The following is a 55,024-nucleotide window of genomic DNA, read 5'->3' as shown; positions in this document are numbered from 1 at the left end:
TACATAAAAAAAGCGGAAGCGCCTTGAACAGCCTCGACTAGCATAAGACGCCTAAGAAAAGAAGGCGCACTTTGGCTTCATTTCTTAAGCGGTTTATGACCTCGAGAGGCTAGGCGCTGCAGCTGGACTAAAAAAAGCGGAAGCGCCTTGAACAGCCTCGACTAGCATAAGACGCCTAAGAAAAGAAGGCGCACTTTGGCTTCATTTCTTAAGCGGTTTATGACCTCGAGAGGCTAGGCGCTGCAGCTGGACTAAAAAAAGCGGAAGCGCCTTGAACAGCCTCGGCTAGCATAAGAAAGGCGAGTCGCAGCCTTTCTTAACTAAAAAAACAGATAAAAAAGGAGAGGGCTGTATGTTTAGAATTGGACAGGGATATGATGTGCACCAGCTTGTAGAAGGAAGGCCGCTAATTATCGGAGGAATCGATATTCCTTATGAAAAGGGATTGCTTGGTCACTCGGATGCAGATGTTTTGCTGCATACTGTTGGTGACGCGTGCTTGGGAGCAATTGGTGCGGGAGATATCGGAAAGCATTTTCCGGATACAGATCCGGAGTTTAAGGATGCTGATTCAGCCAAGCTTCTTCAGCATATTTGGACAATAGTAAAAAAAGAAGGATATGTGCTGGGAAATGCCGATTGTACGATTATAGCCCAAAGCCCCAAAATGGCTCCTTATATTGAGCAAATGAAGGAACGAATTGCTGAACTGCTTGAAGCAGCTCCAGACCAAATTAACGTGAAGGCAACAACCACGGAAAAGCTTGGATTTACCGGCAGAAGTGAAGGGATTGCTGCACAGGCGGTTGTTCTTTTAGTCAAAGCTGATTGAAGCAGTAATTGGGATGCTTTAAAATGTAATCCTGAAATGATAAGATGGAATGATAGATTATCAGTAATACCTTAGGAGGCGTCACAAAATGACTAGCGAAGTTCGAGTACGTTATGCACCAAGCCCGACTGGGCACCTGCACATTGGTAATGCGCGTACTGCTTTATTTAATTACCTGTTTGCAAGACACCAAGGCGGAAAATTCATCATCCGCATTGAAGATACAGATCAAAAACGCAACATTGAAGGCGGAGAAGAAAGCCAGCTGAAGTATTTGGATTGGCTGGGCATGGACTGGGATGAAGGCGTTGATGCCGGTGGAGAATACGGTCCTTACCGCCAGTCTGAAAGAAACGAAATTTATAGAGGTCTTTATACAAAGCTGCTCGATCAAGGGCTTGCCTATAAATGCTACTGCACGGAGGAAGAAATTGAAGCGGAGCGGGAAGAACAGGTTGCACGCAACGAAACACCGAAGTATTCCGGAAAATGCCGCCACCTCACTGATGAAGACCGGGCAAAATTAGAAGCTGAAGGAAGAAAACCGAGCATTCGTTTTGCTGTTCCTGCGGGCAAGGTTTACACGTTCAATGATATGGTGAAGGATGAGGTTTCTTTTGAATCTGATGGCATTGGTGACTTTGTTATTGTTAAAAAAGACGGAATCCCAACTTATAATTTCGCGGTAGCTGCGGATGATCATCTGATGGAAATTTCCCACGTGCTGCGCGGGGATGATCATATCTCGAATACACCGAAACAGCTGATGATTTATGAAGCATTTGGCTGGGAGCCTCCTGTTTTTGGCCATATGACGTTAATCGTAAATGAAAGCAGAAAAAAACTAAGCAAGCGGGATGAATCAATCATTCAGTTTATCGAGCAATATGAAGATTTAGGTTATCTGCCCGAAGCCCTCTTCAACTTTATTGCCTTGCTTGGATGGTCTCCGAGCGGGGAAGAAGAAATCTTCACAAAAGAGGAATTCATCGAGAAATTCGAGGCAGAACGCCTGTCCAAGTCACCTGCTCTTTTTGATCAGCAAAAGCTGGCATGGATGAATAACCAGTATGTGAAAGAGATTTCTGCAGAAAGAGCCATGGAAATATCCCTTCCTCACTTAATTAAAGCAGGCAGAGTATCTGCCGATTTGAGTGAACAGGAAACTGAATGGGTGAAGGACTTAGTTTCACTGTATCAGGAGCAAATGAGCTACGGAGCAGAAATTGTGCCGCTTTCCGGTCTATTCTTTAAAGACACCATTGACTTTGAAGAAGAAGCAAAGGAAGTTCTTGCTGAGGAACAAGTTCCTGAAGTGATGAAAGCATTTCTTGAGGAAGTTAACTCAATTGAGGACTTTACTGCTGAGGCCGTTAAAAAGGCGATTAAAAATGTGCAAAAGGGCACTGGCCACAAAGGGAAGAAGCTATTCATGCCGATCCGTTCCGCTGTTACCGGTCAGACCCATGGCCCCGACCTGCCTAAGGCGATCGCTCTTTTAGGCAAAGAAAAAATTAAACAGCGTCTAGAAAGCATTTTAAGTTAACAATTTGGCGAAAATATAATATAGTAATAAATAAAATCTTATACGATAAAAGCGCCGATAGGGAGAAGTAAGTAAACAAAGCTTATTAGAGAGAACCACACCTGCTGAAAGTGGTTTAAGCCTCTTGTTTCTGAAATGCACCCTTGAGTTCTTTGCTGAACATATTGCAGTAGGCAAAGACGGAATTTCCTCCGTTAAAGGATATAAGTTGGGGATGATCTGTTTTTGCACATGATGGCAAAAATACTATGACATTCCAAACAGAGTGGAACCGCGCTTGAAAAGCGTCTCTGTCATTATGGCAGAGGCGCTTTTTTGTTTTCTGAAAAATAGAAGAGAAATAAACAGGGCAAAAAAGACGGGGAGTCAGGAGGAAACACGGTGTTTAAAGTTTTTAAAGAAGACTTAGATGTGGTCTTTGACCAGGACCCTGCAGCACGCAGCTATTTAGAAGTCATATTGACTTATGCAGGCCTTCATGCCATTTGGAGCCACCGGCTTGCACATGCTTTGTTTAAAAGAAAGCTTTACTTTCTGGCGCGGATAATTTCACAAATCAGCCGATTCTTCACAGGAATTGAAATTCATCCAGGCGCAAAGATTGGAAAACGTTTTTTCATTGACCATGGAATGGGAGTAGTCATAGGGGAAACCTGTGAAATTGGCAATAATGTTTCTGTGTTTCAAGGGGTAACGCTGGGCGGTACAGGAAAAGAAAAAGGCAAACGCCACCCCACTATCAGGGATAATGTGTTAATCGCAACAGGAGCAAAGGTTCTTGGCTCCATTATCATAGGAGAAAACTCAAAAATCGGGGCAGGTTCCGTCGTGCTGAAAGAAGTACCGCCAAACTCGACAGTTGTAGGCATTCCGGGGAAAGTGGTTAAAAGAGACGGGATGAAAATCAATAAAGACCTTAATCATTCAGACCTGCCTGATCCGACTGGAGACAGATTTAAAGATCTGGAAAGACAAATACAAGAATTAAAAGCTGAATTAAAGCTTTGGCAGGAAAAAGGAGCAATCAAAAATGGCGATTAAAATTTATAATACCGTCACTAGAAAAAAAGAGGATTTTAAACCGTTAGAAGAAGGAAAAGTAAAAATGTATGTATGCGGTCCTACCGTATATAATTATATCCATATAGGAAATGCAAGGCCAGCTATCGTATTTGATACAGTAAGACGGCATCTTTCCTACCGCGGCTATGATGTTCAGTTTGTTTCTAATTTCACGGATGTAGACGATAAACTGATCCGGGCAGCCAAAGAGCTTGGAGAGGATGTTCCGGCTATTTCGGAAAGATTTATTAATGCCTACTTTGAGGACGTATCAGCACTCGGATGCAAAAGAGCGGATGCCCATCCTACCGTCATGGAAAATATGGACAGCATCATCGACTTCATTGCTGCATTAATTGAGAAAGGCTATGCATATGAATCTGAAGGAGATGTCTATTACAGGACACGGAAATTTGAGGGATATGGCAAGCTGTCACATCAATCCATTGATGAACTGCGCGTTGGGGCAAGGATTGAAGTAGGCGAAAAGAAGCAAGATGCACTTGACTTTGCACTTTGGAAAGCAGCCAAAGAAGGTGAAATCTCCTGGAACAGTCCATGGGGCATGGGACGCCCGGGATGGCATATCGAATGCTCGGCAATGGTGCGGAAATACCTTGGGGACACTATTGATATCCATGCTGGCGGACAGGATTTGGCATTCCCGCATCATGAGAACGAAATTGCCCAGTCGGAAGCCATGACAGGGAAGACATTTGCGAATTATTGGATGCATAACGGTTATATAAATATTGATAATGAAAAAATGTCTAAATCGCTTGGCAATTTTGTGCTTGTGCATGATATTATCAAAAAACATGACCCGAATGTACTAAGATTTTTCATGCTTTCCGTTCATTATCGCCATCCGATTAATTATAGCGAAGAGTTATTGGAAAATATGAATGCAGCAATGGATCGCTTAAAGACCTCTTACCAGAATCTGAAGCATCGCTTGAATTCAAGTGACGGTTTAACGGCAAATAACGAAGAATGGCTGCAGAATATTTCAGAGTTTCATGAACAATTCCTGAAAGAAATGGATGATGATTTCAATACAGCCAATGCCATTTCTGTTCTTTTTGAGCTTTCTAAACAGGCTAATTACTACTTGATGGAAAAAAACACGGATAAAAAGGTGATTGAGGCATTCATCAGCGAATTTGAAACCTTATTCGATATTTTAGGACTGACCCTAGAGGAAGAAGCCCTATTGGATGAAGATATTGAAGCGCTGATTCAGCAAAGAATACAGGCCCGAAAAGACCGCAATTTTAAACTTTCTGATGAAATCAGGGACCGTTTAAAGGATATGGATATCATTCTTGAAGATACACCACAGGGGACAAGATGGAAAAGAGGGTAAGTATGCTTCACTATGACAATAAAGTTGATGAAAAGACACTGAATAGCCTTGCCCTTGCTTACATGGGTGATGCCGTATATGAAACGTATATCCGGCATCACCTTATTCAAAAGGGAGCGGTAAAGCCCAATTTGCTGCATAGAGAAGCTACTTCCTTTGTATCCGCCAAAGCCCAAAGTAAAATTATTCATTTCTTCATCGAAACAAATAGGCTGACAGATGAAGAAACGGCAGTGGTGCGAAGAGGGAGAAATGCAAAGTCCGGTACAGTTCCAAAAAATACGGATGTCCAGACATACCGATATGGAACAGCGTTTGAAGCATTGATGGGCTTCTTGTATTTATCCGGACAAAACGAAAGACTGGAAGAGCTTGTTTTAGCCGCCATTACTTATATTGAAGACGAAAAAGGGAGATGAACCTATGAGCGAAGAATACATCATTGGAAAAAACCCCGTTTTGGAAGCTCTCCGTTCCGAACGGGATATTAATAAAATTTGGGTTGCAGAAGGATCTCAAAAAGGGCAAATGCAGCAAATTTTTTCTCTGGCGAAGGAAAATGGCGTTCTTGTGCAAATAGTGCCAAAGAAAAAGATTGACCAATTGGCAGAAGGAAATCACCAGGGGGTCGCCGCCCTGGTGGCAGCTTATGAATACTCAGAGGTGGATGATTTGTTCGCCGTTGCCCAAGAGCGGAATGAAGCACCTTTTTTCATTCTCCTGGATGAAATTGAAGATCCCCATAATCTTGGCTCCATCATGCGTACGGCTGATGCTGTGGGAGCACATGGGATCATTATTCCGAAGCGCAGGGCAGTAGGTCTGACTGCGACGGTTGCCAAAGCGTCAACAGGCGCAATAGAGTACATCCCTGTGGCCCGTGTGACAAATATGGCAAGAACCATCGACGAATTGAAAGAGCGGGCTGTCTGGATTGTCGGAACAGACGCTAAGGGAAGCGATGACTACCGGAGCATGGACGGCAAAATGGCGATTGGACTTGTCATTGGGAGTGAAGGAAAGGGTATGGGCAGGCTTGTCAGGGATAAATGTGATTTCCTGATTAACTTGCCGATGGCCGGCAGAGTCACCTCTTTAAATGCTTCTGTAGCAGCAAGCCTGCTGATGTATGAAGTGTATCGAAAAAGAAATCCTCTAGGGGAATAGAACATGAATATTCTGTTGGTAGACGGTTATAACATCATTGGAGCCTGGCCGGAACTAAGAGAATTAAAAGACAAAGATCTTGCGGCAGCCAGGGACCGGCTGATTGAGCAAATGGCTGAATACCAAGCATTTACAGGCGATCGGGTAATCATCATCTTTGATGCGCAATTCGTCCAGGGAATTGCCAGAAAATATAACAATTATAAGGTGGAAGTAATCTTTACCCGGGAAAATGAAACGGCAGACGAGCGGATTGAAAAAATGGCCATCGACTTAAATAATGTGAAGACCCAGGTTCATGTAGCTACTTCTGATTACACGGAACAATGGGTCATTTTCGGACAAGGTGCTCTAAGGAAGTCAGCCCGCGAGTTATTAATTGAAGTATCACAGATACATGCCGATATTGAAAAAAGCGTGAAAAAGACAGTGAAAATAAAACCAGCCACAAAAATCCAGCTTTCAGAAGAAGTTGCAGAAATATTCGAAAAATGGAGGCGGGGACAGCTGTAGGCTGTTGACGTATAAAATTTCCCTACTGTATAATATTGCTAACTACGGTGTACGGTCAGGGGGGGCAAATGTGGGTGTCAATTTTTCAATGAGGCATGATGAAAAGTATCTGCAATTTGATGATGATGTACTTATAGACCTGGTACATAAAGGCGACAGCGAAGCCTTGGATTTTTTAATCCATAAGTACAGAAACTTTGTCAGAGCCAAAGCAAGAACTTATTTTCTAATCGGCGCTGACAAGGAAGATATCGTTCAGGAAGGCATGATCGGCCTGTATAAAGCAATCCGTGACTTTAAAGGGGACAAGCTTTCTTCTTTTAAAGCCTTTGCTGAACTTTGCATTACAAGGCAGATAATCACAGCAATCAAGACAGCCACACGACAAAAGCATATCCCGCTGAACTCCTATATTTCTCTGGATAAGCCGATTTATGATGAAGAATCCGACCGGACACTCATGGATGTGATTTCAGGGACAAAAGCCCTGGATCCTGAAGAGCTGATCATCAGCCAGGAAGAATTCGATGACATTGAATTAAAGATGGCCGAATTGCTCAGTGATCTCGAAAGAAAAGTATTGTCTCTTTATTTGGATGGACAATCCTATCAGGAGATTTCTGAAGAACTGAATCGGCACGTTAAGTCTATTGATAATGCGCTCCAGCGTGTGAAGCGGAAGCTGGAACGCTATTTGGAGGTAAGGGAAGTTACACTTTAGCCGCCCCCTTTTACTATTGTGCAAGACAGATAGAACATGATTGGGCAGGTATAAAGCCTGCCTTTTCTCATTTTTTTGATTATTGACAATAAAAGACAGCCGTGATAAGGTTTTATGGACATAAAGATAGGACAGGTGTATGTTATGAGAAAAAAAATCATCCTGGCTTGTACCGATTGCGGATCCAGGAATTACAGCTCTGAAAGCAATAAAGAGTCTGGCACTGAACGGCTTGAGGTCAAAAAATATTGCAGTACATGCAATGCCCATACAGTCCACAAGGAAACAAAATAAACAATTTAAATAGATTTGAAAAAAGCTATCCCTATTTGTTGGAGGTACATTCATGAATCGCTTAACTGAGTTTTTCCGCGGAGTAGGCCGCGAGATGAGAAAAGTAAGCTGGCCTAAACGAAAAGAGCTTGCAAGATATACAGTCGTTGTTGTAACAACTGTAGCTGTAATGGCTGTGTTTTTTACAGTTGTGGATTTAGGGATTTCTAAATTAATTCGCTTTGTTCTTGAATAAGAGATTTAAAAATAAGGTATAATAGTGATAGAATAATAAGTGTCAGAAGAAAAGCCCGGAAACGGGTTTTTTAATTTGTCTTTTTTTATTTACAATAAAAACGCTATTTATTGTTCGTATGTCAGTTTGTTCACGCGGCTGCCGCCAGGACATAAGGAAGTGTTCCGGAAAAACGGATCTGCCGCCCGGGACTGGAGCAAATTGGGGAGGCGCGGATATAACCTTCTGAATCCTTTTGTCCCGCGAACAGGCTGCAGCACTTGTGTCAGACTAATAAATAATGGCATGTATTGCCTTGCGAAAATAGAAATGAACACGGGGAGGGATGGACGAAAAGTCCAAATGAATGGAAAAGAACTGGTATGTTGTGCACACTTATTCAGGATATGAAAATAAAGTAAAAGCAAATCTTGAAAAACGTGTAGAAACAATGGGTATGGAAGATAAGATATTCCGGGTAGTTGTACCGGAAGAGGAAGAAACAGAAATCAAAGACGGCAAAAAGAAGGTAATGAAAAAGAAAGTGTTTCCGGGCTATGTGCTTGTAGAGATTATCATGACTGATGATTCATGGTATGTTGTGCGAAACACACCGGGAGTTACAGGATTCGTTGGCTCATCTGGAGCGGGATCCAAGCCGACCCCATTATTGCCTGAAGAAATTGAAGTAGTTTTGAAGCGCATGGGAGTAGATGAAAAACGCATTGAAGTTGACTTCGAAATCGGTGAAACCGTACAGGTGAAAGAAGGTCCGTTTGCGAACTTTACCGGATTGATCGAAGAACTTGATACAGATAAAAGCAAAGTCAAGGTGCTCGTCAACATGTTTGGCCGGGATACACCAGTTGAACTTGATTTTAACCAGGTGGAAAAATTATAAATTGAAATAACTTGAAATCACTTTTGGAAAGTGGTAAAATTTCAAAGGTCAGTATGTTTCATATGAGACCTTAACGATCTAAACATTCTTTATTCACAATATAAAGAATTACGATGAGTGGGAGGGTAAATACCCTATTACCACATCACGGACTTATAAGGAGGTGTGTCTCGTGGCTAAAAAAGTAATTAAAATGGTTAAATTGCAAATTCCTGCTGGTAAAGCTAATCCGGCTCCACCGGTTGGTCCTGCATTGGGTCAAGCTGGTGTTAATATCATGGGATTCTGTAAGGAGTTTAATGCTCGTACAGCAGACCAAGCTGGTCTTATCATACCTGTAGAAATCACAGTATTTGAAGACCGTTCATTTACATTTATTACAAAAACTCCGCCGGCTGCAGTATTGCTTAAAAAAGCGGCTGGAATTGAGTCTGGTTCTGGTGAACCTAACCGTAACAAAGTTGCTACAGTCAAGCGTGATAAAGTACGTGAGATTGCTGAAACTAAAATGCCTGATCTAAACGCAGCAAACGTTGAATCTGCTATGCGTATGGTTGAAGGTACAGCACGCAGTATGGGTATTGTCATCGAAGACTAATCCATATAAAAGCTATTGGTTTCTACGAGGTTGCGATTGATACTCGCAACCTTTATTCGTGGGAGGTCATTCCGTTAAAACCACAATTTAGGAGGATTTATATCATGGCAAAAAAAGGTAAACAGTATCTTGAAGCAGCTAAACTAGTTGACAGTTCAAAAGCTTACTCAGCGGCTGAAGCTGTTGAATTAGCTAAAAAAGTTAATTTTTCAAAATTCGATGCAACAGTTGAAGTGGCTTTCCGTTTAGGCGTAGACCCTAAGAAAGCAGATCAGCAAATCCGTGGAGCAGTAGTGCTTCCTAATGGAACTGGTAAAACTCAGCGTGTATTGGTTTTTGCAAAAGGCGAAAAAGCTAAAGAAGCAGAAGCTGCCGGAGCTGACTTCGTAGGCGATACAGACTACATCGCTAAAATCCAGCAAGGATGGTTTGACTTCGATGTAATCGTAGCTACTCCTGACATGATGGGTGAAGTTGGTAAACTTGGACGTGTATTAGGACCTAAAGGCTTAATGCCAAACCCTAAAACAGGAACAGTTACATTTGATGTTACTAAAGCAGTTAACGAAATCAAAGCTGGTAAAGTAGAATACCGCGTTGATAAAGCTGGTAATATTCATGCTCCAATCGGTAAAGTTTCTTTCGAAGACAGCAAATTGGTTGAAAACTTTACAACAATCTATGATACATTGATGAAAGTTAAGCCTGCAGCTGCAAAAGGAACTTACATGAAGAATGTTTCTGTAACAACTACAATGGGCCCTGGCGTGAAGGTTGATCCTTCTTCTTTCGTAGCAGTAAAAAATTAATTTGACAATCCAAAACGATTATTGATATAATACGTTTTGTGTTAATAAATGAATATCATTTGTACCGAAGACAGCAGGGGCTTTTGGCTTAATATCCTGCCTAGGTAATTCGATAAATATAGTTTTAGGACTATGACTTTTGAAATTACTGCCTTCATGTCTGCTTGATATGAAGGCTTTTTCTTTAAACGGTATAAATGTTTTCAAGCAAATCAATAGGAGGTGTAAGGATGAGCAGCGTTATCGAACAAAAGAAACAAATCGTTGAAGAGATTGCTGATAAATTTAAAGCAAGCCAATCAACTGTTGTAGTTGACTACCGCGGACTGACTGTTAGTGAAGTTACTGAACTTCGTAAACAGCTTCGTGATGCAGGCGTTGAGTTCAAGGTTTACAAAAACTCAATGACTCGCCGTGCAGTTGAAGCAGCTGAACTTACTGGTTTGAACGAATCTCTTACAGGACCAAATGCAATTGCGTTCTCTAGTGAAGATGTTATTGCGCCAGCGAAAATCCTTAACGATTTCGCGAAAAAACATGAAGCATTAGAAATCAAAGCTGGAGTTATCGAAGGAAATGTTGCATCTGCTGAAGAAATTAAAGCACTTGCAGATCTTCCATCACGTGAAGGCTTGCTGTCTATGCTACTAAGCGTGCTTCAAGCACCTATCCGCAATCTTGCTCTTGCAGCAAAAGCTGTTGCAGAACAAAAAGAAGAGCAAGGCGCGTAAGCTAATAGCCGCTACCGGCCGATTTTAAAAAAACAACCATACTAGGAGGAACTATACAATGACTAAAGATCAAATCATTGAAGCAGTTAAAAACATGACTGTTTTAGAATTAAATGACCTTGTAAAAGCAATCGAAGAAGAATTTGGCGTAACTGCTGCTGCTCCTGTAGCAATGGGCGGCGGAGCTGCTGCTGGCGGTGCTGCTGAAGAACAAACTGAATTTGATGTTATCCTTGCTAGCGCTGGAGACCAAAAAATCAAAGTTATCAAAGCTGTTCGCGAAATCACAGGTCTTGGACTTAAAGAAGCGAAAGAACTTGTTGACAACACACCTAAAGCTATCAAAGAAGGCGTGTCTAAAGAAGAAGCAGAAGAAGTTAAAGGTAAACTTGAAGAAGTTGGAGCAAACGTTGAAGTTAAGTAATGTTGCTTGATAAAAAAGCTCGCTTATATTAGCGGGCTTTTTTTCACTTCATTTCTTGTTTTCTCCATGTCTGTACGGCTGATTAGATATTGCGGCCGTTTGAATAACTGGATTCTTGAGGCGGTGCCAACAGGGAATTCTCTTGTTAAATAAAGAATCCGCGACTCCGTTTCTTGAAAAATCTTCTCTCATATTTTCTTCAATTATTCCTTTCCGATAGGAGGAGATGACTCTGTCAGACCACTACTATTCACAAAATCCGGATGTGGAAAGCAATCCGAAATTTTGGGATGATACATTAAGAGGACGTAAACTCCGTTTTAAAAGTGATAATGGCGTATTCTCTAAAAATGATATTGATTTTGGTTCGCGCCTTCTTATTGAAACTTTTCAATTTGATAGCGAACTGAGAGGGGATATCCTGGATGTTGGTTGCGGATACGGTCCTATTGGACTATCTGTTGCAGCTTCTTTTCCGGAAAGAACCGTAGAAATGGTAGATATCAATAACCGTGCTGTAGAACTTGCTAAAGATAACGCAAAAGCCAACGGAATAAGCAATGTGAAAATCTATGAAAGTGACAGGCTGGAAAATGTCCAATCCTCCCAGTTTGCTGCTATATTAACAAATCCTCCTATAAGGGCAGGAAAAAAGGTTGTTCATGAGATTTTCGAGGAAAGTTTTAAGAAATTAGTCACTGGCGGCGAATTGCGGGTTGTCATTCAAAAAAAGCAGGGTGCGCCATCAGCAATGGATAAAATGGAGCAGCTTTTTGGAAATGCAGAGATAGCAGAAAAGAAAAAGGGCTATTGGATTCTTGTATCTAAAAAGGTTTGACTCTGTTTTTTGGCTATGTTAGTATTATATAATGCATATATATAATTCCTTAACTATGCAATTTTTGTACCATTTTTAGTATAAAAAATGCATAATGTGGAAAAAATATATAAATAATAGTTCGTTTTATGAGTAATAGTGGTTTTTTTAATACAAAAACCATTTTCTTTTTGTCTTTTGGAATTTAACAAGTCCAAGAGATGATTAGATCCTTATAATGCTTGATTTAAGGGGTGAATCTGTTGACAGGTCAACTTGTTCAGTATGGACGACACCGCCAGCGCAGAAGCTATGCTAGAATTAGCGAGGTTTTGGAATTACCAAATCTTATTGAAATTCAAACAGCTTCTTATCAATGGTTTTTAGACGAAGGACTTAGGGAAATGTTTCAGGATATTTCTCCGATTGAAGATTTTACAGGTAATTTATCACTTGAGTTTATTGATTATAGCCTGGGTGACCCGAAATACTCTGTAGAAGAAACAAAAGAGCGGGATGTTACATACTCTGCTCCTCTTCGTGTAAAGGTACGTCTTGTAAATAAAGAAACAGGGGAAGTAAAAGACCAGGATGTTTTCATGGGCGATTTCCCTCTTATGTCTGAAACCGGCACATTTATTATAAATGGTGCTGAGCGTGTTATCGTATCACAGCTGGTGCGTTCTCCAAGTGTATATTACAACGGTAAAATGGACAAAAACGGCAAGCGCGGTTACAGCGCAACTGTCATTCCTAACCGCGGTGCTTGGCTGGAGTACGAAACAGATGCCAAAGATGTAGTTTATGTAAGGATTGACCGCACCAGAAAGCTGCCTATCACGGTATTGCTTCGTGCGCTTGGTTTTGGTACAGATCAGGAAATCATTGATTTAATCGGTGATAATGAATATATCCGCAACACGCTTGAAAAGGACAATACTGAAAGTGTTGAAAAAGCGCTGCTCGAAATTTATGAGCGTCTGCGTCCGGGTGAACCGCCTACTGTAGAAAACGCCAAGAGTCTTTTGGTATCCAGATTCTTTGATCCTAAACGATATGATCTGGCTAATGTAGGGCGTTATAAGATAAATAAAAAGCTTCATATTAAAAACCGCTTGTTTGGCCAGCGCATCGCTGAAACGTTAATTGATCCTGAAACAGGTGAAATTGTCGTTGAAAAAGGCACATTGCTTGATCGCCGTAATCTGGATAAAATCCTGCCAAATATCGAAGCGGGAATCGGTTTTAAAACCTACCATCCAACAGGCGGGGTAGTAGAAGAGGAAACTCTTCTTCAGCCTATTAAAATATATGCTCCAAATGATGCTGAAGGCGAAAAAGTAATTAATGTCATCGGCAATGCTTATGTATCCGATCAGGTGAAGAACATTACACCTGCTGATATTATTTCTTCTATCAGTTATTTCTTCAACCTGCTGCATCAGGTCGGAATTACGGATGATATTGACCATTTGGGAAATCGCCGTCTCCGTTCTGTCGGTGAATTGCTTCAGAACCAATTCCGCATCGGCTTATCCCGTATGGAGCGTGTTGTCCGCGAGAGAATGTCGATTCAGGATACGAACACAATTACACCACAGCAGCTTATCAATATTCGTCCTGTCATTGCTTCTATTAAAGAGTTCTTCGGAAGCTCTCAATTATCGCAATTCATGGACCAGACGAATCCTTTGGCAGAATTGACTCATAAACGCCGTCTTTCTGCATTGGGACCAGGCGGGTTAACCCGTGAGCGTGCCGGCTTTGAAGTCCGTGACGTTCACTACTCCCACTATGGCCGCATGTGTCCGATTGAGACACCAGAGGGCCCGAACATCGGTCTGATTAACTCTCTTTCCAGTTATGCAAAGGTGAACCCTTATGGATTTATTGAAACTCCATATCGCCGTGTAGATCCGGAAACAGGAAAAATCACTAATCGCATCGACTATTTGACAGCTGATGAAGAAGATAACTATGTTGTAGCACAGGCGAATGTCCGTCTTTCTGATGATGGTTCATTTGTTGATGAAGATGTAGTAGCCCGTTTCCGGGGAGAAAACACTGTAGTTCCGCGTGATCGCGTTGACTACATGGATGTATCTCCTAAACAGGTTGTATCTGCTGCGACAGCATGTATTCCTTTCCTTGAAAATGATGACTCCAACCGTGCGCTTATGGGAGCGAACATGCAGCGTCAAGCAGTTCCTTTAATGCAGCCGGAAGCTCCGCGTGTCGGAACCGGTATGGAATATGTTTCTGCAAAGGATTCTGGAGCTGCTGTAATATGCAAGCATCCAGGCATTGTAGAGCATGTGGAGTCCCGTGAAGTATGGGTGCGCCGTGTGAGTGAGGTTGACGGACAGGAAGTTAAAGGAAACCTTGACAAGTACCGCATGCTTAAATTTATCCGTTCCAATCAGGGAACGTGCTATAACCAGCGTCCGATCGTAAGTGTCGGCGATAAAGTGGTAAAAGGAGAAATCCTTGCTGATGGCCCTTCAATGGAAAAAGGAGAGCTGGCACTTGGCCGTAATGTCCTTGTTGCCTTCATGACATGGGATGGCTACAACTATGAAGATGCCATCATTATGAGTGAACGCCTTGTAAAAGATGATGTTTATACATCTATCCATATTGAAGAATATGAGTCAGAGTCACGTGATACCAAGCTTGGACCTGAAGAAATCACCCGTGATATTCCAAACGTCGGTGAAGACGCATTGCGCAATCTTGACGAGCGCGGAATCATCCGTGTGGGTGCGGAAGTAAAAGACGGCGACCTCCTAGTAGGTAAAGTAACTCCTAAAGGGGTGACGGAACTTACTGCTGAAGAACGTCTATTGCATGCAATCTTTGGTGAAAAAGCACGTGAAGTCCGTGATACATCACTTCGGGTTCCGCATGGCGGCGGCGGTATCGTACTGGATGTAAAAGTATTCAACCGTGAAGACGGAGATGAGCTTCCTCCAGGCGTAAACCAGCTGGCACGTGTGTACATCGTTCAGAAACGTAAAATTCACGAAGGCGATAAAATGGCCGGACGACACGGAAACAAAGGTGTTATCTCCCGCATACTGCCTGAAGAAGATATGCCTTACATGCCTGATGGCACACCGGTTGATATCATGTTGAATCCTCTGGGTGTTCCGTCCCGTATGAATATCGGCCAGGTACTTGAGCTTCACCTTGGAATGGCAGCCCGTGCACTTAATATTCACGTAGCTTCACCAGTATTTGACGGAGCTCGTGAGGAAGATGTATGGTCTACAATTGAAGAAGCTGGAATGGCGAGAGATGCCAAGACGGTTCTTTATGATGGACGTTCTGGTGAACCGTTTGATAACCGTGTTTCTGTAGGCGTCATGTATATGATTAAGCTTGCCCACATGGTAGACGATAAGCTTCATGCCCGTTCAACTGGACCTTACTCACTTGTAACGCAGCAGCCTCTTGGCGGTAAAGCGCAATTTGGCGGACAGCGTTTTGGAGAAATGGAAGTTTGGGCTCTTGAAGCATACGGTGCTGCTTATACTCTTCAAGAAATCCTTACCGTTAAATCTGATGACGTGGTTGGACGTGTTAAGACTTATGAAGCCATCGTCAAGGGTGAAAACGTTCCTGAACCTGGAGTGCCTGAATCATTCAAAGTATTGATAAAAGAACTCCAAAGTTTAGGATTGGATGTCAAGATCATGAATGCAGAAGACCGTGAAATTGAAATGCGTGATTTAGAAGATGAAGATGATCCTAACCAATCGGATACTTTGTCCATTGAAGGCGAAGATAAAGATATGGTTGCTTCTGAAGCAGGAGCTAAAAACGCAGGCAACAACTAATTAATGATATGAACTGACGGGCAGTTACTGGTATCCCTGCATTTTGCCGGGGCACCGGCTGCCTGTTGGAGCATTTAATTTAAATACTGTCTGACAGGATAATAGCAATCTTGTCTGATAGACACTCATCTAATATCTCGGCAGAGCTTGGCTATACAAGCAATAAGGGTAAAACCTGGATAACAAAAGGGAGGTAGGCCCCTTGCTAGACGTTAATAATTTTGAATATATGAAGATTGGTTTGGCTTCACCGGACAAGATTCGTTCTTGGTCACATGGTGAAGTAAAAAAACCTGAAACAATCAACTACCGTACATTAAAGCCAGAGAAAGACGGCTTGTTCTGCGAACGGATTTTTGGACCGCAAAAAGACTGGGAATGTCATTGCGGTAAATATAAGCGTGTACGTTATAAAGGTGTAGTTTGTGACCGATGCGGAGTTGAGGTTACCAGAGCAAAAGTGCGCCGTGAGCGTATGGGGCACATCGAGCTTGCTGCTCCTGTATCACATATCTGGTACTTTAAAGGCATTCCTAGCCGAATGGGATTAGTCCTTGATATGTCACCTCGTGCTTTAGAGGAAGTCATTTACTTTGCATCGTATGTTGTCACTGAAACAGGCGACACATCACTTGAAAAGAAACAGCTTCTTTCTGAGAAAGAATACCGCGCATACCGCGAAAAATACGGAAAAAAATTCCAGGCTGCAATGGGTGCTGAAGCTATTAAAAAGCTTCTTCAAGACATCGATACTGAAAAAGAGGTCGAATCTCTTAAAGAAGAGCTTAAAACCGCGCAAGGACAGCGCAGAACGCGTGCTATTAAACGCCTTGAAGTCTTAGAAGCTTTCCGTAACTCCGGTAACGAGCCATCATGGATGATCCTTGATGTGCTTCCTGTCATTCCTCCAGAGCTTCGTCCAATGGTTCAATTGGATGGAGGGCGTTTCGCTACATCTGATCTGAATGACCTGTACCGCCGTGTAATTAACCGGAACAACCGTCTAAAAAGACTTTTGGATTTGGGCGCGCCTAGCATTATCGTACAAAATGAAAAGCGTATGCTTCAAGAAGCTGTAGATGCCTTAATTGATAATGGCCGCCGCGGACGTCCGGTTACCGGACCAGGAAACAGACCATTGAAATCCCTGTCACATATGCTGAAGGGTAAACAAGGACGTTTCCGTCAAAACCTTCTTGGTAAACGTGTTGACTATTCCGGCCGTTCCGTTATCGTAGTAGGCCCTAACCTGAAAATGTATCAGTGCGGACTTCCTAAGGAAATGGCAATTGAATTATTCAAACCTTTCGTTATGAAGGAATTGGTACAAAAAGGCTTGGCACATAACATTAAATCTGCCAAACGCAAAATTGAACGTTTGTCTCCTGAGATCTGGGATGTACTAGAAGCTGTAATTAAGGAGCATCCGGTATTGCTGAACCGTGCACCAACGCTTCACAGACTGGGTATCCAGGCATTTGAACCTACACTTGTAGAAGGCCGGGCAATCCGTCTTCACCCGCTTGTATGTACCGCATACAATGCTGACTTTGACGGTGACCAAATGGCTGTTCACGTTCCTTTATCTGCAGAGGCACAGGCAGAAGCGCGCATGCTGATGCTGGCAGCTCAAAACATCTTGAATCCTAAGGACGGCAAACCGGTTGTTACTCCTTCACAGGATATGGTATTGGGCAACTATTACCTTACCCTTGAAAGAGAAGATGCAATTGGTGAAGGCATGGTCTTCAAGGATACAAGCGAAGCGCTGCTTGCCTATCAAAATGGCTATATTCATTTGCATTCCCGCTGTGCCGTACACGCTTCATCATTAAATAATGAGACGTTTACAGAAGAACAAAATAAGCAGCTTCTCATCACTACAGTTGGAAAGCTTGTCTTTAATGAAATTCTTCCTAAATCGTTCCCATACATTAATGAACCGACAAAATTAAACTTGGAAGTGAAAACTCCTGAGAAATATTTTGTGGAAAAAGGCGCAGACATTAAGGAATTAATCAAGGCTCAGGAAATTATTGATCCTTTCAAGAAAAAGATACTTGGTAATATCATCGCGGAAGTATTTAAACGTTTCAAAATTACTGAAACATCTAAAATGCTTGACCGTATGAAAGACCTTGGATTTAAATATTCTACTAAAGCTGGAATTACGGTTGGTGTGGCTGATATCGTTGTATTAGGCGAAAAGCAGCAGATCATCGAAGAAGCACAGCAAAAAGTAGATAATGTTCTAAAACAGTTCAGACGCGGTCTAATCACCGAAGATGAGCGTTATGATCGTGTTATTTCAATTTGGAGCGCTGCCAAGGATACCATTCAGTCCAAACTGATGAATTCCCTTCATCGCCGCAACCCGATCTTCATGATGAGTGATTCCGGAGCGCGTGGTAACGCATCAAACTTCACTCAGCTTGCTGGTATGCGCGGATTGATGGCCAACCCGGCTGGACGAATTATTGAATTGCCGATTAAATCAAGTTTCCGTGAAGGTTTAACAGTTCTAGAATACTTCATCTCCACCCATGGTGCGCGTAAAGGTCTTGCGGATACAGCCCTTAAAACGGCGGATTCAGGTTACCTTACACGCCGTCTCGTTGACGTGGCGCAAGATGTCATCGTCCGTGAAGATGACTGTGGTACAGATCGCGGATTGCTGATTTCTGCCCTGAAAGATGGAACAGAAATTATCGAAAAACTTGAAGAACGTCTAATAGGCCGACATGCAAGGAAAGCGATCAAGCATCCGGAAACGAATGAAGTAATCGTACCTGAAAACGGTCTGATCACTGAAGATCTTGCTATCTATATCGAAGAAGTTGGCGTTGAACAAGTTTGGATCCGTTCTGCATTTACATGTAACACCAGCCATGGTGTATGTAAAAAATGTTACGGACGCAACCTGGCAACTGGCCAAGAGGTTGAAGTTGGTGAAGCAGTCGGAATCATTGCTGCTCAATCAATCGGTGAACCAGGAACACAGCTTACAATGCGTACGTTCCATACTGGCGGTGTTGCCGGCGATGATATCACTCAAGGTCTTCCTCGTATCCAAGAGATATTTGAAGCAAGGAATCCTAAAGGTCAAGCGATCATTTCTGAAATTGAGGGTACAATCGTATCAATTAATGAAATTCGTGATAAACAGCAGGAAATCGTTGTTCAAGGTGCAGTTGAATCCCGCACTTACACAGCGCCATATACAGCGCGCCTGAGAGTTACTGTGGATTCGCACATCGGACGCGGCCATGAATTAACAGAGGGTTCCATCGATCCTAAGGAACTCTTAAAAGTAACAGATGTATTATCTGTTCAAGAATACCTGCTTCGTGAAGTACAGAAGGTATACCGTATGCAGGGTGTTGAAATTGGCGACAAACATATCGAGGTAATGGTAAGACAGATGCTGCGCAAAGTAAGGGTCATTGACGCAGGAGATACAGATGTCCTTCCAGGAACACTTTTGGATGTACACCAATTTACACAGGCGAATACAGCCGCACTTCTATCAGGTAAAATTCCTGCGACTGGCCGTCCTGTATTACTGGGTATCACTAAAGCATCACTTGAAACTGATTCATTCTTATCTGCAGCATCCTTCCAGGAAACTACAAGAGTCTTGACTGATGCAGCAATCAAAGGCAAGCGTGATGAATTGCTTGGTCTTAAAGAGAATGTTATCATCGGTAAATTAGTACCGGCAGGAACAGGAATGCTGCGTTATAGAAAAGCACAGCCAGTATTCACAGAAACTGCAGACGAAAAAATAGTGCCTGCAGATTAAGTAAAAACTGGTACATGGCAAATGATGATCATAAAGAGAAGCTTTTCTCTTTATGATCCATTCATTGCTTTTAGCTATTTTTATTAAAAGGAAATCTTTTGCTAGAGTTTTTTTCTAAAAGAAAGTTGACAGTATACTAGTTGTAGTGATACTATAGCAAAGGTGCTCCTATAAAACCCTGTTACTTTGGAGGATATGAAACATGTCTTATGAAAAAGTGCTACAGGCAAAGTCAGTGGTTATAGGAACAAAACAAACAGTGAGAGCTCTTAAAAATAGTTTGATTCAGGAAGTTTTTATCGCTCAGGATGCTGACATATTCTTGACAGCCCGGGTTGCAGAAACAGCCAAAGAATTAAATGTTCCAATCACATACGTTGATTCGATGCGAATGCTGGGTAAGGCATGTGGTATAGATGTCGGAGCAGCAACTGTTGCCATTAAAAAGTAAAACTGTTTTTGCAGATATTTTTGCAAGAACTTTGTTTTTGCTCAATTATGAACCACCTGGATGTGTGGTACTAGAACGAAAAAGTGAAGGGAGGAAACAAAAATGCCTACTATTAATCAATTAGTGCGCAAAGGACGCGAGTCCAAGATCGAAAAATCAGATTCACCAGCACTAAACAAAGGCTACAACAGCTTTAAGAAAGCACAAACTAACGTATCATCTCCGCAAAAGCGTGGTGTTTGTACTCGTGTTGGTACAATGACTCCAAAGAAACCAAACTCCGCGTTGCGTAAATATGCACGTGTACGTTTGACAAACGGTATCGAGGTAACAGCTTATATCCCAGGTATCGGACACAACCTGCAAGAACACAGCGTGGTACTTATCCGCGGCGGACGTGTAAAGGATTTACCAGGGGTACGTTACCACATCGTTCGTGGTGCGCTTGATACTGCTGGTGTAAACAACCGTATGCAAGGACGTTCTAAGTATGGAACAAAGCGTCCAAAAGCACCGAAAAAATAATTACAACTAAAAATATGAACTTTCTCGAAAGGAGGAAATGTAATGCCTCGTAAAGGACCAGTAACAAAAAGAGATGTATTGCCAGATCCGATTTATAATTCAAAGCTTGTAACTCGTTTAATCAACAAAATGATGGTTGATGGACAAAGAGGTAAATCACAAAAGATTCTTTACTCAGCACTTGACCTTATTAAGGAACGTACTGGTAATGAACCGATTGAAGTGTTTGATCAAGCACTAAAAAACATCATGCCTGTATTAGAAGTTAGAGCTCGCCGTGTGGGTGGTGCAAACTACCAAGTACCAGTTGAGGTACGCCCTGACCGCCGCTCTACTCTAGGACTTCGCTGGTTAGTAAACTACTCTCGCCTTCGTGGAGAAAAAACGATGGAAGAGCGTTTGGCTAACGAAATTATGGATGCTGCAAACAACACTGGAGCTTCTGTAAAGAAACGTGAAGATACACACAAAATGGCTGAAGCTAACAAAGCATTCGCTCACTACCGCTGGTAAGATCGGCCCTGCTTTTAAAAATACTCTAATACTAGGAAGGAGAAAGACCAAATGGCAAGAGAGTTCTCCTTAGCAAATACTCGTAATATCGGTATCATGGCTCACATCGATGCTGGTAAAACGACTACAACAGAACGTGTTCTTTATTATACAGGCCGTATCCACAAGATCGGTGAAACTCATGAAGGTGCATCTCAGATGGACTGGATGGAGCAGGAACAAGAACGCGGAATTACAATCACTTCTGCAGCAACAACTGCACAATGGAAAGGCCACCGTGTTAACATTATCGATACACCGGGACACGTAGACTTCACAGTTGAAGTTGAACGTTCCCTGCGTGTACTTGATGGTGCAGTAGCAGTACTTGATGCACAATCAGGTGTTGAGCCTCAAACTGAAACAGTTTGGCGCCAGGCTACTACTTACGGTGTACCGCGTATCGTATTTGTTAACAAGATGGACAAAATTGGTGCTGATTTCTTATACTCAGTTAAAACCATTCATGACCGTCTTCAAGCAAATGCACATCCTATCCAATTGCCGATCGGCGCTGAAGATGATTTCGAAGCAATCATTGACTTAATTGAAATGAAAGCTACTTTCTACAGCAACGATTTAGGCACTGATATTGAAGTGCGCGATATTCCTGAAGAGCATAAAGAACTTGCTGAAGAATACCGTGAAAAGCTAATTGAAGCAGTTGCAGAATTAGACGAAGACTTAATGGAAAAATACCTTGGCGGTGAAGAAATCACTAACGAAGAGCTTAAAGCAGGCATTCGTAAAGGTACTGTTAATGTTGAGTTTTTCCCTGTAATCTGTGGATCAGCATTTAAAAACAAAGGTGTTCAGCTTATGCTGGATAACGTTATCGACTTCCTTCCATCTCCATTAGATGTACCTGCTATCAAAGGTACTATCCCTGATACAGATGAAGAAGTGGAACGTCATTCAGATGATGACGAACCATTCTCAGCTCTAGCTTTCAAAGTTATGACTGACCCTTATGTTGGTAAACTGACATTCTTCCGCGTTTATTCCGGAACTTTGCAGTCTGGTTCTTATGTTATCAACTCTACTAAAGGAAAACGTGAGCGTATCGGACGTATCCTTCAGATGCATGCTAACAGCCGCCAAGAGATCTCTGAAGTACACGCAGGAGACATTGCAGCTGCAGTAGGCTTGAAAGATACTACTACTGGTGATACACTATGTGACGACAAGAATCTAGTTATTCTTGAGTCTATGGAGTTCCCTGAACCGGTTATCTCACTTTCTGTTGAGCCTAAGTCCAAAGCGGACCAAGACAAAATGTCTAACGCTCTTCAAAAGCTACAAGAAGAAGATCCTACTTTCCGTGCACATACGGACCAGGAAACTGGACAAACCATCATTGCTGGTATGGGTGAGCTTCACCTTGACATCATTGTTGACCGTATGCGCCGTGAATTCAAAGTTGAAGCTAATGTTGGTGCACCACAGGTTGCATATCGTGAAACTTTCCGCGGCTCTGCGCAAGTCGAAGGTAAGTTTGTACGTCAATCAGGCGGACGCGGACAATTCGGACATGTATGGATTGAGTTTTCTCCAAATGAAGAAGGAAAAGGATTCGAATTCGAGAATGCTATCGTCGGTGGTGTTGTTCCTCGTGAATACATCCCTGCAGTTCAAGCGGGTCTAGAAGATTCCCTTGACAATGGTGTTCTTGCAGGATTCCCGCTTGTTGACATTAAAGCTAAATTATTTGATGGATCTTACCATGACGTTGACTCCAACGAAATGGCCTTCAAAATTGCAGCTTCAATGGCACTTAAAAATGCGGCTTCTAAATGTAAACCAGTTATTCTTGAGCCAATCATGAAAGTAGAAGTTGTCATTCCTGAAGAATACATGGGCGACATCATGGGAGATATCACTTCCAGACGCGGACGTGTAGAAGGTATGGAAGCACGCGGAAACACACAAGCTGTTCGTGCGATGGTTCCACTATCTGAAATGTTCGGTTATGCAACATCTCTACGTTCTAACACTCAAGGACGCGGAACATTCTCTATGCACTTCGACCATTATGAAGAAGTACCAAAGAGCATTTCTGAAGAAATTATCAAAAAAAATAAAGGTGAATAATTGATTTTCGCCTTTTAATCAAGTATAACTACTTATATAAGCTATGAAAACGGGAATACCCTGTTTTCATAGCCATAATATACTTAAACTTTTATATAATTTTAAGGAGGAATATCCTAATGGGAAAAGCTAAATACGATCGCTCAAAACCGCACGTTAATATCGGTACAATTGGTCACGTTGACCATGGTAAAACAACTTTAACAGCAGCTATCACTACTGTTCTTGCTAAAGCTGGTGGAGCTGAAGCACGTGGATACGATCAAATCGACGCAGCTCCAGAAGAAAGAGAGCGTGGAATCACAATCTCTACTGCACACGTTGAGTACGAAACTGAAACTCGTCACTATGCACACGTTGACTGCCCTGGACATGCTGACTATGTTAAGAACATGATCACTGGTGCTGCTCAAATGGACGGCGGTATCCTAGTTGTTTCTGCAGCTGATGGCCCAATGCCACAAACTCGTGAGCACATCCTTCTTTCTCGTCAAGTTGGTGTTCCTTACCTAGTAGTATTCATGAACAAATGCGACATGGTTGATGACGAAGAACTACTTGAACTAGTTGAAATGGAAATTCGTGATCTTCTTTCTGAATATGAATTCCCTGGCGATGATATCCCAGTAATCAAAGGTTCTGCTCTTAGAGCTCTTGAAGGCGATGCAGCATGGGAAGAAAAAATCGTTGAATTAATGTCAGCTGTTGATGAGTATATCCCAACTCCAACTCGTGATACTGAAAAGCCATTCATGATGCCTGTTGAGGATGTTTTCTCAATCACTGGACGCGGAACAGTTGCTACTGGCCGTGTTGAGCGTGGACAAGTTAAAGTCGGCGATGTAATTGAAATCGTTGGTTTAGCTGAAGAAGCAAAATCTACAACTGTAACTGGTGTTGAAATGTTCCGTAAGCTTCTTGATTATGCAGAAGCTGGCGATAACATTGGTGCTCTTCTTCGTGGTGTTGCACGTGAAGACATCCAACGTGGACAAGTACTTGCTAAGCCGGGTACAATCAATCCACACACAAAGTTCAAAGCTGAAGTTTATGTTCTTTCAAAAGAAGAAGGCGGACGTCATACTCCTTTCTTCACAAACTACCGCCCACAGTTCTACTTCCGTACAACTGATGTAACTGGTATCTGCAACCTTCCTGAAGGCGTAGAAATGGTTATGCCTGGCGATAACATTGAAATGACTGTTGAACTTATTGCTTCTGTTGCTATCGAAGAAGGTACAAAGTTCTCTATCCGTGAGGGTGGACGTACTGTAGGTGCTGGAGTAGTAGCTACAATCCAAGAGTAATTTTAAACATTCCTATATCGAAGGGGACGCCTTTCACAAAAAGAGCAGATGGGACGCCATCTGCTCTTTTTGTTTTGTTCAATTATATTAAATGGGCCCGGCTAAAGAGGAAACATTGTCTGGAGCTAATGTGCCAGTATGTTCCTTTCAGAGATATGTGTTTATAAGGTGCGTTGATCCCGGTGAAAGGCGTAATTCGAAACTCCTCGAAGTTTATCCTATTTAAAGGAATCTTCGTGGAATATAAATAAAAACACTAATTATATTCACTTCATGCAGAGTTAATTGATCTTGTCTGTAAACACTAGCATACATATTTCTTTTAGATGCAGCCTTAATATTTTCTATATAATAGAAGCTAATGGACAAATCAAATTAAACATAAAGATTTACTTGATAAAATGTATTAGCGTATGTATAATAGTAGAAGTGTGTTGCACATTGAATCAGTTAAAGTTTTTACTTGCTAATTCATAGTGTTTTATGTATAATAGACAATGTTGGTCTTTGACTGCGATGATATGGAAGGTTGCTGACACACCCGGCCGCTTTGCCATGGCGGGTATGTGGGAAATTTCCATTGAGAAGGTCTATTTCTAAAATAGGCGAAAAGGAGGGAAAATAATGGCAAAACAAAAAATTCGTATTCGTTTGAAAGCATATGATCACAGAATCCTGGATCAATCTGCTGAGAAGATTGTAGAAACTGCAAAACGTTCTGGTGCGGCTGTATCTGGCCCGATTCCATTACCGACAGAAAGATCTGTATACACGATCCTTCGTGCGGTTCATAAGTACAAAGATTCTCGTGAACAATTCGAGATGCGTACACACAAACGTCTAATCGATATCGTTAATCCAACTCCGCAAACAGTTGATTCACTTATGCGTTTGGATTTACCATCCGGTGTTGACATTGAAATTAAACTTTAATATATAAAAACAATTATTATTCAGGAGGTGTGACTAATGACCAAAGGAATCTTAGGAAGAAAAATCGGTATGACGCAAGTATTTGCTGAAAACGGCGAGCTTATTCCGGTAACTGTTATTGAAGCAGCTAATAACGTTGTACTTCAAAAGAAAACAGTTGAAGTTGATGGCTATGAAGCTGTTCAGATCGGTTACGAAAATAAACGTGAAAAACTTTCCAACAAACCTGAACAAGGACACGTTGCGAAGGCAAACACGGCACCTAAGCGCTTCATTCGCGAATTCCGCGATACAAATCTCACTGATTATGAGATGGGTCAAGAAGTCAAAGTTGATATTTTCGCCGAAGGCGATGTAGTTGATGTTACAGGAATCTCAAAGGGTAAAGGTTTCCAGGGTGCTATTAAACGCCACGGACAATCACGCGGACCAATGGCTCACGGATCTCGTTACCACCGCCGCCCAGGTTCAATGGGTCCTGTTGCTCCAAACCGTGTATTCAAAGGTAAATTATTGCCTGGACGTATGGGTGGAGAACAAATCACTGTACAAAACCTAACTATCGTTAAAGTTGATCTTGAGCGCAACCTTCTTTTAATCAAAGGTAATGTGCCTGGACCTAGAAAAGCTTTAATTAAAGTTAAAACTGCAGTTAAAGCTAAGTAATTTTCCGAGAAAGGAGGAGCATTAGAATGCCAAAAGTTACAATGTTCAACCAAGCTGGTTCTCAAGTTGGCGATATCGAGCTAAATGAGTCTATTTTTGGAATTGAGCCTAACAATAGTGTTTTATTTGAAGCAATCATCATGCAAAGGGCTTCCTTGCGACAAGGAAACCATAAAGTAAAAAACCGTTCTGAAGTGGCAGGCGGCGGACGTAAACCTTGGAAACAAAAAGGTACTGGACGCGCTCGTCAAGGATCTATCCGTTCACCACAATGGCGTGGAGGCGGTACTGTATTCGGTCCTACACCAAGAACTTATAGCTACAAACTGCCTAAAAAGGTACGTCGTCTAGCTATTAAATCTGCTTTATCTGCTAAAGTTTTGGAAGAGAACGTACTAGTTCTTGAAAGCTTGTCTTTCGAAACTCCGAAAACAAAAGAATTTGCAGCTGTACTGAAAGGTCTTTCTGTAGACACTAAAGCACTAATTATAACTGATGGAGTAGATGAGAAAGTTGCTTTATCTGCACGTAACCTTCCTGGTGTTACAGTAGTAGAAGCTAACGGTCTTAACGTTCTTGATGTTGTGTCCCACAGCAAACTGATCTTGACTAAATCAGCTGTTGAAAAAGTAGAGGAGGTGCTTGCATAATGGATGCACGCGATATCATTAAGCGCCCCGTAATTACTGAACGTTCTTCAGACTTAATGGCTGAGAAAAAATACACTTTTGAAGTCGATGTTAGAGCTAATAAAACTCAAGTTAAAGATGCTGTTCAAGAAATCTTCGGCGTTGAAGTTGAAAAAGTTAACATCATGAACTACAAAGGTAAATTCAAGCGCATGGGTAAACATGCCGGCTACACAAACAAGCGCCGTAAAGCAATTATTAAATTAACTGCTGACAGCAAAGAAATCGAGCTATTTGAAGCTTAATTCATTAGAGAAGGAGGGAAATACACATGGCGATTAAAAAGTATAAACCTACCTCTAACGGTCGACGCGGCATGACGGTGTCTGATTTCGCAGAAATCACAACTGACAAACCGGAAAAATCATTGCTTGCTCCTTTAAAAAATAAAGGCGGCCGTAACAACCAAGGTAAGTTGACAGTTCGTCATCAAGGTGGCGGTCATAAGCGTCAATACCGTATCATTGACTTCAAACGTCAAAAAGATGGTATACCAGGACGCGTTGCTACTATTGAATACGATCCGAATCGTTCAGCAAATATTGCATTAATTAATTATGTGGATGGAGAAAAACGTTATATCCTTGCTCCGAAAAACCTAGAAGTAGGTATGGAGGTAATGTCAGGTATTGAAGCCGACATCAAAGTAGGTAACACTCTTCCATTATCAAACATTCCAGTTGGTACAGTTATTCATAACATCGAGCTTAAACCAGGAAAAGGCGGACAATTAGTTCGTTCAGCAGGTACTTCTGCACAGGTTCTTGGTAAAGAAGGCCGTTATGTTCTTGTACGTTTAAACTCTGGTGAAGTTCGTATGATCCTAGCTACTTGCCGTGCAACAATCGGCCAAGTCGGCAACGAGCAGCATGAACTAATCAACATTGGTAAAGCAGGACGTTCTCGCTGGTTAGGCAAGCGCCCGACAGTCCGCGGATCTGTAATGAACCCTAATGATCACCCTCACGGTGGTGGTGAAGGTCGTTCTCCAATCGGACGTAAGTCTCCAATGTCTCCATGGGGCAAACCGACTCTTGGGTATAAAACTCGTAAGAAGAAAAACAAGTCCGATAAATTTATCGTTCGTCGTCGCAAAAAATAACGGGGTTGCACTACGGTTCATATATAGAACCGTAGAACAATCACGAAGGGAGGTACACATATGGGACGCAGCACTAAAAAAGGGCCTTTTGTTGATGAGCATTTAATCGTTAAGGTTGAAAAGTTAAATGAAGCTGACAAGAAACAGGTAGTAAAAACTTGGTCTCGTCGTTCAACAATCTTCCCGCAATTCATCGGCCACACAATCGCTGTTTATGATGGCCGCAAACACGTGCCGGTATATGTAACTGAAGATATGGTAGGCCACAAGCTTGGCGAATTCGCGCCTACACGTACTTACAAAGGTCACGCAAGTGACGATAAGAAAACAAGACGTTAATGAGAGGAGGGCATCTCATGGAAGCAAAAGCTGTTGCAAAAACAGTCCGTATTGCTCCTCGTAAAGTCCGTTTAGTAGCAGATTTAATACGAGGAAAACAAGTAGGTGAGGCGGTAGCGATTTTACGCTTAACTCCAAAAGGCGCTTCTCCAGTCGTAGAAAAAGTTCTTAAGTCTGCTGTTGCAAACGCAGAACACAACTACGAAATGGATATTAATAACCTGGTTGTTTCAGAAGCATACGTTAACGAAGGACCAACTTTAAAACGTTTCCGTCCTCGCGCAATGGGACGTGCGAGTGCGATCAACAAACGTACTAGTCATATTACAATCGTTGTATCAGAAAAGAAGGAGGGATAACCTGTGGGTCAAAAGGTAAATCCAGTCGGTTTGCGTATCGGGATCATTCGTGATTGGGAATCAAAATGGTACGCTGATAAAGACTACGCAGCACTTTTGCATGAAGACCTTAAAGTTCGTGAATACATCACGAAGCGTTTAAGTGATGCTTCTGTATCTAAAGTAGAAATCGAACGTGCGGCTAACCGCATTAACATTTCTGTACACACTGCTAAACCAGGAATGGTTATTGGTAAAGGCGGTACTGAAGTGGAAGCACTTCGTAAAGCACTTAACCAGTTAACTGGCAAGCGTGTACACATCAATATTATTGAAATCAAAAGAGCTGATCTTGATGCAAAATTAGTTGCAGAAAACATCGCTCGCCAGCTTGAAAACCGTGTATCTTTCCGTCGTGCACAAAAACAGGCTATCCAACGCACTATGCGTTCTGGCGCACAAGGAATCAAAACAATGGTATCTGGACGCTTAGGCGGCGCTGATATCGCTCGTGCTGAACATTATAGCGAAGGAACTGTTCCACTTCACACACTTCGCGCTGATATCGACTATGCACATGCTGAAGCTGATACTACTTATGGTAAGCTTGGCGTGAAAGTATGGATCTATCGTGGAGAAGTTCTTCCTACTAAGAAGAAATCCGAGGAAGGAGGAAAATAATATGTTATTGCCTAAACGCGTTAAATACCGTCGCGAACATCGCGGTAAGATGAGAGGTAATGCTAAAGGCGGCACTGAAGTTCATTTTGGTGAATTCGGTTTGCAGGCTCTTGAAGCATCATGGATCACTAACCGCCAAATCGAAGCTGCCCGTATTGCAATGACTCGTTACATGAAACGTGGCGGTAAAGTTTGGATCAAAATCTTCCCAAGCAAGCCGTTCACTGCAAAACCTCTTGAAGTACGGATGGGTTCTGGTAAAGGTGCTCCTGAAGGCTGGGTAGCAGTAGTAAAACCAGGAAAAGTTATGTTTGAAATCTCCGGTGTATCTGAAGAGGTGGCACGAGAAGCATTGCGCCTTGCAGCACACAAACTTCCTATTAAATGTAAGTTTGTAAAAAGAGAAGAAATTGGTGGTGAATCAAATGAAAGCTAATGAAATCAAAGACCTTACCACTGCCGAAATTGAACAAAAAGTAAAATCTCTTAAAGAAGAACTATTTAATCTTCGTTTCCAGTTAGCTACTGGACAACTTGAAAATACAGCACGCATCCGTGAAGTGCGCAAATCGATCGCTCGTATGAAAACAGTTGTTCGCGAAAGAGAGATCGGTGTCAACAATCGATAATGAATGGAGGTTTGCAGAATGAGCGAACGCAACCAACGCAAAGTCTACACTGGACGCGTAGTATCCGACAAAATGGATAAGACGGTAACCGTTGTTGTAGAGACCTATAAAAAGCATTCTTTATACGGTAAGCGCGTGAAATATTCTAAAAAGTTTAAAGCTCATGACGAGCAAAACGAAGCTAAAATTGGCGATGTAGTACGTATTATGGAAACTCGTCCACTTTCAGCTACAAAACGCTTCCGTCTTGTAGAAGTAGTAGAAAAAGCTGTTATTATTTAATCAGTTCGGATTAAGTAAATCCGAAGGGAGGTTTCGTACATGATCCAACAGGAATCACGTTTAAAAGTCGCTGACAACTCTGGTGCCCGTGAGGTTCTTACAATTAAAGTACTTGGTGGCTCTGGCCGTAAAACTGCTAACATCGGTGATATAATCGTATGTACAGTAAAACAAGCAACACCAGGTGGCGTTGTTAAAAAGGGTGACGTAGTTAAAGCAGTTGTTGTCCGTACAAAACGCGGTGTACGTCGTCCTGACGGTTCTTACATTCGTTTCGATGAGAATGCTTGTGTAATTATCCGTGACGATAAGAGCCCGCGTGGAACACGTATCTTTGGACCAGTTGCTCGTGAATTGCGCGACAACAGCTTCATGAAGATTGTTTCTCTAGCTCCAGAAGTTCTGTAATGATAAATATTTGTAAAAAGCCTTTCAAGGAGGTGCGAAGCTAATGCATGTTAAAAAAGGTGACAAAGTCGTGGTCATCTCTGGTAAGGACAAAGGCAAACAAGGTGTTATCCTTGAAGCATTCCCTAAGAAAAATCGAGTGCTTGTAGAAGGAGTTAACATCGTGAAGAAGCATTCAAAGCCATCTCAAGTTAATCCGCAAGGCGGAATTAACAGCAGAGAAGCTGCTATTCACGTATCCAACGTTATGCCGCTTGATCCGAAATCAGGTAATCCGACTCGTGTTGGTTACAAGATGGTAGACGGCAAAAAAGTACGCGTAGCTACAAAATCAGGTGAATCTTTAGATAAATAAGTCATTAAAGAAGGGAGGTACACGAAATAATGAACCGCCTAAAGGAAAAATTCCAAAAAGAAGTTTCTCCAGCTCTTATGAGCAAGTTTAACTATAAGTCAGTAATGCAAGTGCCACAGCTTGATAAAATTGTGGTAAACATGGGTGTCGGTGATGCTGTTTCTAATTCAAAAGCTTTAGATAACGCTGTTGAAGAATTAACATTGATCACTGGTCAAAAACCTGTAGTAACAAAAGCAAAGAAATCAATCGCTGGTTTCCGTTTACGTGAAGGTATGCCTATCGGAGCGAAAATCACATTGCGCGGCGAGCGTATGTATGAATTCTTTGATAAACTAGTGTCTGTTTCTTTACCACGTGTACGTGACTTCCGCGGTGTTTCCAAGAAGTCATTTGATGGTCGCGGTAACTACACATTAGGTATTAAAGAACAACTTATTTTCCCTGAAATTGACTATGATAAAGTGAGCAAAGTCCGTGGTATGGATATCGTTATCGTAACGACTGCTAACACAGACGAAGAAGCTCGCGAATTACTTACTCAATTCGGAATGCCGTTCCAAAAGTAATCTCTAAATAAAGGGAGGCGAAAACGTGGCTAAAAAATCTATGATCTTAAAGCAAAAGCGCGGATCAAAGTTTAAAGTGCAAGAATACACACGCTGCGAACGTTGCGGACGTCCACATTCTGTATACCGTAAATTTAAGCTTTGTCGTATTTGTTTCCGCGAACTTGCATATAAAGGACAAATTCCTGGTGTTAAGAAAGCCAGCTGGTAAAACCCGAGTTTGGGAAGGAGGTAAATTAAAATGGTCATGACAGATCCTATTGCAGATATGCTTACTCGCATCCGTAATGCGAATATGGTTCGTCACGAAAAACTAGAGGTTCCTGCTTCTAAGATCAAAAGAGACATTGCTGAGATCTTAAAGCGTGAAGGCTTCGTACGTGACGTTGAATTTATCGAAGACAATAAACAAGGTATTATCCGTATCTTCTTGAAATACGGTGCTAACAACGAGCGTGTAATCACTGGATTAAAGCGTATCAGCAAGCCTGGTCTACGTGTTTACGCAAAAACTGGTGAGGTTCCACGCGTTCTTAATGGTTTAGGTATCGCAATTGTTTCTACTTCTCAAGGAGTTTTAACAGACAAGGAAGCTCGCGCTAAACAAGTTGGCGGAGAAGTTCTAGGATACGTTTGGTAATACATTTTCACAAGAATGGAGGTGCACTAGATGTCACGTATAGGTAAAAAACCTGTTGAAATCCCTAACGGCGTAACAGTTACACTTAACGAAAATGCTGTAACTGTTAAAGGCCCTAAAGGTGAATTAACAAGATCTTTTAATCCTGATCTTTCAATCACTGTTGAGGAGAACGTTCTAACTGTAGCTCGTCCTTCTGACGCGAAGGAACACCGTGCTTTACACGGTACCACTCGCGCAGTTATCTCAAACATGGTTGAGGGTGTTTCTAAGGGATTTGAAAAATCACTTGAACTTATCGGTGTTGGTTACCGTGCACAAAAGCAAGGTACTAAGCTTATCCTTAACGTAGGATACTCTCACCCGGTAGAAATCGAACCTGAAACAGGACTTGAAGTTGAAGTTCCTTCCAATACAAAAATCATCGTAAGAGGCGCTAACAAAGAACGTGTAGGAGCACTTGCTGCTAACATTCGCGATGTACGCCCTCCTGAGCCTTATAAAGGCAAAGGTATCCGTTACGAAGGTGAATTCGTTCGCCGCAAAGAAGGAAAAACTGGTAAGTAATGCCGCATAGGTAAACGAAAGGAGTGACGTAAATGATTACGAAGCTTGATAAAAATTCTGTTCGTCAGAAAAGACACGCACGTGTCCGTGCTAAGATTTCTGGAACTGAAGCTCGTCCTCGTTTAAATGTGTACCGTTCTAACAAACACATTTACGCACAATTAATTGACGATGCAAAAGGCATAACTCTTGCAAGTGCTTCTACTCTTGATAAAGAGATCGGCATCGAAGCAACTGGAAATGCTGAAGCAGCTCAAAAAGTTGGCGAACTTATTGCGAAACGCGCTGTAGAAAAAGGAGTTTCTGCTGTGGTATTTGACCGCGGAGGATACCTTTTCCACGGACGTGTAAAAGCACTAGCTGACGCTGCTCGTGAAAATGGATTACAATTTTAATAGTCAAAGGAGGGACAAAGCAGATGCTTCGTATTGATCCTAATAAATTAGAGCTTGAAGAACGTGTAGTTACTATTAATCGCGTAGCTAAAGTTGTAAAAGGCGGACGTCGTTTCCGTTTCACTGCACTTGTAGTTGTAGGCGATAAGAATGGCCACGTTGGATTTGGTACTGGAAAAGCTCAAGAGGTTCCAGATGCAATCCGTAAGGCTATTGAGGATGCTAAGAAAAACCTTGTTACTGTACCTATGGTTGGTACAACAATTCCACATCTTGTGAACGGTCGTTTTGGTGCAGGCCATATCTTATTAAAACCTGCTTCTGAAGGTACTGGAGTTATTGCTGGCGGTCCGGTTCGTGCGGTACTAGAATTAGGCGGAGTCAGTGATATCCTTTCTAAATCTTTGGGTTCAAACACACCAATTAACATGGTTCGTGCAACATTAGAAGGAATTAAGCAATTAAAACGTGCTGAAGACGTAGCAAAATTACGTGGTAAATCAGTAGAAGAACTATTAGGATAAGGAGGGAAATCAAATGGCTAATAAATTAGAAATTACCCTCACTCGCAGCTTAATAGGTCGTCCTGAAGACCAACGCGTAACAGTTAACACACTGGGTCTACGCAAAATGCATCAAACAGTTGTTCATGATGATAACCCTGCGATTCGCGGTATGATTACCAAAGTTGCTCATCTTGTTACTGTAAAAGAACAATAAAATATATTTTCTCTTAACAAGGAGGTGCCAACATGAAACTTCATGAGTTAAAAGCTGCAGAAGGTTCTCGTAAAGAACGTAAACGTAAAGGACGCGGTATCGGGTCTGGAAACGGTAAAACAGCAGGTAAAGGTCATAAAGGTCAAAACGCTCGTTCAGGCGGCGGTGTCCGTCTAGGTTTTGAAGGAGGTCAAACTCCATTATTCAGACGTTTACCGAAACGCGGTTTTACAAACATCAACCGTAAAGATTACGCTATTGTGAATCTTGATGTGCTTAACCGCTTCGAAGACGGTACTGAAGTAACACCTGCTCTATTGATCGAGACAGGTATCGTCAGCAAAGAAAAAGCAGGAATCAAGATTCTTGCAAAAGGAAACGTTGAGAAAAAGCTTACTGTTAAAGCTCACAAATTCTCCTCTGCCGCTAAAGAAGCTATCGAAGCTGCCGGCGGTCAAACTGAGGTGATCTAATGTTTCGTACGATCTCCAATTTTATGCGCGTGGGTGAAATAAGAAACAAAATTATTTTTACCCTGTTAATGTTAGTCGTCTATCGCATCGGTACATTTATACCTGTACCGAATGTGAATGCCGACTTATTAGCTTCACAGGATCAGCTAAGCGTCTTTGGTATTCTTAATACCTTCGGCGGAGGTGCTCTTAAGAATTTTTCCATATTAGCTATGGGGATCATGCCTTACATTACTGCCTCAATCATCATTCAGCTGCTCCAGATGGACGTTGTCCCTAAGTTCACTGAATGGTCTAAGCAAGGAGAAGCAGGGCGCCGCAAGTTAGCTCAGTTTACCCGTTATGGCACTATCATACTTGGATTTATCCAAGCTTTTGGTATGTCATATGGCTTTAATAATTTAGCTGGCGGTCAAATGATTCAAAATCCTGGTGTAGGAACTTACTTGCTTATTGCAACTGTCCTGACAGCCGGTACAGCTTTTCTATTATGGCTTGGTGAGCTTATTACTGCTAAAGGTGTTGGCAATGGTATCTCCATTATTATCTTTGCTGGGATTGTTGCTGGGATACCCACTACGGTTAACCAGATCTATGCTCAGCAGTTTGAAAATGCAGGAGATCAGCTTTTCTTGAAAATCGTTACTGTTGCCCTTATCATTATTGCAATATTAGCCGTTGTGGTTGCTGTTATCTTCATTCAGCAGGCACTGCGTAAAATCCCGATCCAATATGCAAAACGTGCTGCAGTCGGACGCACACAAGTGGGAGGCCAGTCCACTCACTTGCCTTTGAAAGTGAATGCTGCGGGAGTTATTCCCGTCATCTTTTCAATGGCGTTTATCATCACCCCTAGGACGATTGCCTCGTTCTTTGGTTCTAATAACGTAACACAATGGATAGAAGCTACATTTGACTATACCAAGCCAATCGGCATGATTGTCTATGTTGCCCTGATCATTGCCTTCTCTTATTTTTACGCTTTCATTCAGGTCAATCCTGAACAAATGGCGGACAATTTAAAGAAACAAGGCGGTTACGTCCCGGGAATACGTCCTGGTAAAAGCACTCAAGACTATTTGACTCGTGTGTTATACCGTTTGACGTTTGTAGGCTCTATATTCTTAGCGATAGTAGCCATACTGCCGGTCATCTTCATCCAGCTTGCTAATTTGCCGCAATCAGCCCAAATCGGCGGAACAAGCCTGCTAATCGTTGTCGGGGTTGCCCTTGATACGATGAAACAGCTTGAAGCGCAGTTAGTGAAGCGCCACTATAAAGGTTTTATAAAGTAATGAGTTTTGGGAACAGGTTTGTGTTCCCTTAAACCCATTATGGAGTTTGAGGGGGAACTAATTGTGAATCTTGTGTTGATGGGACTGCCAGGTGCTGGTAAAGGTACCCAGGCGGAAAGAATCGTAGAAAAGTATAACATCCCTCATATTTCAACTGGAGATATGTTCCGGGCAGCTATTAAAGACAGCACGGAGCTTGGCTTACAGGCTAAATCATTCATGGATAAAGGCGAACTTGTACCTGATGAAGTTACAATTGGCATTGTTCGTGAACGGCTAGGCAAACAAGATTGTGAACATGGCTTCTTGCTTGATGGCTTTCCTCGTACGGTTGCCCAGGCAGATGCACTTGAAAACATTCTTGGAGATTTAAATCGTAAAATTGATTTTGTTATTAATATCGATGTTGATAAAGCTATACTCATGGAAAGATTAACTGGCCGCCGTATTTGTAAATCATGCGGTGCTACGTATCATCTTGTTTTCAATCCTCCTGCAAAAGAGGGAGTATGCGATCGCTGCGGCGGTGAACTTTATCAGCGTGCTGACGATAATGAAGAAACCGTTCAGAATCGATTGGATGTAAATCTTAAGCAGACACAGCCGCTTCTTGATTTCTATGAATCTAAAGGGTATGTGCGCAACATTAACGGACAGCAGGATATTAACAAAGTTTTTGAAGACGTTGATGTGCTCCTCAAAGGATTGCGTTAATGATCATTTGTAAAACTCCTCGCGAAATAAACATCATGCGTGAAGCCGGAAGAATTGTTGCCTTAACTCATCAAGAGCTAAAGAAACATATTGCTCCAGGCATTACGACTAAAGAGCTGGATAGAATTGCTGAAAGCTTTATAGATAAACATGGTGCATTCCCTTCATTTAAAGGGTATAATGGATTTCGCGGCAGTATTTGCACATCTGTTAACAATGAACTTGTCCATGGTATTCCAGGGGATCGGGTTTTGCATGAAGGCGATTTGATCAGTATCGATATCGGTGCTGAATATAATGGCTATCATGGAGACTCCGCTTGGACATATCCGGTCGGCAAAATTGATGTAGAAATGCAGCGACTCTTAGAAGTTACCGAAGAGTCATTATATAGAGGGTTGAAAGAAGCTAAGCCAGGTGTGCGCCTTTCAAACATCTCCCATGCTATTCAAACCTATGTCGAGGCTAATAACTTCTCAATTGTGAGAGAGTATGCAGGCCACGGAATCGGTCAAGACTTACATGAGGATCCAACAATTCCTCATTTCGGTCCACCTGAAAAAGGTCCTCGGTTAATGCCTGGTATGGTGCTCGCTGTTGAACCAATGGTGAATGCCGGTAGCAGATATGTGAAGACCTTAGAGGATAACTGGACTGTAGTAACGGTTGACGGAATGATGTGTTCTCATTTTGAGCATACAATTGCAATCACAGACAAAGGGTTTGATATTCTTACTATACTTTGAAGTGGCTGCACTGAATGCTGCTGATTTGAGTCCACGCATAGAGAAGGGAGAATCATTTAATGGCGAAAGATGATGTAATTGAAGTAGAAGGTAAGGTCTTAGAAACTTTGCCAAATGCAATGTTTAAGGTAGAATTAGAAAATGGTCATACTGTTTTAGCTCATGTATCCGGTAAAATTCGTATGCACTTTATTCGCATTTTGCCTGGTGATAAAGTAACAGTTGAGCTTTCCCCGTATGATCTAACTCGCGGCAGAATCACATACCGATTTAAATAAATCGGTTACGCTCCGATCTGTATAAGGAGGTTAGATAGCAATGAAAGTCAGACCATCTGTAAAGCCAATCTGCGAAAAGTGTAAAGTTATCCGCAGAAAAGGTAAAGTTATGGTTATTTGCGAAAACCCTAAACATAAACAAAAACAAGGCTAATTAGAAGGAGGTGCACTAAAGCATGGCACGTATTGCTGGTGTAGATATTCCCCGTGACAAACGTATTGTCATTTCTTTAACATACATTTATGGTATTGGTAAACAAACAGCTATCAAGGTTCTTGCTGAAGCTGGTGTTTCTGAAAACACACGTGTACGGGACTTAACAGAAGATGAATTAAATAAAATCCGTGATATCATTGACAAGTTAAAGGTAGAAGGCGACCTTCGCCGTGAAATCTCCCTTAACATCAAACGTCTAATGGAAATCGGCAGCTTCCGCGGTCTTCGTCACCGTCGTGGACTACCTGTTCGTGGACAAAATACTAAAAACAATGCTCGTACGCGTAAAGGACCTCGTCGTACAGTAGCTAACAAGAAAAAATAATCAGTAAAGGAGGTTACTTTTCATGGCACGTAAAACTAATACACGTAAACGTCGTGTGAAAAAGAATATAGAAACTGGTATTGCACACATTCGTTCTACATTTAACAACACTATTGTTACGATCACAGATGCTCATGGTAACGCTATTTCTTGGTCAAGTGCAGGAGCTTTAGGTTTCAGAGGTTCACGTAAATCTACTCCATTCGCTGCTCAAATGGCTGCAGAAACTGCTGCTAAAACATCTATCGAACATGGTATGAAAACTCTTGAAGTAACAGTTAAAGGCCCTGGTGCTGGTCGTGAAGCAGCTATCCGTGCTCTTCAAGCTGCTGGTCTTGAAGTAACTGCTATTAAAGATGTAACTCCAGTTCCGCATAACGGATGCCGTCCGCCAAAACGTCGCCGTGTTTAATTTTTCTGTATAGAATTTTGTATCCCTGTCTATAATGGGATATAATACTAGGTTTGCGTTCTTACAGAAAGATTATTTCAGTTGTTGCGCACAAGCGGGAACGTATACATGGGGAATTTCGGTTACATGTGAATAGTTATTCACTAGCCGGGGTTTTGACGTTTTGAAGGAGGGTTTAATGAATGATCGAAATAGAAAAACCAAAAATCGAAACGGTTGAAATCAACGATGACGCCAAGTATGGCAAGTTCGTCGTAGAGCCACTAGAGCGTGGGTATGGTACTACCTTGGGTAATTCCCTGCGTCGTATTCTTTTATCCTCACTTCCAGGTGCTGCTGTCACATCTATACAAATTGATGGAGTGCTGCATGAGTTCTCAACAATTGAAGGCGTCGTAGAAGATGTAACTTCTATCATTCTAAATGTGAAAAAGCTAGCTCTTAAGATTTATTCCGATGAAGAAAAGACGCTTGAAATTGATGTGCAGGGAGATGGAGTCATTACAGCAGCCGATATTACCCATGATAGCGATGTTGAAATTCTGAATCCTGAATTGTACATTGCTACCATCGGCAAAAATGGCCACATGCGCATGCGTTTAACTGCACGCCGGGGCCGCGGCTATACTCCTGCAGATCAGAATAAAAGAGAAGATCAGCCAATTGGCGTGATTCCGATCGATTCTATCTACACTCCTGTCTCTCGTGTTTCCTACCAGGTAGAAAATACACGTGTAGGCCAGTTGTCCAATTTCGACAAGTTAACTCTTGATGTTTGGACAGATGGAAGCAATGCTCCGCAAGAAGCTGTAGCACTAGGAGCCAAGATTTTAACAGAGCATTTGAATATCTTTGTTGGTTTAACGGATGAAGCACAAAATGCTGAAATCATGGTAGAAAAAGAAGAAGACCAAAAAGAAAAAGTCTTGGAGATGACCATCGAAGAGCTTGATCTTTCAGTCCGTTCTTACAACTGCCTGAAACGTGCCGGAATCAACACCGTTCAAGAGCTTGCTCATAAAACGGAAGAAGATATGATGAAAGTGCGTAACTTGGGACGCAAATCACTTGAAGAAGTGAAAGCGAAACTTGAAGAATTAGGCCTTGGTCTGCGTAAAGATGACTGACTTCTAGATAGCCCAGAGCTACGCTAGGGTTTTGGTCTGAACCTTAAATAAAGAATATAACACTTCAACAAAGGAGGGAATCCTCAATGGGTTACAGAAAGTTAGGACGCACTAGCGCCCAACGTAAAGCATTACTTCGTGATTTAGCTACTGATCTAATTATCCATGAGCGCATTGAAACTACAGAAGCACGTGCTAAAGAATTACGTTCTGTTGTAGAAAAAATGATCACTCTTGGCAAACGCGGTGACTTGCATGCACGCCGTCAAGCTTCTGCTTACGTGCGCAATGAAGTGGCTGATGCTGAAAAAGGTCAAGATGCCGTTCAAAAATTGTTCAGTGACATTGCTTCACGTTACGAAGAACGTCAAGGCGGTTACACACGCATCATGAAAATGGGACCACGCCGCGGTGACGCTGCACCAATCGTGGTTATCGAACTAGTTTAATAACGGTGGAATAAAAGGGCGGGACAGTTGAACATTACCCTGTCTTCTGCCCTTTTTCTCTATCTTTATTTTACCTTTGAACCATACAAGAATACGCTTGAGTGATACGATGGCTGGCAGCCCAAATCAGGGAGCCTTCACGTCTAGCTCTCGCACCCCTTCCCGCTTTTTTAGTAAGCGTTAATAAGATATTCCTGGTTAACGGATCAGGACCATGTAAGCTGCTCTTAATTTGCCGATCATGTTCGGCGGAAGGGGTGCAGCGTTTTTTTATATCCAAAAACAGAAGTTATTCATTTTATAAGCGAGCAGAGCTGAGATATGATAGAGAAATAGCTGAGTACAGGGAGGGCCACATGAAAGAGAAGCTGGTTTCTTTAGAGGATGTTATTTTTAAATATGAAGATCAGGAGAGGAATGCCGTAGATGGCGTTTCTTTTGATATATATAAAGGTGAGTGGCTGGCAATCGTAGGCCATAATGGTTCAGGAAAATCAACATTGGCAAAATTGCTAAACGGCCTTCATTTTGCAGAATCAGGGAAAATACTCATTAATGGCAATCCCTTGACAGAGGAAACAGTTTGGGAGGCCCGCAAAAGGATAGGGATGGTGTTTCAAAACCCCGACAATCAATTTGTAGGAACCACTGTTCAAGATGATGTGGCTTTTGGTTTGGAAAATTCAGGTGTTCCGCAAAAGGTTATGGTTGAGCGTGTGCATAATGCCCTGAAAAAGGTCAAAATGGACACATTTCTCGATCAAGAGCCGCACCATCTCTCAGGAGGCCAGAAGCAGCGTGTGGCTATTGCAGGCGTCCTCGCACTTCGTCCGGATATTATTATTTTAGATGAAGCAACGTCCATGCTCGATCCGCGCGGGCGTGAAGAAGTGCTGGAAACGGTCAGGCAATTGAAAGATGAAAATATCTTAACTGTTATTTCCATTACACATGACCTAGAAGAAGCATCACGAGCCGACCGGATTATTGTCATGAATCAAGGAAAGGTTTACCGTGAAGGGACCCCTGGTGAGATTTTTAAATTAGAAAATGAACTATTAGAATTAGGGCTGGATATCCCTTTTACTGTTAAGCTGAGCAAAGCATTGCGCAAGCAGGGGATTGATGTTGAAAGTGGCCATCTGATAGAGGAAGAGCTGGTGAACGATTTATGCGAATCACACTTCAAGATGTAGAATATCGTTACCAGGCTTCAACCCCCTTTGAGCATCGTGCCCTGCATGATGTCAACATTGACATTCAATCAGGATCTTACGTTGCTATAATTGGGCATACAGGGTCTGGAAAATCCACACTTTTGCAGCACCTAAATGCCTTGCTTAAGCCCACAAAAGGGAAGGTTACTATTGGTGAGCGTACCATAGAGTCTGGCAGGAAAGAGAAGGAACTGCGGCCGATACGGAGGAAAGTGGGTATCGTCTTCCAGTTTCCTGAGCATCAGCTGTTTGAAGAAACCGTAGAAAAAGATTTAATTTTTGGACCCATGAATTTTGGGGTTTCTGAGGAAAAAGCGAAAATCCTGGCCAGAAAAGCTCTTAAGCAGGTGGGCATGGGCGAGGAAATTCTGTACAAGTCTCCTTTTGATTTATCAGGAGGGCAAATGAGAAGAGTGGCCATTGCCGGTGTCCTTGCCATGGAGCCGGAAGTAATCGTACTGGATGAGCCTACAGCAGGTTTAGATCCAAGAGGGCGCAAGGAAATTATGGATATGTTTTATAGCCTTCATAAGGAAAGAGGCATTTCTACCATCCTGGTTACTCATAGTATGGAAGATGCAGCTCGTTATGCTGATGAAATTATCATCATGCACCAGGGGACCGTCTTTCAAAAAGGGGCTCCGCTTGAAATTTTTTCACAGCCGAAACAATTAATGGAACTGGGGCTAGATGTACCTGATACTGTACGTTTTCAGCTTAAGCTTCAGGAAAAGCTGGGAATAGCCTTTGAGAGGCCTTGTTTAACTATTGGTGACCTTGCCAGTGAAGTTAAAAAGGTTTTGGAAAGGAGGGGAGATAATGCTTGATAAAATGATATTAGGGCGTTATGTTCCAATGAATTCCCTGCTTCACAAAATGGATCCAAGGGCAAAGTTAATTCTGGTCTTCTTTTTTGTATGCATCATCTTCCTTGCGGATAATTGGAAAGCGTACACAGTTGTCGGGATTTTCACTATTTCTTTAATCATTCTTTCAAAAATTCCCTTCGGTTTTCTTTATAACGGACTTAAGCCTATCTTTTTTCTGATTATATTTACCTTCCTGCTTCAAATCTTTTTCAATAAGGAAGGAGCCATTCTTTACAAATTCAGCTGGATTGAAATTCATGAAGAAGGTCTTAGACAAGGGATATTCATCTCTCTCCGGTTTACCTTTTTGATTCTGGTTACTTCTCTATTAACGTTGACTACTACTCCTATATCGATAACCGACGGAATGGAGGAGCTTCTAAATCCTTTAAAGAGATGGAAGCTGCCTGTACATGAACTGGCTCTTATGATGTCGATCTCTCTTAGATTTATTCCGACTCTTATGGAAGAGACAGATAAAATTATGAAAGCACAGACCGCAAGAGGCGTCGATTTTTCATCCGGTCCTATTAAAAATCGGATCAAGGCAATTGTTCCTTTGCTTGTTCCGTTATTCGTCAGCTCTTTTAAAAGGGCAGAGGAATTGGCCATTGCCATGGAAGCCAGGGGATATCGCGGCGGTGAAGGCAGGACGAAATACCGCCAGCTGAAATGGCAGGCCATAGATTCTTTACTGCTGCTTGCTCTTTTTGTTCTGACTATCATTTTATTTTATTTACGATATTGGGCGTAAGGACGGTTCATATGAGATATAAAGCTGTTGTTTCCTATGACGGAACCCATTTTGCAGGCTATCAGGTTCAGCCTTCTAAAAGGACCGTGCAGAGTGAGATTGAGCAGGCACTTAGAAAGATGCATAAAGGGCAGGAAGTGAAAATCACTGCCTCAGGGAGAACCGATGCAGGAGTCCATGCACGCGGACAGGTTGTGCATTTTGATTCTCACTATGAATTCCCTGAAGTTAATTGGATCAAGGCGCTGAATGCCTTACTGCCGGATGATATAGCCATCCTGCAGCTTCAGCCTGCACCAGCTGACTTTCATGCAAGGTTTGATGCTAAGGGAAAAGAATACAGGTACGTGATATCCCGCTCTTCCCAGCGAGACCCATTTAGAAGGCATTATGCCCATCATTATCCTTTCCCGCTGGATGAATCCCGCATGAAGGAAGCGATGGCATATTTAAAGGGGACACATGACTTTACAAGCTTTTGTTCTGCAAAAACGGAAGTATCCGATAAAGTGAGGACCATTCAAGAAATTGAATTGGCAAATGAAGGAGACACTTTAGTTTTTTCTTTCAGAGGAAACGGATTTTTATATAATATGGTCCGGATCCTGTCTGGCACTATCCTTGAAGCAGGCAGCGGAAAATTGGCACCAGGGGATATTCCTCGGATTTTAGAGGGGAAGGATCGGGCTCTGGCGGGGAAAACGGCTCCAGGCCATGGTTTATACTTGTGGAAAGTCCATTATGAATAATCATGAAAAAAAATCTTCATGACAACTAAACCTGGTGTAACATTCTCTTGACAATGTCATCTCGAGAATATAATATAATATGGTATGTATTTTAATCCCGCGATAAGCCCCGGAAGTTTATTGTGATTGAAAATAAATATAACAAAATGGATGAACATTTTTTAGGAGGGTAATCATGCGTACAACATTTATGGCGAAAGCTAGCGAAGTTGATCGTAAATGGTATGTAATCGATGCTGAAGGTCAAACTTTAGGTCGTCTTGCTAGTGAAGTAGCAGCCATCTTACGCGGCAAAAACAAACCTACATTTACACCGAACGTTGACACTGGTGATCATGTTATCTTGATCAATGCAGAAAAGATCGAACTAACTGGTAAGAAACTTACTGACAAAATCTACTACCGTCACACAATGCACCCAGGCGGTCTTAAGACAAGAACAGCTCTTGAGATGAGAACAAACTACCCTGAGAGAATGCTTGAGCTTGCTATCAAAGGCATGCTTCCAAAGAACTCTCTTGGTCGTCAAATCTTTAAAAAATTGCACGTATACGCTGGCAGCGAGCATAAGCACGAAGCTCAACAGCCTGAAGTATATGAATTACGCGGATAATTAATAAGGAGGTTACTATCTTGGCACAAGTTCAATATTATGGTACTGGTCGCCGTAAGAGCTCTGTAGCTCGTGTACGTTTAGTACCAGGCGAAGGTCGCGTTGTTATCAACGGACGTGGAATTGATGAATATATCCCATTCGAAGCATTGCGTGAAGTAGTGAAGCAGCCCCTAGTTGCTACTGAAACTACTGGCACATACGATATCCTTGTAAATGTTAATGGCGGTGGATACACTGGACAAGCTGGAGCAATCCGTCACGGCATCGCTCGTGCATTGCTGCAAGTTGATCCTGAATACCGTCCTTCATTGAAATCTGCAGGACTATTAACTCGTGACGCACGTATGAAAGAACGTAAAAAATACGGTCTTAAAGGCGCTCGTCGTGCACCTCAGTTCTCAAAGCGTTAATTTTTGGCGCTCGGAAGGCTCTCAACCACTTTGGTTGGGAGTCTTTTTTTTCTAAAAAAACGCTTTGACCACATTTTGACCACATGACCACCTCTAAAGCTCAATATTTTGGAAATTTTTCAGCGGTCTGTTCATATAAAGTGTCTGTTACGTTTGTATAGACGATTATTGTCATTTGATATCTGAGTGACCCAATCTTCCTGAACCTCTTTAATGCTTGCTCCGGTTTCAAATAACAAAGAAGCATGTGTATGGCGTAAACCATGAATAGTGATAGGGCGTAAATTGTCTTGCTTACCTAAACCATTCAGCTGCTCGTTTAAATAAGCTAATCTGATTGGAGCACCGTCTGGCCTAGTAAATACTATGTTGTTTTGTCTCTGCTTTTCCCCATAAGCTAAATTCTTTTCCATTTGGCTTATACGCCATTTTTTAACAAAGAAAGGGTAAGGGGAGTATCTAAGCTAATTAAACGCCTATAATCCTTGGTTTAGGGGTTTGAAAGACATATCCACCATTGTTGAAATAGTGTCTTCCATAATCTTAGCGAACCGGCTTCAAAATCATTATCATCCCAGCTCAGAGCAAGTAATTCTCCTTTACGAGCACAGTATTATAACATGGTCACGCAAAGATTCAGATTATTAAGAACCCGATATTTGTTCCGTTCAAGGAGACAAAGGATAAGTAAATCTGAGCTTACCTTTCTAATCGGATTCTTGAAGCATCAAGCGAATTGCAATAAAGGATCAATGCTAAGATTTCCTAAGATATAAATAGTTTTGATTGGATGAGCTAAGATACAGGAGCCTACTTCACTGGCTGTGCTGCTTTTTAACATAATTTTGATGTATGTTCTGGTTTCTTTAAATGTATAGGAGGGGAAACGATGAAACAAAAAATACTGCTCAAAGGCCTTGGCCTTTTGGCGATCTCATCGGAAGGGCTTGTGGCTTATTGGACGGGACCTTCAATTAAGAGTATGCTGCTGAAGGATCATAACACTCCTGCATCGTCTCCGATACTGCCGGAACCATTGTCTGTAATCATATACTTTATGGCCTGATGGACTAAATCAGCCAGAATTCCTTAGAGATAATGGGAGAATTCATCCATTTCCCGTTTCTGCCTGAACAGACCATCGACAAGGAAGGGTCAAGTTCTAGCCTTGAAATCATTACTGAAGGAATTAAGCTTGCTGCCCTGACCGCTGCAAGGCATGAGCAGGATATCCGGGTGATCAGCGGAAATACACATCAGGAGACTTGCACAATCCTTATATGTAGATATTCATGTCGAAAATAAAAGGCCTGAGCCGTATCAATACACGGTTCAGGCCTTATTCTTTTGTGCAGGTCCTTCAGGATCAGCCCGCCTTGGCTTCCTCAAGCAATAATTCCTCCATCACCTCACCAGGCACCGGCTTACCGAATAAATATCCCTGCATGTTTCTGCAGTCAAGGGAACTTAAGAATTGAGCCTGCTCCACCGTTTCCACTCCTTCCGCGATGACAGAAAGATTTAGATTGTCTGCAAGGGACATAATGGAAGCAATCACCGCTTCATTTCCAGGATCTTTTCCGACCTTGTCGATAAATTCCCTGGCGATTTTTAGTGTATCAATGGGGAAGTTGCTTAAATAGGCAAGTGATGAGTACCCTGTGCCAAAGTCATCAACGGATATTTTAATTCCCATTTCCCTCAGCTTTTTAAGCAGAGGAATTATAATATCTACACTGTTCATAGCGATACCCTCCGTGATTTCAAGATCCAGATTGGCCGGATCCAAGCCGGTTTTGCCCAAGAGTCTTTCAATGCACGAAATAGCATCTTTCATTTTAAATTGTCTTGGTGATAAGTTCACTCCAACTTTGATAGAAAACCCCTGATCATTCCATTTTTTCACCTGCGTGCAGGCTTCCCAGAGAATCCACTCGCCAATGGGAAGAATCAGGCCTGATTCTTCAGCTATCGGTATGAATTCGGAAGGAGGAACTAGGCCTAGCTTTGGATGGTTCCAGCGTATGAGTGCTTCTACACCGATAATTTTTCTTGAATGATAATCAATTTGCGGCTGATAATACACCAGCAGCTCATTTCTTTCTATAGCCTTGTATAAATCATTTTCCAGAACCAGTCTTTTGGAAGGAATCTCATTTTCTTCTTTTTCAAAAATGTAATAGGAATTCTTTCCGTTTTCTTTTGCCTGATACATAGCGGTATCTGCATTTTTCATTAAATCTTCTACAGTCCGGCCTCCGCATGGATAGACAGCTACTCCTATGCTTGGAGTAATGTTCATTTCAACACTCTCCACGCGATAGGGTTTACTAAGGGCATAAAGTACATCTTCTGTTATTTTTTTTATTTCTTCTATTTCGGTAATGGCTCTAATTATATAGGTGAATTCGTCACCGCCCTGTCTTGAGACCATATCAGCGGGCCTCAGCACCTCTCGCAGCCTTTTAGAAACAGCAATTATGATTTCATCCCCCAGCTTATGGCCGAGTGTGTCATTTATAACTTTAAAGCGGTCCAAATCAATGAACATGATTCCGAATAGGCCGCCATTTTCTTTATATTCATTCAAAGCCTTCTCGATTTCCAGTTCAAACATTCTTCGATTCGGCAGGCCTGTAAGTAAATCATGAAAGGCCATATGTGTTATTTTTTCTTCGTTTCTTTTATTTTCCGTAATATCATCAGCCAAAATATATAAACCAACCAACTGATCTTCTACTTTAATCGGAGTAGTGGTAAATAATACAGTCCGCTGATCTTTTTCTTTACGATTAATCACCATTTCAAATTTATAAACCTCACCATTAATCCCTCTATTGAAATGGAAAGCTATCTCTTCTTCATTTTCTGCAGTGGAGATGGAAAAAATGGAGGATTGCGTCAATTCTTCCTCTGTATAGCCCAAAAGCTTCAGTGCCGCCTGATTAGTTGATGTAAAGGATCCATTTAAATTAATAGAAAATACAGCGTTAAAATTAAATTCAAATAAGGAACGATATCGCTGGTCACTGATATTAAGTTCCTGCGTTCTCTTCTTATAGCGATGAAGCAGCCTGTTGTTTTCGAGCAGCACGGCAACCTGACGCGTAACCACCAGGAAGATGGCAAAAATGGCGAATATCTTGTAAGCGGATGTATACAAATGAGAGTAAATTAAAAAAACAAACAATCCCAGCACCAGTAAATTAGGAACGATGATGGAAAAATAAGTGCTTCTTCTTTGGTCTTGTTTTTGTTTCGGCTTAGGGCTAGCTTTACGGTATTCTGTTTTAAGAAAATAACCAGAGAATCCAATCAATAAGAGAGCGGGGCTATACAAAGTATCTAATAAGTTTCCGGAAATGTATGTTTCATTAATTTGCTGCCAGGAATACAAACTATCTGCAATTACTTGAATGGACAGCCCTGTAATAAGAAAAGCCAAGCACTTCGATAGCATTCCTGAATCACGCAAAAACCATAAAGTGATGGCGCCAAACAATAGAATCAAGTCACCAATGGGATAGGACATTGACACAAATAAAGCCCATTCATCTAAATCCCCAGCCTTGAGAATCGGGCTCAGAAATAAATTATAGGTTAATGTAACACAGATGGTCATTATGATGGATACATCAAAAAGGAATCTTAAGATCCCGAACTTGTTTCTTTCCTTAAGAAGAATCCAAATAAAAGCAGCAAAATAAAAGAGCGTCTGCAGGTTGTAAAATAAGTCTGTATATCCTGGAAATGGGACTCTCACTCGACATATACTTTCATAAAAAAACCAGATTGCTTCTGCCGTAAAGTAACTGAAGCTTCCGAGGAAAAGCAGAAATAGAAATGTGCTTTCTCTTGACCCTGCGCTCCCTATGCGTTTAATATCCTTGAAACTGGAGTATAAAAAGGAGGAAGAAATCAAGGAAGCCGAAATGCTAAAGAAATTGCCCAAAAGTGTCTGAATGAAAGGGCTGTCTCTCCATAACAGAATTGAAATAAAAAAACTTAAAAAATGAAGTACTGTAAACATTATGATTGATTTTGCTTTCATGTTGTCTATCCTCCGAGGTTTTTCAATTTTCCTGGTGAAACGATTTTTCAGCGTAGAGGATATTTTTTCCCTGGCTGGAGTGGAACGATTAAATAGTTATATTTTCCTGTGATTTATTTATCGGTCTGGAAAAATGTAAAGTTTATAAAATTCAAATAAATATTTAAATACAGGGAGCGGATATGGAGAAGTATGGATATTTGCTAATTAGGATGAGAAATTCTGGAAGTTATGATTGATATGTATGAAAAGTATGTCGTTAATTGTAAAGGGCTGGAGCACTGCAGAGGACATTACACAGGAGGTTTTTTTATTCTTCATATTATATATACAAATAAAAGAACGTAAAAAATACGGTCTTAAAGGCGCGCGTAGTGAACCTCAGTTCTCAAAGCGTTAACTTTTAGCGCTCGGAAGGCTCTCAACCATTTTGGTTGGGGTCTTTTTTATTCCGTGAAGTTTTCTTTCCCATATATTAAGAAAATATTCCATACAAGGCTTGTGAGGCCAGGCAGTTGTTCCATCTGTGTTTTAACAGGACAAATATAGACAGTCCTAAGATTCTTAAGTTACACAAAGGAGAACAGATGCAGGCATTGATTAGCTAATTGCACCTTATCTGAAACCACCGCCAGTATCAAGTTATAATTAGTGATTGCTGTCATTATATCCTCATACATAAAGCCTCCCAAAAAAATAGCTCAGCCATCCTGATAAATAATTGCCATCCGCAAAATCATCAAAAAAAGAATCACCCTACCCAGCATGCAAACACTAACAATAAACCGGGAAATACTCCGGGAAATGGGGTCTGACCCCATCAGTGAGGTGCTAGGATGAATGTAATTACAACTTTAAAGGAACGGCAGAGGGAGAAGCAGGTTAAGTATGAGAGAAGGCTGCTTCGGGATTTGTCGATTGAAAATATGAAGAAGAGAGTGTTTGAGCATTTTGGTTCGGATAAGTCGATTGGCATTTATTTTTCGGATGTTTTAGAAGAGGGCTGCTTTGATATTGCAATAGAGGCTTTTTTGCTTGGTGCCCGTTTCTCAAAATTTGGCTATTACGGCGAGTCGGAGGAAATGGCCCGGTCACGATGTGCTCAGGAAGAAAAGCATCTGATTGATACGCTTTTTAATTTCATTTTATATTGGGGGAAAGTCGGTGATATCGATTTGTACAGTGAAGATCTTTATTATCGCTGCACAGCTTATGTAGAGGTATGGTGGAAAGACGGCTTTGGCAAAGGAGAAAAAAGATATAAAATGCGTCTTCATTAATTCATGCGGATATCAGCAAGCATGCAGGCAGTTCTATTTTCGGATGTTGTCCCATATTTTTAAATATGGAGGACTAGCCGGAAGGAGAACTGTATGAAAAGAAAGCTAATATATACGGGAATTACAGTTGGTTTTATTGCCTTGTTTTTAATGATTGGCATAAAATTTATGGATGATGACTCCTGGAAGTCTTGGAACCTGCCGCTTACAGGCAAAGTAATTGTGCTGGACGCGGGGCATGGAGGGCCTGACGGCGGAGCAAATGTTAGTTCTATTGTTGAAAAGGAAGTCTCGTTAGCTGTCACTTTAAAGCTGAGGGATTTTTTGCAGGAACAAGGGGCTTTTGTTGTACTTACAAGAAAAAATGATAAAGACCTGGCTGATAAGGAGACCAAAGGCATTCGGATGAGGAAGCAGCAGGATCTTCGGAATCGTGTGAAGTTGATTAATGATTCTAATGCTGATCTCTTCCTAAGCATCCATTTAAATGCTTTTCCGTCCTCAAAGTGGAAAGGGGCGCAAACTTTTTATACCGCCCGTTATGAGGAGAATGAGAGGGCGGCCCAGTTTATTCAGGCCGAGATAAAGAGAAATTTGGAGAACACCTCAAGAAGTGCCAAAATCATCAACAATATCTATCTGATGAGAAATGCAAAAAAACCGGGAGCTCTAGTTGAAATCGGGTTTCTGTCGAATCCTGAAGAGCGAGGAAACCTGATTAAAGATTCTTATCAGGAAAAAATTGCGGCTTCTATCTATAAGGGAGTGCTGAGGTATTTTACGGAAGACACGGTTCCGTCCAAAGATCAGCAGTAGGTGAAAAAGGCAGTGCATAACCGTCTTTCATGTGCAGGCATGAAAATCGGAAAAAGCACTGCCTTTTTTAGTTCTGACAAAATTGTCTCTGATTTCTGCATCAGCCGTTCGCTTTCGGGAGGTTCTTAGCCCATGTCTGGCTGCTCTCAATTCTAATAACCATGTTGATTTTATGGGGCTTTCAATTAAATCAGCCTCCTGCTAATGTTTGAGGTTTCAGAAACATTTATGGTGTGTGGTATACTATTATTTGAAAAATGAATTCACTAAAGGTGGGTGTCTGTTTTGATTACTGAAGAAAAAGTATTCGACTTACTTAAGGGTTTAAATGACCCTTTTCTGCATAAAACATTAAATGAAACAAATGGGATTCAAGAAGTAAAGATCAAGGCAGAAAAAAATCATGTAAGCGTGAAAATTGCCATTGCTAAGACTGGCACAGGAGAACAGCTTCAGCTGCAGACGAAAATTGTGGAATTGCTTAAAAGCAATGGGGCTGATTCGGTTGGAATCCGCTTTACTGACTTGCCGGAAGAAGAATTGGCAAAGCATCGCGTGAACACACCGGAAGAGGCTCCCGGGTTACTTAGCCCTAACAGCAAAACTGCCTTTATTGCCATTGCGAGCGGAAAGGGAGGGGTAGGAAAATCTACCATTTCGGTTAACTTTGCAACTGCTTTAGCCCGCCTGGGCAAAAAAGTTGGATTAGTGGATGCTGATATCTACGGATTCAGTGTTCCGGATATGATGGGAATCTCTACCCGCCCTGTTGTAAGGGGCAAGAAAATCATTCCGGTGGAGCGCTTTGGAGTAAAAGTCATTTCAATGGGCTTCTTTGTGGAAGACAATGCTCCAATTATCTGGAGAGGGCCAATGCTTGGAAAGATGCTTAACAGCTTCTTCAATGAAGTGGAATGGGGAGACCTTGATTACCTCGTACTTGACTTGCCTCCTGGAACTGGAGATGTAGCGCTGGATGTACATACCATGCTTCCTTCATGCAAGGAAATCATCGTCACCACTCCGCATCCGACAGCAGCCTTTGTAGCAGCCAGAGCGGGTGCCATGGCTATCAAAACAGAACATGAAGTAATTGGTGTTATCGAAAATATGTCCTTTTTTGAAAGCAAGACGACTGGCGAGAAGGAATACGTATTCGGTCAAGGCGGAGGAGAAAAGCTGGCAGAAGAACTTCGCACAGAAGTATTGGGACAGCTGCCGCTGCAGCAGCCTGACTGGAACGAAGATGACTTTGCTCCGTCCATATATGCTCCAGAACATCGTTTAGGCAGGATTTATACTGACATTGCCGAAAAAGTAGTCAATAAACTGCAGAAATAAAAAGCAGTATCAGATTGTGTCCTGGCAATCCTGACCGGGAATATAAGGGCATAGCTGTCTTTGAAACCATGTCTTAGATTGTCTATAAAGAGGTAAGCGAAAAGTGGGATGGCCGCGTTTGCCATCCCACTTTTTTCATTGTTTTTTGCTGTTATCTTCAGGCTGTGCTTGCTTGTCCCCGCTTGTGCCTTTACTGCCTGATGCAGCAGCTGACTTTTCGGTTTGCGCGGCAGCATTTAAAAGAATGTCTTGTATCTTTGCCCTGACAAGAGGGCTGTCCATCGTTTCGATGAGAGTTTGCTTTGAAAACTCCCGCATTTCTTTGGTTTTTAACAAATCATTAAATTCCTTTTGTAATTCTGGATCCTTCATCACTTCAATAATCATCCCGCGGTATTGGGGATCTTTGGTCATATCCTTCAGTAAACGCTCATGTTCAGTTTTCAATCCCTTAGCATAGGCAGCAGCAAATTTCGGATCTTTAAAAGCTTTTTCCCAGAATTGTTTTCCTTTATCGGAAGTAACGGTTTTCTCAATGGAATCTGTCACTACTTTTTGATCCATAATCAGCTGGCTTTTCACTGAATCATCATTCATAACATCTTGTATAGCCTTTTTTCCTTCATCGGTCTTTAATATATCGACAACCATTTTTTTTGTTGCTTCATAATCCATTTTTTCAGCACCTGCACCGCTTTGGCCGCAGCCGGCACAAGCTAAGCAAAGCATGGAAAAAAGAAGTAAAGTAACCCCAAATTTCATACTCAGAGCCCCTTTCTTAACATCATATTTTTAATATGGGTCAGTGCCGGAAATTTATTCGCCGCATAGAAAATGTGGCATTTTGATATGCTGATTGGTACAATCAAGGAAAAAGAGAATAGTGTTGGGGGAAAATAATGAACAGCAGGAATATAGTTCGCTTATTTGTAACAACATTAATTTTGGGCGGTTTAACCGGGGGGATTGTGGGATATTTAGCACGCTGGAGTGAGTTTGCACATCTCTTTACTTCTGCAGATGTGAAGGGAATCCTTACAAGTTTTATATGGCTTGTTGGCGTGGGCTTTATCTTCAGTGTAATCAGCCAGGCAGGCTTTTTTGCATATCTGACTGTTCACAGGTTTGGGCTTGGCCTGTTTAAGAGCGTGTCCCTGTGGAATTCAGTACAAGTTGTTTTGATGGTGTTTGTCCTGTTCGATTTTATTTATCTTCGCCATTCTAATGCAGAAACAAAAGGCAGTTTGCTTCATGATTTAATGCTTGTTTCTCTTATTGTCGTTATTGCATTCATCGTGGCGTACTTGAAAATGAAGCAGACCAATAAATCAGCATTCATACCTGCTTTATTTTTTATGGCGGGCATTACCATCATTGAATGGGTTCCGGTACTTAAAACGAATGACCAGGGATGGCTTTATTTCATGCTGATAACTCTTCTGGTGTGCAACACCTATCAGCTGCTTATTTTAAACAGCATGATTGAAGCGTCACAAAAGGAGTTAGCTGCTAAAAGGGGATTGCCGCGAGCGGAAACTTCAGAACAGTCTGGAAAAGAGAAACACCGGGTAAAATAAAAGCACAGGTTCAAGGCATGCCTTGAACCTGTGCTTTTATTTGATTTCTTCGGTCTTGGTGCTCGAGTTTGATATCATTTGTGAAATTGTTACAAAGGTAAGGTCTTTTGATCGCAGTTCATCCAGGATTTCAGGCAAAGCTTTGTTTGTCTGCTTGGCGGAGTCTGAGGCATGGAGCAATATGATATCCCCTTTGCCGGCCTGGTTGACATTATTTACAATCACCTTGACCCCTGGGTTGGTCCAGTCCTTGGAATCTACACTCCAATGGACCACTGTGTATCCCATCTTCTCGCTGATTTTAAGGAGCCTTTTGTCAAAATGCCCCGTTGGAGCCCTCAGAAATTCAATATCACTAATATTCATTTTTTTGAATACCTCCTGTGCCTTGGAGATATCACGTACGATTTCTTCATCCTTTAAGTCGGAATAATCCTTGTAGGCATAGCCTAGCAACCCGATTTCAAAGCCTTCTTTGCTGATTCGGGCCACGGTGTCAGGGTGCCGTTCTGCCCAAGCACCGGAAAGAAAAAAGGTTGCCGATTTTATATTTTCTTTTTTTAGCGTGTTCAAAATCGGTATTGCCCGTTCATCTCCCCAGCCAATATTAAAGGTGAGTGCAACATTCTTTTCGCCTTTATAAACAGCCTTTGGGCCATCTGGCGAAGAAAAGACAGGTAATTTAACATCTTGCACAAAAAGGAACCAAGCTGCCGCTAAAGAAGTCAGCAGAATCAGGGAAAGCTGTTTTATGGTTCGTGCGTTAAGAACTAAAAAGAAATTCAATCATCATCACCTCGTCCAGATGCTCTTGTCTCATCCTATGTGTTTTTCATAAAGATATGCCAAAATTGAAGGGAGGCATTATAAAAAAAGGATTTATGGAAAAAATAAGGAAAAATGGGTGAAGAGGTGAAATGATGCTTGGATTCGTGATAAACGAAAAAGAACAGAAAGAAATGGAGTATATCGTAAAAAGGGAGCTGGACGAAATCCTTTTTGATTTGCAGGATGAAAGGACTGACCATATTGTTAAAAGAGCGATGGAAGAAAGATATAAAATCCTTTTTAATTTATTCAAGCGGGTAGCTCCGTCAAATGAATGCATGAAATATATGAGGATATCACTCCCGGTCAATGAGAAAAGAAAAAAATGATATGTTTTTGCGAAAAAAAGTTGTTGACCACTGAAAAAAAGGCTGATATATTAAAAAAGCTGTTGTTAGCAAAGAGATTTTAAAATGAGTTTTAAAAAATATGTAAAAACTTTTTAAAAAATGTTGACGGACAGCTAGATATTTGGTAAGATATTAAAGTCGCTTGCAAGACAAACGACAGATTGCTCTTTGAAAACTGAACAAAACTAAGCGCCAACGTTTTAAAATAGTGAGCACACACTCTAAAAGCAAATGAGCAAGTCAAACATTTCTTCG

At 41.8% G+C, this 55,024-nt stretch carries 72 protein-coding genes and 2 other annotated features (1 of these 74 cut by a window edge); of the genes, 68 read left to right on the top strand and 4 right to left on the bottom strand.

Annotation, left to right across the window (positions count from 1 at the left end; translation table 11 throughout):
• From ispD to rpsI (BM126_RS20425), 60 genes are all read left to right on the top strand, one after another.
• Positions 1 to 41: the final stretch of a 2-C-methyl-D-erythritol 4-phosphate cytidylyltransferase gene (ispD, locus tag BM126_RS20720; protein ID WP_090991252.1), read on the top strand. It extends 664 nt beyond the left edge of the window; the window shows 41 of its 705 coding nt (coding positions 665-705); the start codon falls outside the window, past its left edge; its stop codon occupies positions 39 to 41.
• A 311-nt stretch (positions 42 to 352) separates the two neighbouring features.
• Positions 353 to 832 carry a 2-C-methyl-D-erythritol 2,4-cyclodiphosphate synthase gene (ispF, locus tag BM126_RS20715; RefSeq protein ID WP_090991251.1) on the top strand — a complete coding sequence of 160 codons (480 nt, stop codon included), beginning with the start codon at positions 353 to 355 and terminating at the stop codon, positions 830 to 832.
• 88 nt (positions 833 to 920) lie between these two features.
• Positions 921 to 2,378 (top strand): glutamate--tRNA ligase, encoded by a 1,458-nt coding sequence (gene gltX / locus BM126_RS20710; RefSeq protein WP_090991250.1) that lies wholly within the window; start codon positions 921 to 923, stop codon positions 2,376 to 2,378.
• A 45-nt stretch (positions 2,379 to 2,423) separates the two neighbouring features.
• Positions 2,424 to 2,673, top strand: a binding site (T-box leader).
• Positions 2,674 to 2,759: 86 nt separating this feature from the next.
• Positions 2,760 to 3,419 (top strand): serine O-acetyltransferase, encoded by a 660-nt coding sequence (gene cysE, locus BM126_RS20705; RefSeq protein ID WP_090991249.1) that lies wholly within the window; start codon positions 2,760 to 2,762, stop codon positions 3,417 to 3,419.
• Positions 3,409 to 4,806, top strand: a complete 1,398-nt coding sequence (gene cysS, locus BM126_RS20700) for a cysteine--tRNA ligase (protein WP_090991248.1) — start codon at positions 3,409 to 3,411, stop codon at positions 4,804 to 4,806. Before cysE ends, cysS begins: the two co-directional genes overlap by 11 nt.
• Positions 4,807 to 4,808: 2 nt before the next feature.
• On the top strand, positions 4,809 to 5,225 hold the full coding sequence (locus BM126_RS20695; RefSeq protein ID WP_090991247.1) for a Mini-ribonuclease 3: 417 nt from the start codon (positions 4,809 to 4,811) through the stop codon (positions 5,223 to 5,225).
• Positions 5,226 to 5,229: 4 nt separating this feature from the next.
• A complete protein-coding gene (gene rlmB, locus BM126_RS20690; RefSeq protein ID WP_090991246.1) occupies positions 5,230 to 5,973 on the top strand; it encodes a 23S rRNA (guanosine(2251)-2'-O)-methyltransferase RlmB in 744 nt (247 codons plus the stop codon).
• 3 nt (positions 5,974 to 5,976) lie between these two features.
• Complete coding sequence (locus BM126_RS20685) at positions 5,977 to 6,486, top strand: NYN domain-containing protein (RefSeq protein ID WP_090991245.1); 510 nt, start codon at positions 5,977 to 5,979, stop codon at positions 6,484 to 6,486.
• Between the two features lie 88 nt (positions 6,487 to 6,574).
• Positions 6,575 to 7,207 (top strand): RNA polymerase sporulation sigma factor SigH, encoded by a 633-nt coding sequence (sigH, locus tag BM126_RS20680; protein WP_170846125.1) that lies wholly within the window; start codon positions 6,575 to 6,577, stop codon positions 7,205 to 7,207.
• Between the two features lie 144 nt (positions 7,208 to 7,351).
• A complete protein-coding gene (rpmG, locus tag BM126_RS20675) occupies positions 7,352 to 7,501 on the top strand; it encodes a 50S ribosomal protein L33 (RefSeq protein WP_083392117.1) in 150 nt (49 codons plus the stop codon).
• A 52-nt stretch (positions 7,502 to 7,553) separates the two neighbouring features.
• Entirely contained in the window at positions 7,554 to 7,736 is a 183-nt protein-coding gene (gene secE / locus BM126_RS20670) for a preprotein translocase subunit SecE (protein WP_071351406.1), read from the top strand.
• Positions 7,737 to 8,082: 346 nt separating this feature from the next.
• On the top strand, positions 8,083 to 8,616 hold the full coding sequence (nusG, locus tag BM126_RS20665) for a transcription termination/antitermination protein NusG (protein WP_090991244.1): 534 nt from the start codon (positions 8,083 to 8,085) through the stop codon (positions 8,614 to 8,616).
• Between the two features lie 172 nt (positions 8,617 to 8,788).
• A complete protein-coding gene (rplK, locus tag BM126_RS20660) occupies positions 8,789 to 9,214 on the top strand; it encodes a 50S ribosomal protein L11 (RefSeq protein ID WP_029282857.1) in 426 nt (141 codons plus the stop codon).
• 104 nt (positions 9,215 to 9,318) lie between these two features.
• On the top strand, positions 9,319 to 10,023 hold the full coding sequence (gene rplA / locus BM126_RS20655) for a 50S ribosomal protein L1 (protein WP_090991243.1): 705 nt from the start codon (positions 9,319 to 9,321) through the stop codon (positions 10,021 to 10,023).
• A 46-nt stretch (positions 10,024 to 10,069) separates the two neighbouring features.
• Positions 10,070 to 10,215 (top strand) — a sequence feature (ribosomal protein L10 leader region).
• Between the two features lie 38 nt (positions 10,216 to 10,253).
• Positions 10,254 to 10,754, top strand: coding sequence for a 50S ribosomal protein L10 (gene rplJ / locus BM126_RS20650; protein WP_071351403.1), 501 nt, complete (start codon positions 10,254 to 10,256; stop codon positions 10,752 to 10,754).
• Between the two features lie 58 nt (positions 10,755 to 10,812).
• Positions 10,813 to 11,178, top strand: a complete 366-nt coding sequence (rplL, locus tag BM126_RS20645; protein WP_071351402.1) for a 50S ribosomal protein L7/L12 — start codon at positions 10,813 to 10,815, stop codon at positions 11,176 to 11,178.
• A 232-nt stretch (positions 11,179 to 11,410) separates the two neighbouring features.
• Positions 11,411 to 12,016 (top strand): class I SAM-dependent methyltransferase, encoded by a 606-nt coding sequence (locus BM126_RS20640; protein ID WP_090991259.1) that lies wholly within the window; start codon positions 11,411 to 11,413, stop codon positions 12,014 to 12,016.
• A gap of 242 nt (positions 12,017 to 12,258) precedes the next feature.
• On the top strand, positions 12,259 to 15,834 hold the full coding sequence (gene rpoB / locus BM126_RS20635; protein WP_090991242.1) for a DNA-directed RNA polymerase subunit beta: 3,576 nt from the start codon (positions 12,259 to 12,261) through the stop codon (positions 15,832 to 15,834).
• 202 nt (positions 15,835 to 16,036) lie between these two features.
• Positions 16,037 to 19,636: a DNA-directed RNA polymerase subunit beta' gene (rpoC, locus tag BM126_RS20630; protein WP_090991241.1), complete on the top strand. Its 3,600-nt coding sequence runs from the start codon at positions 16,037 to 16,039 to the stop codon at positions 19,634 to 19,636.
• Positions 19,637 to 19,838: 202 nt separating this feature from the next.
• The gene (locus BM126_RS20625) at positions 19,839 to 20,087 is read left to right on the top strand and encodes a 50S ribosomal protein L7ae-like protein (protein WP_071351399.1); all 249 of its coding nucleotides are present in this window, start codon (positions 19,839 to 19,841) and stop codon (positions 20,085 to 20,087) included.
• A gap of 102 nt (positions 20,088 to 20,189) precedes the next feature.
• On the top strand, positions 20,190 to 20,612 hold the full coding sequence (gene rpsL / locus BM126_RS20620; RefSeq protein ID WP_071351398.1) for a 30S ribosomal protein S12: 423 nt from the start codon (positions 20,190 to 20,192) through the stop codon (positions 20,610 to 20,612).
• A gap of 42 nt (positions 20,613 to 20,654) precedes the next feature.
• Complete coding sequence (rpsG, locus tag BM126_RS20615) at positions 20,655 to 21,125, top strand: 30S ribosomal protein S7 (protein ID WP_071351397.1); 471 nt, start codon at positions 20,655 to 20,657, stop codon at positions 21,123 to 21,125.
• Between the two features lie 51 nt (positions 21,126 to 21,176).
• Positions 21,177 to 23,255 carry an elongation factor G gene (gene fusA / locus BM126_RS20610; protein WP_090991240.1) on the top strand — a complete coding sequence of 693 codons (2,079 nt, stop codon included), beginning with the start codon at positions 21,177 to 21,179 and terminating at the stop codon, positions 23,253 to 23,255.
• Between the two features lie 119 nt (positions 23,256 to 23,374).
• The gene (gene tuf / locus BM126_RS20605; RefSeq protein ID WP_071351395.1) at positions 23,375 to 24,562 is read left to right on the top strand and encodes an elongation factor Tu; all 1,188 of its coding nucleotides are present in this window, start codon (positions 23,375 to 23,377) and stop codon (positions 24,560 to 24,562) included.
• Between the two features lie 624 nt (positions 24,563 to 25,186).
• Complete coding sequence (gene rpsJ / locus BM126_RS20600; RefSeq protein WP_019244375.1) at positions 25,187 to 25,495, top strand: 30S ribosomal protein S10; 309 nt, start codon at positions 25,187 to 25,189, stop codon at positions 25,493 to 25,495.
• Positions 25,496 to 25,531: 36 nt separating this feature from the next.
• On the top strand, positions 25,532 to 26,161 hold the full coding sequence (gene rplC / locus BM126_RS20595; RefSeq protein ID WP_071351394.1) for a 50S ribosomal protein L3: 630 nt from the start codon (positions 25,532 to 25,534) through the stop codon (positions 26,159 to 26,161).
• Between the two features lie 26 nt (positions 26,162 to 26,187).
• On the top strand, positions 26,188 to 26,811 hold the full coding sequence (rplD, locus tag BM126_RS20590) for a 50S ribosomal protein L4 (protein ID WP_071351393.1): 624 nt from the start codon (positions 26,188 to 26,190) through the stop codon (positions 26,809 to 26,811).
• Positions 26,808 to 27,095, top strand: coding sequence for a 50S ribosomal protein L23 (rplW, locus tag BM126_RS20585; protein ID WP_170846124.1), 288 nt, complete (start codon positions 26,808 to 26,810; stop codon positions 27,093 to 27,095). The genes rplD and rplW overlap by 4 nt, the downstream gene beginning before the upstream one ends.
• 26 nt (positions 27,096 to 27,121) lie before the next feature.
• The gene (gene rplB / locus BM126_RS20580; protein ID WP_071351391.1) at positions 27,122 to 27,952 is read left to right on the top strand and encodes a 50S ribosomal protein L2; all 831 of its coding nucleotides are present in this window, start codon (positions 27,122 to 27,124) and stop codon (positions 27,950 to 27,952) included.
• Between the two features lie 60 nt (positions 27,953 to 28,012).
• Positions 28,013 to 28,291, top strand: a complete 279-nt coding sequence (gene rpsS, locus BM126_RS20575; protein WP_071351390.1) for a 30S ribosomal protein S19 — start codon at positions 28,013 to 28,015, stop codon at positions 28,289 to 28,291.
• A gap of 17 nt (positions 28,292 to 28,308) precedes the next feature.
• On the top strand, positions 28,309 to 28,650 hold the full coding sequence (gene rplV, locus BM126_RS20570) for a 50S ribosomal protein L22 (RefSeq protein WP_071351389.1): 342 nt from the start codon (positions 28,309 to 28,311) through the stop codon (positions 28,648 to 28,650).
• Between the two features lie 3 nt (positions 28,651 to 28,653).
• On the top strand, positions 28,654 to 29,310 hold the full coding sequence (rpsC, locus tag BM126_RS20565) for a 30S ribosomal protein S3 (protein ID WP_071351388.1): 657 nt from the start codon (positions 28,654 to 28,656) through the stop codon (positions 29,308 to 29,310).
• Between the two features lies 1 nt (position 29,311).
• Positions 29,312 to 29,746, top strand: a complete 435-nt coding sequence (rplP, locus tag BM126_RS20560) for a 50S ribosomal protein L16 (protein ID WP_071351387.1) — start codon at positions 29,312 to 29,314, stop codon at positions 29,744 to 29,746.
• Positions 29,736 to 29,939 (top strand): 50S ribosomal protein L29, encoded by a 204-nt coding sequence (gene rpmC, locus BM126_RS20555; protein WP_071351386.1) that lies wholly within the window; start codon positions 29,736 to 29,738, stop codon positions 29,937 to 29,939. The genes rplP and rpmC overlap by 11 nt, the downstream gene beginning before the upstream one ends.
• 18 nt (positions 29,940 to 29,957) lie before the next feature.
• Positions 29,958 to 30,221 carry a 30S ribosomal protein S17 gene (rpsQ, locus tag BM126_RS20550; RefSeq protein ID WP_071351385.1) on the top strand — a complete coding sequence of 88 codons (264 nt, stop codon included), beginning with the start codon at positions 29,958 to 29,960 and terminating at the stop codon, positions 30,219 to 30,221.
• Between the two features lie 39 nt (positions 30,222 to 30,260).
• Positions 30,261 to 30,629 carry a 50S ribosomal protein L14 gene (gene rplN, locus BM126_RS20545; protein ID WP_071351384.1) on the top strand — a complete coding sequence of 123 codons (369 nt, stop codon included), beginning with the start codon at positions 30,261 to 30,263 and terminating at the stop codon, positions 30,627 to 30,629.
• 43 nt (positions 30,630 to 30,672) lie between these two features.
• Positions 30,673 to 30,984, top strand: a complete 312-nt coding sequence (gene rplX, locus BM126_RS20540; protein WP_071351383.1) for a 50S ribosomal protein L24 — start codon at positions 30,673 to 30,675, stop codon at positions 30,982 to 30,984.
• 29 nt (positions 30,985 to 31,013) lie between these two features.
• Positions 31,014 to 31,553 (top strand): 50S ribosomal protein L5, encoded by a 540-nt coding sequence (gene rplE / locus BM126_RS20535; protein WP_071351382.1) that lies wholly within the window; start codon positions 31,014 to 31,016, stop codon positions 31,551 to 31,553.
• Between the two features lie 25 nt (positions 31,554 to 31,578).
• Positions 31,579 to 31,764 (top strand): type Z 30S ribosomal protein S14, encoded by a 186-nt coding sequence (locus tag BM126_RS20530; RefSeq protein ID WP_071351381.1) that lies wholly within the window; start codon positions 31,579 to 31,581, stop codon positions 31,762 to 31,764.
• A 30-nt stretch (positions 31,765 to 31,794) separates the two neighbouring features.
• The gene (gene rpsH, locus BM126_RS20525) at positions 31,795 to 32,193 is read left to right on the top strand and encodes a 30S ribosomal protein S8 (RefSeq protein ID WP_071351380.1); all 399 of its coding nucleotides are present in this window, start codon (positions 31,795 to 31,797) and stop codon (positions 32,191 to 32,193) included.
• Between the two features lie 30 nt (positions 32,194 to 32,223).
• Complete coding sequence (gene rplF / locus BM126_RS20520) at positions 32,224 to 32,760, top strand: 50S ribosomal protein L6 (RefSeq protein WP_071351379.1); 537 nt, start codon at positions 32,224 to 32,226, stop codon at positions 32,758 to 32,760.
• Between the two features lie 32 nt (positions 32,761 to 32,792).
• Complete coding sequence (gene rplR / locus BM126_RS20515; protein WP_071351378.1) at positions 32,793 to 33,155, top strand: 50S ribosomal protein L18; 363 nt, start codon at positions 32,793 to 32,795, stop codon at positions 33,153 to 33,155.
• Between the two features lie 23 nt (positions 33,156 to 33,178).
• Complete coding sequence (gene rpsE / locus BM126_RS20510) at positions 33,179 to 33,679, top strand: 30S ribosomal protein S5 (protein ID WP_071351377.1); 501 nt, start codon at positions 33,179 to 33,181, stop codon at positions 33,677 to 33,679.
• A gap of 13 nt (positions 33,680 to 33,692) precedes the next feature.
• Positions 33,693 to 33,875 (top strand): 50S ribosomal protein L30, encoded by a 183-nt coding sequence (rpmD, locus tag BM126_RS20505; protein ID WP_053349054.1) that lies wholly within the window; start codon positions 33,693 to 33,695, stop codon positions 33,873 to 33,875.
• A gap of 32 nt (positions 33,876 to 33,907) precedes the next feature.
• Positions 33,908 to 34,348, top strand: coding sequence for a 50S ribosomal protein L15 (gene rplO, locus BM126_RS20500; protein ID WP_071351376.1), 441 nt, complete (start codon positions 33,908 to 33,910; stop codon positions 34,346 to 34,348).
• Positions 34,348 to 35,643, top strand: coding sequence for a preprotein translocase subunit SecY (gene secY / locus BM126_RS20495; protein ID WP_090991239.1), 1,296 nt, complete (start codon positions 34,348 to 34,350; stop codon positions 35,641 to 35,643). Before rplO ends, secY begins: the two co-directional genes overlap by 1 nt.
• A gap of 63 nt (positions 35,644 to 35,706) precedes the next feature.
• Complete coding sequence (locus BM126_RS20490; protein ID WP_071351374.1) at positions 35,707 to 36,357, top strand: adenylate kinase; 651 nt, start codon at positions 35,707 to 35,709, stop codon at positions 36,355 to 36,357.
• Entirely contained in the window at positions 36,357 to 37,103 is a 747-nt protein-coding gene (gene map / locus BM126_RS20485) for a type I methionyl aminopeptidase (RefSeq protein ID WP_090991238.1), read from the top strand. Before BM126_RS20490 ends, map begins: the two co-directional genes overlap by 1 nt.
• 59 nt (positions 37,104 to 37,162) lie before the next feature.
• Positions 37,163 to 37,381 carry a translation initiation factor IF-1 gene (gene infA / locus BM126_RS20480; protein WP_071351372.1) on the top strand — a complete coding sequence of 73 codons (219 nt, stop codon included), beginning with the start codon at positions 37,163 to 37,165 and terminating at the stop codon, positions 37,379 to 37,381.
• 40 nt (positions 37,382 to 37,421) lie between these two features.
• The gene (rpmJ, locus tag BM126_RS20475; protein WP_003156543.1) at positions 37,422 to 37,535 is read left to right on the top strand and encodes a 50S ribosomal protein L36; all 114 of its coding nucleotides are present in this window, start codon (positions 37,422 to 37,424) and stop codon (positions 37,533 to 37,535) included.
• A 22-nt stretch (positions 37,536 to 37,557) separates the two neighbouring features.
• A complete protein-coding gene (rpsM, locus tag BM126_RS20470) occupies positions 37,558 to 37,923 on the top strand; it encodes a 30S ribosomal protein S13 (protein WP_071351371.1) in 366 nt (121 codons plus the stop codon).
• 22 nt (positions 37,924 to 37,945) lie between these two features.
• Positions 37,946 to 38,335 carry a 30S ribosomal protein S11 gene (gene rpsK, locus BM126_RS20465; RefSeq protein WP_040372575.1) on the top strand — a complete coding sequence of 130 codons (390 nt, stop codon included), beginning with the start codon at positions 37,946 to 37,948 and terminating at the stop codon, positions 38,333 to 38,335.
• A 182-nt stretch (positions 38,336 to 38,517) separates the two neighbouring features.
• Positions 38,518 to 39,462, top strand: a complete 945-nt coding sequence (locus tag BM126_RS20460; RefSeq protein ID WP_071351370.1) for a DNA-directed RNA polymerase subunit alpha — start codon at positions 38,518 to 38,520, stop codon at positions 39,460 to 39,462.
• A gap of 86 nt (positions 39,463 to 39,548) precedes the next feature.
• Positions 39,549 to 39,911, top strand: coding sequence for a 50S ribosomal protein L17 (rplQ, locus tag BM126_RS20455; protein ID WP_090991237.1), 363 nt, complete (start codon positions 39,549 to 39,551; stop codon positions 39,909 to 39,911).
• A gap of 356 nt (positions 39,912 to 40,267) precedes the next feature.
• On the top strand, positions 40,268 to 41,107 hold the full coding sequence (locus tag BM126_RS20450; protein ID WP_090991236.1) for an energy-coupling factor ABC transporter ATP-binding protein: 840 nt from the start codon (positions 40,268 to 40,270) through the stop codon (positions 41,105 to 41,107).
• Entirely contained in the window at positions 41,083 to 41,955 is an 873-nt protein-coding gene (locus BM126_RS20445; RefSeq protein WP_090991235.1) for an energy-coupling factor ABC transporter ATP-binding protein, read from the top strand. Before BM126_RS20450 ends, BM126_RS20445 begins: the two co-directional genes overlap by 25 nt.
• Positions 41,948 to 42,751 carry an energy-coupling factor transporter transmembrane component T family protein gene (locus BM126_RS20440; protein WP_071351366.1) on the top strand — a complete coding sequence of 268 codons (804 nt, stop codon included), beginning with the start codon at positions 41,948 to 41,950 and terminating at the stop codon, positions 42,749 to 42,751. The genes BM126_RS20445 and BM126_RS20440 overlap by 8 nt, the downstream gene beginning before the upstream one ends.
• An 11-nt stretch (positions 42,752 to 42,762) precedes the next feature.
• The gene (gene truA / locus BM126_RS20435; RefSeq protein ID WP_090991234.1) at positions 42,763 to 43,500 is read left to right on the top strand and encodes a tRNA pseudouridine(38-40) synthase TruA; all 738 of its coding nucleotides are present in this window, start codon (positions 42,763 to 42,765) and stop codon (positions 43,498 to 43,500) included.
• 175 nt (positions 43,501 to 43,675) lie between these two features.
• Positions 43,676 to 44,113, top strand: coding sequence for a 50S ribosomal protein L13 (rplM, locus tag BM126_RS20430; protein WP_071351364.1), 438 nt, complete (start codon positions 43,676 to 43,678; stop codon positions 44,111 to 44,113).
• 20 nt (positions 44,114 to 44,133) lie between these two features.
• A complete protein-coding gene (rpsI, locus tag BM126_RS20425; RefSeq protein WP_071351363.1) occupies positions 44,134 to 44,526 on the top strand; it encodes a 30S ribosomal protein S9 in 393 nt (130 codons plus the stop codon).
• 131 nt (positions 44,527 to 44,657) lie between these two features.
• Here rpsI (BM126_RS20425) and BM126_RS20420 read toward each other — a convergent pair whose 3' ends face one another.
• Positions 44,658 to 44,939 (bottom strand): tyrosine-type recombinase/integrase, encoded by a 282-nt coding sequence (locus BM126_RS20420; RefSeq protein WP_090991233.1) that lies wholly within the window; start codon positions 44,937 to 44,939, stop codon positions 44,658 to 44,660.
• Between the two features lie 476 nt (positions 44,940 to 45,415).
• Between BM126_RS20420 and BM126_RS23095 the strand changes: the two genes are divergently transcribed.
• Positions 45,416 to 45,592, top strand: coding sequence for a hypothetical protein (locus tag BM126_RS23095; protein ID WP_256213208.1), 177 nt, complete (start codon positions 45,416 to 45,418; stop codon positions 45,590 to 45,592).
• A gap of 8 nt (positions 45,593 to 45,600) precedes the next feature.
• The gene (locus BM126_RS20415) at positions 45,601 to 45,831 is read left to right on the top strand and encodes a pyroglutamyl-peptidase I family protein (RefSeq protein WP_256213209.1); all 231 of its coding nucleotides are present in this window, start codon (positions 45,601 to 45,603) and stop codon (positions 45,829 to 45,831) included.
• A 61-nt stretch (positions 45,832 to 45,892) separates the two neighbouring features.
• On the opposite strand, the gene BM126_RS20410 is transcribed toward BM126_RS20415, so the two are convergent.
• A complete protein-coding gene (locus BM126_RS20410) occupies positions 45,893 to 48,289 on the bottom strand; it encodes a putative bifunctional diguanylate cyclase/phosphodiesterase (protein WP_177201525.1) in 2,397 nt (798 codons plus the stop codon).
• Between the two features lie 532 nt (positions 48,290 to 48,821).
• On the opposite strand from BM126_RS20410, the gene rpsI (BM126_RS23455) reads away from it, so the two are divergent.
• From rpsI (BM126_RS23455) to BM126_RS20390, 4 genes are all read left to right on the top strand, one after another.
• Positions 48,822 to 48,977: a 30S ribosomal protein S9 gene (rpsI, locus tag BM126_RS23455; RefSeq protein WP_090991230.1), complete on the top strand. Its 156-nt coding sequence runs from the start codon at positions 48,822 to 48,824 to the stop codon at positions 48,975 to 48,977.
• Positions 48,978 to 49,413: 436 nt separating this feature from the next.
• Positions 49,414 to 49,857 (top strand): YbaK family protein, encoded by a 444-nt coding sequence (locus BM126_RS20400; RefSeq protein ID WP_071351362.1) that lies wholly within the window; start codon positions 49,414 to 49,416, stop codon positions 49,855 to 49,857.
• A 93-nt stretch (positions 49,858 to 49,950) separates the two neighbouring features.
• Positions 49,951 to 50,673, top strand: a complete 723-nt coding sequence (cwlD, locus tag BM126_RS20395) for an N-acetylmuramoyl-L-alanine amidase CwlD (RefSeq protein ID WP_090991229.1) — start codon at positions 49,951 to 49,953, stop codon at positions 50,671 to 50,673.
• A gap of 285 nt (positions 50,674 to 50,958) precedes the next feature.
• On the top strand, positions 50,959 to 52,014 hold the full coding sequence (locus BM126_RS20390; RefSeq protein ID WP_090991228.1) for an Mrp/NBP35 family ATP-binding protein: 1,056 nt from the start codon (positions 50,959 to 50,961) through the stop codon (positions 52,012 to 52,014).
• 135 nt (positions 52,015 to 52,149) lie between these two features.
• Here BM126_RS20390 and gerD read toward each other — a convergent pair whose 3' ends face one another.
• Positions 52,150 to 52,776: a spore germination lipoprotein GerD gene (gene gerD / locus BM126_RS20385; protein ID WP_090991227.1), complete on the bottom strand. Its 627-nt coding sequence runs from the start codon at positions 52,774 to 52,776 to the stop codon at positions 52,150 to 52,152.
• A 137-nt stretch (positions 52,777 to 52,913) separates the two neighbouring features.
• Here gerD and BM126_RS20380 point away from each other — a divergent pair, with 137 nt between their 5' ends.
• Positions 52,914 to 53,591, top strand: a complete 678-nt coding sequence (locus BM126_RS20380) for a KinB-signaling pathway activation protein (protein WP_090991226.1) — start codon at positions 52,914 to 52,916, stop codon at positions 53,589 to 53,591.
• 36 nt (positions 53,592 to 53,627) lie between these two features.
• Here BM126_RS20380 and pdaB read toward each other — a convergent pair whose 3' ends face one another.
• Positions 53,628 to 54,377, bottom strand: coding sequence for a polysaccharide deacetylase family sporulation protein PdaB (gene pdaB, locus BM126_RS20375; protein ID WP_090991225.1), 750 nt, complete (start codon positions 54,375 to 54,377; stop codon positions 53,628 to 53,630).
• Between the two features lie 134 nt (positions 54,378 to 54,511).
• Here pdaB and BM126_RS20370 point away from each other — a divergent pair, with 134 nt between their 5' ends.
• Positions 54,512 to 54,748, top strand: coding sequence for a hypothetical protein (locus BM126_RS20370; protein ID WP_090991224.1), 237 nt, complete (start codon positions 54,512 to 54,514; stop codon positions 54,746 to 54,748).
• The last annotated feature ends 276 nt before the right edge of the window (positions 54,749 to 55,024 follow it).

Source organism: Bacillus sp. OV322 (genome assembly GCF_900112495.1).
Taxonomy (GTDB): Bacteria; Bacillota; Bacilli; order Bacillales; family DSM-1321; genus Peribacillus.
Note: the sequence above shows the minus strand (reverse complement) of the source record. Positions and strands in the feature narration are given on the sequence as shown.

Excerpts from the sequence above, each read along its gene's own strand:
- ispF (WP_090991251.1), top strand. The coding sequence starts at position 353 with ATGTTTAGAATTGGACAGGGATATGATGTGCACCAGCTTGTAGAAGGA.
- gltX (WP_090991250.1), top strand. The coding sequence starts at position 921 with ATGACTAGCGAAGTTCGAGTACGTTATGCACCAAGCCCGACTGGGCAC.
- cysS (WP_090991248.1), top strand. The coding sequence starts at position 3,409 with ATGGCGATTAAAATTTATAATACCGTCACTAGAAAAAAAGAGGATTTT.
- BM126_RS20695 (WP_090991247.1), top strand. The coding sequence starts at position 4,809 with ATGCTTCACTATGACAATAAAGTTGATGAAAAGACACTGAATAGCCTT.
- rlmB (WP_090991246.1), top strand. The coding sequence starts at position 5,230 with ATGAGCGAAGAATACATCATTGGAAAAAACCCCGTTTTGGAAGCTCTC.
- BM126_RS20685 (WP_090991245.1), top strand. The coding sequence starts at position 5,977 with ATGAATATTCTGTTGGTAGACGGTTATAACATCATTGGAGCCTGGCCG.
- sigH (WP_170846125.1), top strand. The coding sequence starts at position 6,575 with ATGAGGCATGATGAAAAGTATCTGCAATTTGATGATGATGTACTTATA.
- rpmG (WP_083392117.1), top strand. The coding sequence starts at position 7,352 with ATGAGAAAAAAAATCATCCTGGCTTGTACCGATTGCGGATCCAGGAAT.
- secE (WP_071351406.1), top strand. The coding sequence starts at position 7,554 with ATGAATCGCTTAACTGAGTTTTTCCGCGGAGTAGGCCGCGAGATGAGA.
- nusG (WP_090991244.1), top strand. The coding sequence starts at position 8,083 with ATGGAAAAGAACTGGTATGTTGTGCACACTTATTCAGGATATGAAAAT.
- rplA (WP_090991243.1), top strand. The coding sequence starts at position 9,319 with ATGGCAAAAAAAGGTAAACAGTATCTTGAAGCAGCTAAACTAGTTGAC.
- rplJ (WP_071351403.1), top strand. The coding sequence starts at position 10,254 with ATGAGCAGCGTTATCGAACAAAAGAAACAAATCGTTGAAGAGATTGCT.
- rplL (WP_071351402.1), top strand. The coding sequence starts at position 10,813 with ATGACTAAAGATCAAATCATTGAAGCAGTTAAAAACATGACTGTTTTA.
- BM126_RS20625 (WP_071351399.1), top strand. The coding sequence starts at position 19,839 with ATGTCTTATGAAAAAGTGCTACAGGCAAAGTCAGTGGTTATAGGAACA.
- rpsL (WP_071351398.1), top strand. The coding sequence starts at position 20,190 with ATGCCTACTATTAATCAATTAGTGCGCAAAGGACGCGAGTCCAAGATC.
- rpsG (WP_071351397.1), top strand. The coding sequence starts at position 20,655 with ATGCCTCGTAAAGGACCAGTAACAAAAAGAGATGTATTGCCAGATCCG.
- fusA (WP_090991240.1), top strand. The coding sequence starts at position 21,177 with ATGGCAAGAGAGTTCTCCTTAGCAAATACTCGTAATATCGGTATCATG.
- tuf (WP_071351395.1), top strand. The coding sequence starts at position 23,375 with ATGGGAAAAGCTAAATACGATCGCTCAAAACCGCACGTTAATATCGGT.
- rpsJ (WP_019244375.1), top strand. The coding sequence starts at position 25,187 with ATGGCAAAACAAAAAATTCGTATTCGTTTGAAAGCATATGATCACAGA.
- rplC (WP_071351394.1), top strand. The coding sequence starts at position 25,532 with ATGACCAAAGGAATCTTAGGAAGAAAAATCGGTATGACGCAAGTATTT.
- rplD (WP_071351393.1), top strand. The coding sequence starts at position 26,188 with ATGCCAAAAGTTACAATGTTCAACCAAGCTGGTTCTCAAGTTGGCGAT.
- rplB (WP_071351391.1), top strand. The coding sequence starts at position 27,122 with ATGGCGATTAAAAAGTATAAACCTACCTCTAACGGTCGACGCGGCATG.
- rpsS (WP_071351390.1), top strand. The coding sequence starts at position 28,013 with ATGGGACGCAGCACTAAAAAAGGGCCTTTTGTTGATGAGCATTTAATC.
- rplV (WP_071351389.1), top strand. The coding sequence starts at position 28,309 with ATGGAAGCAAAAGCTGTTGCAAAAACAGTCCGTATTGCTCCTCGTAAA.
- rplP (WP_071351387.1), top strand. The coding sequence starts at position 29,312 with ATGTTATTGCCTAAACGCGTTAAATACCGTCGCGAACATCGCGGTAAG.
- rpmC (WP_071351386.1), top strand. The coding sequence starts at position 29,736 with ATGAAAGCTAATGAAATCAAAGACCTTACCACTGCCGAAATTGAACAA.
- rpsQ (WP_071351385.1), top strand. The coding sequence starts at position 29,958 with ATGAGCGAACGCAACCAACGCAAAGTCTACACTGGACGCGTAGTATCC.
- rplN (WP_071351384.1), top strand. The coding sequence starts at position 30,261 with ATGATCCAACAGGAATCACGTTTAAAAGTCGCTGACAACTCTGGTGCC.
- rplX (WP_071351383.1), top strand. The coding sequence starts at position 30,673 with ATGCATGTTAAAAAAGGTGACAAAGTCGTGGTCATCTCTGGTAAGGAC.
- rplE (WP_071351382.1), top strand. The coding sequence starts at position 31,014 with ATGAACCGCCTAAAGGAAAAATTCCAAAAAGAAGTTTCTCCAGCTCTT.
- rpsH (WP_071351380.1), top strand. The coding sequence starts at position 31,795 with ATGGTCATGACAGATCCTATTGCAGATATGCTTACTCGCATCCGTAAT.
- rplF (WP_071351379.1), top strand. The coding sequence starts at position 32,224 with ATGTCACGTATAGGTAAAAAACCTGTTGAAATCCCTAACGGCGTAACA.
- rplR (WP_071351378.1), top strand. The coding sequence starts at position 32,793 with ATGATTACGAAGCTTGATAAAAATTCTGTTCGTCAGAAAAGACACGCA.
- rpsE (WP_071351377.1), top strand. The coding sequence starts at position 33,179 with ATGCTTCGTATTGATCCTAATAAATTAGAGCTTGAAGAACGTGTAGTT.
- rpmD (WP_053349054.1), top strand. The coding sequence starts at position 33,693 with ATGGCTAATAAATTAGAAATTACCCTCACTCGCAGCTTAATAGGTCGT.
- rplO (WP_071351376.1), top strand. The coding sequence starts at position 33,908 with ATGAAACTTCATGAGTTAAAAGCTGCAGAAGGTTCTCGTAAAGAACGT.
- secY (WP_090991239.1), top strand. The coding sequence starts at position 34,348 with ATGTTTCGTACGATCTCCAATTTTATGCGCGTGGGTGAAATAAGAAAC.
- map (WP_090991238.1), top strand. The coding sequence starts at position 36,357 with ATGATCATTTGTAAAACTCCTCGCGAAATAAACATCATGCGTGAAGCC.
- infA (WP_071351372.1), top strand. The coding sequence starts at position 37,163 with ATGGCGAAAGATGATGTAATTGAAGTAGAAGGTAAGGTCTTAGAAACT.
- rpmJ (WP_003156543.1), top strand. The coding sequence starts at position 37,422 with ATGAAAGTCAGACCATCTGTAAAGCCAATCTGCGAAAAGTGTAAAGTT.
- rpsM (WP_071351371.1), top strand. The coding sequence starts at position 37,558 with ATGGCACGTATTGCTGGTGTAGATATTCCCCGTGACAAACGTATTGTC.
- rpsK (WP_040372575.1), top strand. The coding sequence starts at position 37,946 with ATGGCACGTAAAACTAATACACGTAAACGTCGTGTGAAAAAGAATATA.
- BM126_RS20460 (WP_071351370.1), top strand. The coding sequence starts at position 38,518 with ATGATCGAAATAGAAAAACCAAAAATCGAAACGGTTGAAATCAACGAT.
- rplQ (WP_090991237.1), top strand. The coding sequence starts at position 39,549 with ATGGGTTACAGAAAGTTAGGACGCACTAGCGCCCAACGTAAAGCATTA.
- BM126_RS20450 (WP_090991236.1), top strand. The coding sequence starts at position 40,268 with ATGAAAGAGAAGCTGGTTTCTTTAGAGGATGTTATTTTTAAATATGAA.
- BM126_RS20445 (WP_090991235.1), top strand. The coding sequence starts at position 41,083 with ATGCGAATCACACTTCAAGATGTAGAATATCGTTACCAGGCTTCAACC.
- BM126_RS20440 (WP_071351366.1), top strand. The coding sequence starts at position 41,948 with ATGCTTGATAAAATGATATTAGGGCGTTATGTTCCAATGAATTCCCTG.
- truA (WP_090991234.1), top strand. The coding sequence starts at position 42,763 with ATGAGATATAAAGCTGTTGTTTCCTATGACGGAACCCATTTTGCAGGC.
- rplM (WP_071351364.1), top strand. The coding sequence starts at position 43,676 with ATGCGTACAACATTTATGGCGAAAGCTAGCGAAGTTGATCGTAAATGG.
- BM126_RS20420 (WP_090991233.1), bottom strand. The coding sequence starts at position 44,939 with ATGGAAAAGAATTTAGCTTATGGGGAAAAGCAGAGACAAAACAACATA.
- BM126_RS23095 (WP_256213208.1), top strand. The coding sequence starts at position 45,416 with ATGAAACAAAAAATACTGCTCAAAGGCCTTGGCCTTTTGGCGATCTCA.
- rpsI (WP_090991230.1), top strand. The coding sequence starts at position 48,822 with ATGAAAAGTATGTCGTTAATTGTAAAGGGCTGGAGCACTGCAGAGGAC.
- BM126_RS20400 (WP_071351362.1), top strand. The coding sequence starts at position 49,414 with ATGAATGTAATTACAACTTTAAAGGAACGGCAGAGGGAGAAGCAGGTT.
- cwlD (WP_090991229.1), top strand. The coding sequence starts at position 49,951 with ATGAAAAGAAAGCTAATATATACGGGAATTACAGTTGGTTTTATTGCC.
- gerD (WP_090991227.1), bottom strand. The coding sequence starts at position 52,776 with ATGAAATTTGGGGTTACTTTACTTCTTTTTTCCATGCTTTGCTTAGCT.
- BM126_RS20380 (WP_090991226.1), top strand. The coding sequence starts at position 52,914 with ATGAACAGCAGGAATATAGTTCGCTTATTTGTAACAACATTAATTTTG.
- BM126_RS20370 (WP_090991224.1), top strand. The coding sequence starts at position 54,512 with ATGCTTGGATTCGTGATAAACGAAAAAGAACAGAAAGAAATGGAGTAT.